Genomic DNA, 55,176 nt, shown 5'->3' on the forward strand with positions numbered 1-55,176 from the left:
GGGACCCACCCCACCAGCCCGGTATGCCAAGGACTGCTCGGCTGCGCCATCGCTTGGGCTCGCCTCCGGCCTCGCCGCTTGGCTTCGCCTTCGCGAGACATCCGCCTGGGGCCGGGGCCGGGGGGCGGAGGCGGTTACTGGGTGGCGCTTGCCCGTGCGTAGGCGTCGGCGCCGCTGAACACGTTTTGGCCGTACTCCACGGAGTTGTTGTAGGCCATCACCGCTGCCCACCAGCCCTGGCCCGTGCCCAGGTCCCGTGCGCCGCCTGCGCAGAGGTAGCGCGCGGCGGTGAGGGCCGCGTCGTCGATGTTCTGCGGGTCTGCGGGGAGGCCGTCGTTGGCCGCGCGCTTGGCCCAGCGGTTCCAGGTGCCTGGGATGAACTGCATCGGGCCCACGGCTCGGTCCCAGGTCGGGTCGCCGTCCAGGCGGCCGCCGTCGGTGTCGCGGATGGCTCGGACTCCTGGGGCGCCGTTCAGGGGGACGCCGATGATCGGGCGGGTTGGGAGGCCGTTTTCCTGGAGGCGGGAGCCGTTGATGCTGCCGTGGCGGGATTCGACTCGGCCGATGCCCGCCAGGGTGGCCCAGGAGATGCGGCAGGCTGGGGCCTCGCGTTGCATGGCCAGGTCGGCTGCGGCGTAGGCGTGCAGGGCGCGGACTGGGATGTCGGTTTTCGACGCCACGCGGGTTGCCCACTCGGACAACGGGTTGGTGTCCGTGGTGGTGGTGTTGCCCGGGGCTGAGGCGTTGCCGGGGGCGGCGGCGCCTGGTTCCACCTCCTGGATCGGGACCAGGAACGGGGGTGGGCCCAGCGGGGCCGCGTCGCGGCGGTTCAGGGCGCCCAGGCCCCAGGCTGCGGCGGCCACTACGACGATCAGCAGCAGCACCAGGACCAGGCGGCCGAAGATGTTGCCGTAGTTGGGGCGGCGGGCTGGGTCTTTTGGCGGCTGCGGCGGGACCACGGAACCCAGGCTACGTGGTTCGCGAGAGCGGCGAACGGGTGAACAGTGATGAAACCGGCACCGATGGCGGCTGGACATTCAGGTGAGGCTTACCTTAAATGAGGCCGACCTAATTCACGGAGGCGTCGGGATGTTGTTCAGCAATGGCTTGATCGGGCTGCGGGAAGGCCTGGAGGCCGCGCTCGTGGTGAGCATCCTGATCGCATTCCTCGTGAAAACGGACAGAAGGTACGCGCTCAAGTGGGTTTGGGTCGGTGTTGCGACCGCTGTGGCACTCTCCGTAGCGGCTGGGGCGATCATCACCTTCAGTGCTGCCGGGATGTCGTTCGAGCAGCAGGAAGCGTTCGGCGGGATCATGTCGATCATTGCCGTCGCGTTCGTCACCGGAATGATCTTCTGGATGCGCAAGGCGGCCAAGACGATCGCGGCCGACCTGCGCGGGAAAATGGACGAAGCGCTCAAAATCGGGCCGCTTGCGATCATCGTTGTGTCCCTTTTGTCCGTTGGTCGGGAAGGGCTCGAGACCGCCGTCTTCTTCTATTCCAGCGTGCAGGCCGCGGGCGGGGGGACCACGGAGCCGCTGCTCGGGTTCCTGGCAGGGATCGCGGTGGCCGTGGTGATCGCGGCGCTGCTGTACCAGGGGGCGATCCGGTTCGATCTCGGGAAGTTCTTCACGGTCACGGGTGTGCTGCTCGTGTTCGTGGCGGCCGGGGTGCTGAGCTACGGCATTCACGACCTGCAGGAGGCCGCGATCCTGCCGGGGCTCGACACGCTCGCGTTCGACATCAGCGACACCGTGCCCGAGGACTCCTGGTACGGCGCGCTGCTCAAGGGGTTCTTCAACTACTCGCAGCGCACGTCCGTGCTGCAGGCCATCGCGTGGGTCGCCTACGTGGGGGTTGTCCTGTCCGTGTTCCTCGTCCGGCCGCGCCGCCGCGCCGCCGTGCCCAACTGATCAATGGAGTAGTGACCGTGCGCAAGGCAGTAGTGATTCTCGGCTCGCTCGCGGTGCTGGCGGCGTGTAGCAGCAACACCACGAACAGCGCGAGTGGTGCCATCGCCGTCGAGGCGAGCGACGACGCGTGCAAGGTCGCCAAGACCGAGGCGAGCACCGGCAACGTCACGTTCGAGGTGACCAACAAGGGCACCAAGGTGACGGAGTTCTACCTCTACGCGGAGGGCGACCGGATCCTCGGCGAGGTCGAGAACATCGGGCCCGGCCTCACGCGCAAGCTGATCGTCGAGGTGACGGAGGCGGGCAAGTTCCAGACCGCCTGCAAGCCCGGCATGAAGGGCGACGGCATCCGCGGCGACTTCACGGTCAAGGGTGACAGCAAGAAGTCGACCGAGGGCGACGCGCTGCTGGCGGAGGCGACCAAGAGCTACCAGCGCTACGTCAACTCGCAGGCCGACCAGCTGCTGGTGAAGACCGAGGAGTTCGTCAACGCCGTCAAGGCCAAGAAGGTCGACGACGCCAAGGCGCTCTTCCCCGTGTCGCGGATCTACTGGGAGCGCATCGAGCCCGTCGCGGAGAGCTTCGGCGACCTCGACCCCAAGATCGACGGCCGCGAGGACGTCATCGAGGAGGGCATGGCGTTCACCGGCTACCACCGCCTCGAGAAGGACCTGTGGGAGTCCGGGCTGCAGGCCGACTCCGAGAAGATCGCGGATCAGCTCCTCGTCGACGTCAAGGAGATCGTCGCCAAGGCGAAGTCGGTCGAGCTGACCCCGGTGCAGCTGGCCAACGGTGCCAAGGAACTGCTCGACGAGGTCGCCACCGGCAAGATCACCGGTGAGGAGGACCGCTACTCGCACACCGACCTGTGGGACTTCCGGGCCAATGTGGACGGTTCGCAGGCGGCCATCGCGGCGCTGCGGCCGGTCGTGGAGCAGAAGGACAAGGCGCTCGTGTCCACTCTGGACGCCAAGTTCAAGGCTCTCGACGAGGCGCTCGAGAAGCACCGCAAGGGTGACGGCTTCAAGCTCTACACCGAGCTGTCCAAGGACGAGGTCAAGGCGCTGGCCGAGGCCGTCGACGCGCTCGGCGAGCCGGTCAGCAAGGTCGCGGAAGTGGTGTCTGCCAAGTGAGCGGGATGTCGCGGCGCAGGCTGCTGGGGTACGCGGGCGCCGGTGTGGCGCTCGCGGGTGCCGGCGCCACCGCGGGGGTGCTCGCGACCAAGGAGTCTCCCGAGGTCGAGAACGTCGCCGCCGCCAAGGTTCCGTTCCGCGGTGACGTCCAGGCGGGCATCACCACGCCCGCGCAGGACCACATGCACTTCGTCGCGCTGGACGTGAAGACGACCAGCCGCGACGAGCTGATCGACCTGCTCAAGCAGTGGACGGTGGCCGCGGAACGGATGACCGCCGGCCAGGAGGCCGCGGAGAACGGTGCCGTCGGTGGCAACGCCGAGGCGCCGCCCAAGGACACCGGTGAGGCGCTCGACCTGCCCGCGTCCGCGCTGACGATCACGATCGGCTTCGGGCCGTCGTTGTTCGACGACAGGTTCGGGCTGAAGGACAAGCGGCCGGAGCGGTTGATCGACCTGCCGCGCTTCCCGCAGGACGACCTGGACCCCGCGCGCAGCAACGGGGACATCTGCCTCCAGGCCTGTGCGAACGACCCGCAGGTCGCGGTGCACGCGATCCGCAACCTGGTCCGCATCGGCTTCGGCCGGGTCGCGGTCCGCTGGTCGCAGCTCGGGTTCGGCCGAACGTCGTCGACGACGCGCTCGCAGGCGACGCCGCGCAACCTGTTCGGGTTCAAGGACGGCACGCGCAACATCAAGGCCGAGGACACCGAACTGCTCAAGGAGCACGTCTGGGTCTCGAAGGAGGACGGGCCGGACTGGCTCGTCGGCGGCACGTACCTGGTGACGCGCCGGATCCGCATGCACATCGAGATCTGGGACCGCACGTCGCTCGCCGAGCAGGAGCAGATCATCGGCCGCACCAAGGGCGAGGGCGCGCCGCTCGGGCAGCAGAAGGAGTTCGACGAGCCCGACCTGCACGTCAGGGGCGCGGGCGGAGTGCCGTTGATCGGCGAGGTCTCGCACATCCGCCTCGCGTCGCCGGAGTCGTTGAACGGGGCGCGAATCCTGCGCCGCGGCTACAACTTCACCGACGGCTCGGACGGCCTCGGCCACCTCGACGCCGGCCTGTTCTTCGTGGCGTTCAACCGCGACACGCGCAAGCAGTTCGTGCCGATGCAGCAGGCTCTGTCCACTAAGGACGAGATGATGGAGTACGTCGAACACACGGGCTCGGGGCACTTCGCGGTGCCGCCGGGCGTGAAGGAGGGAGGGTTCTGGGGCGACACCCTCTTCCGGTGATCAGCTTCCCAGAGCCATCCGGGCTTTGACCTCGCCGAGCGCTTCCTGGTACTCGGGTGACGGGTTCATCGCGACCGCCATCCGCAACTGGGCGAGCGCCTCGGCGAGGCGCCCGAGCCGCTGCAGCGTCTTGCCGAGCGCGAACCGCGCGTAGTGGTCGCTCGGATCGAGGTCGAGCACCTTCCTGAACGCCTGTTCAGCCCTGTTGAGCTGCGCGGATCCGAGATAGGCCCGACCGGCGAGCAGCTGAACGGACGGCGCCTCCCCGGCCTCGTCCAGCACCTGCTGTAGTTCGCGCAGCGCGTCGAGAGGCCGGCGCTGTGCGAGCAACGCCTCCGCCTTCCGGAACGCCTCGAAGGTGCTGTCCGTCATTCGATCAACGTTACCCACCGATCCGCGGTTCTTCGACTGCCGTCCGGGCGACAGAACTCTTTGGAGTGGCCGCCCCGAGCCAGCAGGCCCCGAACCCGAGCACCAGTCCGGCCCCGACGCCCGCCGTCGGCACCTGTCCCAGCAACGGCCACGCGATCAACGCCGTCACCGACGGCACCACAGAGGACAGCGTGGTCATCGCCGCCGCGCCCCCGTTGCGCACGCCGACCAGGAACAGCGACGCACCGCCCATCGAGTTCACCAGCACCAGGAACGTGACGGTCAGCCAGAACTGCCGCCAGTCCGTCACGCCGGCGTTCTCGGTGAGCGCCAGCAACCCGACCACGGGCACCGACACGGCGTGCTGCACGGCGTTGCCGCTGCGGAAGTCCGTGTCCCGGCAGAACTTCTGCTGGTAGACGCCGCCCGCGACGAATCCCAGCATGCCCAGCACGGTGAACACCGCGCCGAACCCGAACGACCCCAGCCGGTCCGACAACGCGGCCAGCACGGCGGCGACTCCGAGCACCAGGCCCGCGAGCCGCGTCAGTCCAATTCGGACACGGAACACCCTGGCAGCCACAACGGCGGTGAGCACCGGCGTGCACGAGATCACCAACGCCGTCACCGACGCGGGCACACCCAGCCGCAGCCCGAGATAGACGCCCGAGAACTGGCACGCCTGCACCAGCAACCCCGCCACGCACGTGTGCACGAGCGCCCACCCACGAGGCCAGCGTGCGCTCGTCACCATCGCCACGAGAGCCATGAGCGTTGCCGCGAGGGCGAAGCGGATCGTGGTCATCAGGAACGGGGGAGCCACGGCCACGGCGAGCGCGCCCACCGGATAACCGGAGGCCCAGACCAGCACGGTGCCCGCCGCGAAGCCGGGTTTGATCCTCACGGTCTCCAGGCGTACCAGTCAGCGGTGCTCAGGACGAGCTTTCGTGCCAGGCCACGGCCATCCTGCGGACCGCCTCGGTGATGATCTCCGGCGAGGTCGCGAGGTTCATCCGCGCGAACCCCGCACCGCCGGTGCCGAACGGGATTCCCGAGCTCAGCGCGACCTTGCCGCGCTTCAGGAACGTCTTGGCCGGGTTGTCGCCGAGCCCGAGGTCGCGGCAGTCGAGCCAGGCGAGGTAGGTGGCCTGACCCGGTTGGTAGCGGACCGCCGGGAGCTGTTCGGCCAGGAGGCCGGCGAGCAACCTCCGGTTCTCGTCGAGCCCTTCCAGCAGGGCGTCCAGCCATTCGACGCCATCCCGCAGCGCCGCGGTGTGCGCGAGAACTCCGACATGGCTCGCGCTGTAGCGCGCTTCTTCCGGAAGGCGCGCGAGATCGTCGGCGGCGGCCGGGCCCGCGATCGCGAGGGCGGCCTTGAGACCGGCGAGGTTCCACGCTTTGGAGGCCGAGGTCAGCGACAGGCCGTCGTCGTCCGCGACGCTGAGGTACGGCACGAAGCCGGCGGTCGTGAGAGGCGCGTGGATCTCGTCCGCCACGACCCGGATTCCGTGCCTGCGCGCCAGTTCGGCGACCTGTTCGAGCTCAGCCGCGCTGTGGACGGTGCCGGTCGGGTTGTGCGGGTTGCACAGCAGGTACACCGCACCGCGGCCCGCCCGCGTGAACGCCTCCTCCAGCGCGGCGAAGTCGAGCCGCGAGGAGGCGCTGAGCGGCGCCTCGACCACGGTCCGCCCCAGCGTCTCGACGACCTCGTAGAACGGCGGGTAGACGGGACAGTTGACCACGACGGGCGCATCCCGGCGGGACACCAGCCGGAACATCTCGGCGACGCCCGTCATCACGTCGGGCACGATCGCCATCCGGTCCACGGCCGGCTCCCAGTTCCACCGCTTCTTCGCGAACTCGGCGAGAGCTTCGGCGTACGCGGTGCCGCTGGGGTAGCCGGTGTCGCCGCGCGCGACCGCGTCGGTGATGGCCCGCGCGACCGGTTCGGCCAGGAGGACGTCCATCTCGGCGATCCACAGCGGCAGCACGTCCTCGGGGTAGTACCGCCACTTCATGCTCGTGCGTTGCCTCAGCTGCTCCAGAGTGAGCTGACGTAACGGGTTCATGGGGCAAACCTAAGCTTCTTGGCCGAGGAAGTGTTTGCGATTCTTTGCGGCATGGACGCTCTGGACCGCAAAATTCTTGCCGAGGTGCAGGCGGACGGCCGGCTGACCGTCACGGAGCTGGCCGGCCGCGTGCAGCTGAGCATCTCCCGCTGCCAGCGCCGGTTGCGCGACCTGGAGAAGGCGGGCGTGATCCGCGGCTACCGCGCCGTCGTGGACGCCGCCGCGCTCGGGTTCGGGTTCGAGGCGCTGGTCTTCGCGAAGCTGCGGCTGGACACGATGGCGGACTTCGACCGCGCGCTGGCCGAGGTGCCGAACGTGGTGGAGGCGCAGCGGTTGTTCGGCAGCCCCGACTACCTGCTGCGGGTGGTCACCGCCGATCTCGCGTCCTACCAGCGGTTGTACGAGGAGACGCTGGCGAAGCTGCCAGGGGTGCGCGGGCTGACGTCGACGATCGTGATGAAGCAGGTGATCGAGCCGCGGCCGTTGCCGACGCAACCGTGATGTGCCTACCAGCCGAGTACCTCGCCGTAGGCATTTCGGACCACGTCCAGGCATCGTTGCGGCTCGGGAAGTTCGCGGGTCTGGTGGGCCAGCTGCGACTGCCACTCGAGTCCGGTGGGAAGCGACGTGAATTCGTACTTCTGCACCGAAGCACCCGTTGCTTCGCGGACCAGGTCGGCCGCTTCCTGTGTCAGCGCACCGAGTTCGGCCAGGTGTGCGAGGTCGTACAGGTCTCGTGCCGCGTGACGGTCTGCCCAGGCAAGAGTCTTCATCGCCGCGAAAGCGGGCAACGTCGGAACTCTGAGCACGACCTCTCGCGTGACATCGCTGTATCGGGTTTCGATCCGGACGGCCTCGCTCGGCCACCGCGCCCAGTCCTCGTGGTCGAGAAGTTGAACGCGGACGCGGAGATCCGTGGTGGTGACGAGCAGGCCGGGTTCGACCGACTTCGTGGATCGCAGGGGAGGATCCCAGGTCGTTCCGGGAAACTCTCTGCGCAGTCGTCGTGGCAGCCGCTCGTCGAGCGCGGTGGCCACGGCATCGCGTTCAGGCGCCCACAGGTCGACGTCCTCGGACAACCTGCCGCCTGCCGCCGGGTCTGAGAGATGTGTCCTGGCCAGCGCGGTGCCGCCGACGAACAAGACCTCGGGCGCGATCTCGGGCAAGGCTGCCAGCACGTGGCTGATCAGATGGTCTCGCCGGACCTGGTCTTCGGCGACTCCGAACTCCTCGGCCACCGCGACGAGCTCGTCGTGCTCAAGCACCTGCTGCCTCTTTCCTCACTCGAGCCAACGCTCCTGGCCTGTGCTGCTCGCGTGCGAGTTCCTCGGTAACCGCCCAGTCGATCCTGCGGGCCAGCGCTCGCAGGATCGGCCCGGCGTCGGCTTCCTCGATGCCGCCGAGCCGCGGCCGGGCGGCGATGTCGAGGGCCGTCTGCTCCGGCGTGGTCATCCAGCCCGTCGTGAGTTCGGTTTCCACGCGTTCGAGGTCAAGGCGTCCCACGTCGCGCTTGACGAAGACGATCTCACCCAGGTCGGTGTGCAGCTGGGGCCGCTGCTTGGGCACGGCCACGACCGCGGTGCCGATGGCCCGCGGCAGAGCGCCGTGGCGCCGTGCGGCTGTGACGCTCATGAGCGCTACCGCGTCTCTGCCGTAGTCGGCCTGGGCGATGCCGAGTGCCGCTGCCGCGAGGTCCGGGCGCCAGCGAGGGTCACCCAGCCGCTCCATCGGCGCCAGCGCGTAGTAGCCGGTGCTGATGCGGCGGAGCACGGCCTGTTCGAGCAGCCGTTCGAACTCGCTGCGGGGATGGGCGTAGACGTCGGCGGCATCCCTGGGGCGCACCACCTTGTTCGCCCTCTTGGCGAGAGCGGTCGGAATGGTGACATGACCCTTCACTACGACCTCCGTAGGCTACGAGCCTACGTTCATAATACTCGTTCCTTGGGAAGCGGGGAATGCTCGCGGGCGTTGTGCTGTTGCATGAGCCTGCGCTTCTCACTGATGGGTCCGGTACGAGCCTGGCGAGACGACGAGGAGATCGATCTGGGGCCGCGCCAGCAACGCGCGGTGCTGGCGGCGTTGCTGCTGAACAACGGCATCCGGCTGAGCAAAGAGCAGCTGATCGGCATGGTCTGGGACGATCCGACGCCCAGTGCGGTCATGGCGCTCAGGACCTACATGTACAAGATCCGCAAGGCCCTCCCCGAGCTGGACCTCAGGTCCAAGGACGGCGGGTACACGGTCAGGGCCGAGATTGTCGACGACTGCCGCGGCGAGCCCTTGGAGGGGCTCCAAGGTTCCTACTTCGACGCGCAGCGCGTCCGGCTCGGCGAGCACCGGCTCAAGGCTCGGGAGGACTGGCTCGAACGGGAGCTGGACGTCCTGGAGTTGCAGAAACACGTTGCCGCGCATCCACTTCGCGAACGGCCTCGCGCGTTGTTGATGTACGCCCTCTTCCGGGAGGGCAGGCAGGCGGAGGCCTTGGACCACTTCCATCAGGCGCGCGCTCTGCTGAACGAGGAGCTCGGCATCGAACCGGGGCCCGAGCTGCGCAAGGTGCACGCGCAGATCCTCAAGGGCGACCTCCACCTGCCTCGCCGGCCGGAGCAGCTGCCGCCGGACCTCCCCGACTTCACCGGTCGCGACGCCGAGATCGCGCGGATTCTCGACGCGCTTCCCGGCACGGTCGGCATCACCGGGATGCGCGGCAGCGGCAAGACCGCGCTGGCCACCAGGGTCGGTCATCTGGCCAAGAAGCGGTTTCCGGACGGCCAGATCTTCGTCCGGTCGCACGACGTCGCCAACGAACTGCTGCGCGCGGTCGGGGTGGAGAACCCCAGCGGGGACAAGGCCGCGCTCTGGCGGGAGAAGGCGCGCGGCAAGCGGTTCCTGATCGTCATCGACGACGTGCGGGACGCGGCGTCGGTCAAGGATCTCGGCACGCCCGGTTCGGCGCTCGTCCTCACCAGCGTCCGGCAGTTGAACGAGCTGCCGGGGGTGACCTGGGTGAAGATCGCCGGGCTGACCGAGCAGGCCGCGCGGGAGTTCTTCGGCAAGGTCTTCGACCGCGGCCGGATCGACGCGGAACCGGAGAACGCCGAGGTGCTGCTGGAACGCGTGTCGCGGCTGCCGACCCCCATCCGCGTGATCGGCGGCAAGCTTCGCGCACGGCAGCACTGGACGATCGGGATGCTGCTGGAGCAGATGGAGCGGGACACCAAGCTCGGCAACGCGGTTCCGGTCGACTGCGCCGCGACGCTCGCCCCGTTGATCTCCGCCGAGAAGGACCTGTCCGACGAGGAACGCCACGTGCTCATGTGCTTCGCCCGGCGGGACACCGACGTGATCGACATCCACGAGGCCGCGGAGATGTCCGGGGCTGATCCCGGCGCGATCGAGATGGTGCTGGAGTCGCTCGCGGACGTGCACCTGATCGAACCGCTCGTGCTCGGCCGCTATCGGCTGCCGCACTTCGTGCGCATCTACTTCGGCATCCGGTCACCAGCGCTGACCAGCTGATTCACTCCGGATTTACGGCCTGACGACGGACCGCCGGAACCGTCGGGGCCATGGAACTCCAGGGACAACGAGCGCTCGTCACCGGCGCGACGTCCGGCATCGGCCGTGCGGTGGCGCGGAAACTGACCGAGGCGGGCGCGACCGTCATCACCACGGGGCGGCGCGCGCTCGGCGGCACGCAGCACGTCGTCGCCGACCTCGGTGACCTCGACGACGTGCGCAGGCTCGCCGACGAGGTCGGCGAGGTCGACGTGCTGGTCAACAACGCGGGCATCTTCCCGTTCGGGCCGACGCTCGAGCAGGACGTCGAGACCTACGAGCAGGTCTTCAACGTCAACGTGCGCGGGCCGTACTTCCTCACCGCCGCCCTGCTGCCGAAGATGATCGCGAAGGGCGGCGGCAGCATCGTCAACATCTCGTCGGTCACCGCGCGGACCGGCACGCCGATCATGTCGGTCTACGGCGCGTCGAAGGCCGCGCTCGACTCGTTGACGCTGAGCTGGGCCGTCGAGTTCGGTGGTCACGGCATCCGGGTCAACTCCGTCGCGCCCGGCCTCACCCGCACCGAGAAGGTCGAGGAGAATCTCGGCGACGCCATCGAGCACATCGTCGCGCCGACCCCGCTCGGCCGCGCGGGTGAGCCGGAGGAGATCGCGGAGGCCGTCCTGTTCCTCGCCTCGCCGAGGTCGAGCTTCCTCACCGGGTCGATCGTGACGGCGGACGGCGGTGCCATCGCGACCTGACCTGGGTGTATATCCGAAATTTATGCCGAAATGATCCGGCGCGGCCAAGTTCGTAGACATGCGAACTTTGGAGAACCAGAAGGCACTCGTCACCGGAGCCACGTCGGGAATCGGCCGCGCGATCGCGGTGAAGCTCGCCGAGGAGGGCGCGACGGTCTACTTCACCGGCCGCCGCGCCGAGCTCGGCAAGGAGACCGTCGAGCTCATCGAGAAGGCCGGCGGCACGGGCCACTTCATCGTCTCGGACATCGCGAGCATCGACGACGTCCGCAAGCTCGCCGCTGAGGTCGGCGAGGTCGACGTGCTCGTGAACAACGCGGGCATCTTCCCGTTCTCGCCGACCCCGGAGCAGTCGCTCGAGGACTACCAGCGGGTGTTCGACGTCAACGTGCGCGGCACCTACTTCCTCACCGCGGCTCTCGCCCCGGCGATGGTGGCCAAGGGCAAGGGCTCGATCGTCAACGTCTCGTCGATCGCCGCCGTGGTCGGCACCCCGATCGGCTCCGTCTACAACGCCTCCAAGGCCGCAATGGACGCGCTGACCAGGTCGTGGGCCGTCGAGTTCGGCCAGGCCGGCGTCCGGGTCAACTCGATCGCGCCCGGCCCGATCCGCACCGACGCCGCGGTCGAGGGTGCCGGCGAGATGTTCACCGCGATCACGGAGCTCACCGCGCTGAAGCGCGTCGGCGAGCCGGAGGAGATCGCGGAGGCGGTGCTGTTCCTCGCGTCGGACAGGTCCAGCTACATCACCGGCACCGTCATCACCGCCGACGGCGGCTACGTGGCTTCCTGAACCAGCAGCGGGGAGAGGGACGAGGGCGACTCGACGTGCACGTTGTGGCCCGTGCCAGGGAACACCACCGGCTCGGGCACCAGCTCCTTCAGGTGCTCCTGAGGGCTCATCGGGTCGTTCTCGCCCGCTGCCAGCACGACCTGGGCCTTCGACGCCATGATCAGTCCGGGCATGTCCGGCCTGCCGACGCCGAAGGCCCTCATGTCCAGCGACGGCGTCCATCCGCCGTCCACTTCGGACACAGCGTGCTCCAGCGGCACGCCCGCCATCTTCGACGCCCGCTCGACGGCTTCTTCCCTCGTGGCGAAGACCTTGCCCGGTTTCGCGGCGAGCGCCGCGGCCTTCTGCAGCTCCTCGTCGCTCCACTGCACCTTGATGCCCACACCGATGCACCTGGTCACGTCGACGCCGAACCACCCGCTCGCCAGCGCCAGCCCGACCACGCCGCCCAGCGAGTGCCCGACGATCGTGACCGGCTCGCGCGGGATGACGGTTGCCACGGCGGCCGCGAGCGAGCCGAACGAGTAGCGCTCGATCGGTGCCGACCGCCCGTGACCAGGCAGATCAGGCACGAGCCAGCTGCCGTGCCAGCCTGCGACGACGTCCTTCCACACCTCGCCGGTCGCGCCCAGGCCGTGCAGCAGCACCAGCAGCGGTCCGTTTCCACCACGTTCGACATGGAGCACGTCAGAATCCCGTTCTATGCGGCCAGAAGGACATGTTGCCGATGCCGAGCTGATCGTCGACCCGGACACGTATACCTCGGGTGTCCCGCACGACGCACTCACCCGGCTGCGCGAAAAGAACGTCGTGCGCATCGACGACTTCTGGGCGGTCTTCCGCTACGACGACGTCCGGACGGTGTTGAAGACGCCCGCTGTCTTCTCCTCGCACCGCGGCGCGACGCAGATCCGCGATCCGCAGCCAGACGACCTGAAGTACGTCCAACGCATGATGCTCAACCAGGACCCGCCGGAGCACACCCGGTTGCGACGCATGCTGACCAGGGCGTTCACCCCTCGGGCCGTGGCGCGGCTGGAAGAGGGGATCCGCGCGAACGCCCGCGAGATCGTCGCCAACCTGTCCGGCGACTTCGCTGTTGACGTCGCCGACCTGCCGTTGCTGACCCTGGCCGACGTCTTCGGCGTGCCACGGCAGGACCGCGCGTTGCTCTACGACTGGAGCAACCGCGTGATCGGCTTCCAGGACTCCGAGTACGCGCTGTCGTCCAGCTCCACGGCAGGCATGACCGACATGGCCTTGGAGGCGCTCCAACGCCGTCCTGACGACGGCCGCGACCCGCGCGCCCGGGATGGCATGCCGGACCTCTACGCGTATGCGCACGCGTTGGGGGAGTACAAGCGCGCGCACCCTGGCGATGACGTCCTCAGCAACCTCATGCGGGAGGACATCTCGATCGAGGAGTTCGAGAACCTCTTCTGGTTGTTCTCGGTGGCGGGCAACGAGACCCTGCGCAACGGCATCCCCGGCGGCATGATCGCGCTGCTCGAACACCCGGACCAGTACGAGCGGCTGCGGAACGATCGCTCGCTGCTGCCGACCGCCGTCGAGGAGATGCTGCGGTGGTGGACGCCCGTCATGCACTTCCGGCGCACAGCGGTCCAGGACACGGAGCTGAGCGGGCAGAAGATCAAGGCCGGGGACAAGGTCGTCGTCTGGTTCTCGTCCGCCAACCGGGATGAGCGCGTTTTCACAGAACCGATGAAGTTCGACGTCGGGCGGCGCGAAGCCGATCACCTGAGCTTCGGGCACGGACCGCACTTCTGTCTCGGTGCGCAGCTGGCCAGGACCCAGATGCGCGCGATTTTCGAAGCGGTCCTGGACCTTTCTGGCACGATTCAGTTGGATGGTCCCGTCGACAGGCTGCGATCCAACTTCCAGAACGGTGTCAAGCACCTGCCTGTCAGAGGGCCCAAGTAGGCTCGTCGCGAGACGAGACGCAGGACGAACAGGGAGCGCAAGTGGCGGTCATCGAGCAGGTCGGAGCACGCGAGATCCTGGACTCGCGCGGCAACCCCACCGTCGAGGTCGAGGTGGCTCTGGACGACGGCACGCTGGAGCGTGCGGCCGTTCCGTCGGGCGCGTCGACCGGTGAGCACGAGGCGGTGGAGCTGCGGGACGGCGACGCCAAGCGATACCTGGGCAAGGGTGTCGAGCGCGCGGTCACCGCGGTGCTCGACGAGATCGGCCCGGAGCTGGTCGGCATCGAGGCCGTCGAGCAGCGCGTCGTCGACCAGAAGCTCGTCGACCTGGACGGCACGCCGGACAAGTCGCGCCTGGGCGCCAACGCGATCCTCGGTGTCAGCCTCGCGGTGGCCAAGGCGGCCGCGACGAGCAGCGGTCTCGAGCTGTTCCGGTACGTGGGCGGCCCGAACGCGCACGTGCTGCCGGTGCCGATGCTGAACATCCTCAACGGTGGCGCGCACGCCGACACCGACGTGGACATCCAGGAGTTCATGATCGCGCCGATCGGCGCGGAGACGTTCCGCGAGGGTCTGCGCTGGGGCGCCGAGGTCTACCACGCGCTCAAGTCCGTGCTGAAGAGCAAGGGCCTCGCGACCGGCCTGGGCGACGAGGGTGGCTTCGCGCCGTCCCTGTCCAGCAACCGCGACGCGCTCGACCTGATCCTCGAGGCCATCGAGAAGGCGGGCTACCGGGCGGGCCGTGATGTGGCGCTGGCGCTCGACGTGGCCGCCACCGAGTTCTTCAACGACGGTGCCTACACCTTCGAGAAGTCCAAGCGCTCCGCCGAGCAGATGATCGGCTACTACTCCGAGCTGGTCCGCGACTACCCGCTGGTGTCGATCGAGGACCCGCTGTCCGAGGACGACTGGGACGGCTGGGTGCAGATGACCGCCGAGCTGGGCGAGAAGGTCCAGATCGTCGGCGACGACCTGTTCGTCACCAACCCGGAGCGCCTGGAGGAGGGCATCTCCCGCCGCGCCGCCAACGCGCTGCTGGTGAAGGTCAACCAGATCGGCACGCTGTCCGAGACGCTGGACGCTGTCTCGCTGGCCACCTCCTACGGCTACAAGTCGATGATGTCGCACCGTTCCGGCGAGACCGAGGACACGACCATCGCCGACCTCGCCGTCGCGACCGGTGCCGGCCAGATCAAGACCGGTGCCCCTGCCCGTGGTGAGCGCACCGCGAAGTACAACCAGCTGCTGCGCATCGAGGAGTCGCTCGGTGACGCGGCGCGCTACGCCGGTGAGCTCGCGTTCCCGCGTTACACGCCGGAGAGCTGAGAAGCTTCGAGCATGGCCGAGCGCGCGCGTCGTCCCCGCCGCCCCCGCGAAGAGCGGGAGGCGCGGCCCGCGCGCGCTCGGAAGCCACCGCGTCCCAAGGCTCCGTCGCGGCGCAGTGACGGCACGGGTGGCGCGTTCGGCATGACGGGTACGCGGCGGGCCGCGATGTTCGCGATGGTGCTGTGCGCACTGGCGTTGAGCATCGCGGTCCCGCTGCGGACCTACCTCTCGCAGCGCGACGAACTGCGCGACGTGGGCGCCGCTCAGCAGAAGCTGCGGGAGCAGGTCGCGGCGCTGGAGCAGCGCAAGGCGCAGTTGAACGACCCGGCGTACGTGGAGATCGAGGCGCGCAAGCGGTTGCACTGGGTGCGGCCGGGCGAGACGCCCTACATCGTGCAGCTGCCGGGCGACGAGAACCGGAACACGGAATCGGAGAGGCCGTCGGGCAAGCCCGCGGCACAAAGGTCTTGGTACGAGGAACTGTGGGAATCGGTGACGCACAAGTAAGTGCTGCTGACCTGGAAACGGTCGCCAAGCAGCTCGGCCGCACGCCGCGCGGGACACGTGCGATCGCCTCGCGGTGCCCGAGCGGGCACCCGAACGTCGTCCAGACGGCCCCGCGGCTGCCCGACGGGACGCCGTTCCCGACGCTCTACTACCTGACCTGCCCGAAGCTGAACTCCCTGGTCAGCACGCTGGAGAGCGGCGGGCTGATGAAGGAGCAGACCGAGCGGCTGGAGACCGACGAGGAGCTCAGGGCGGCCTACCTGCGCGCGCACCAGTCGTACCTCGCGGAGCGTGACGCCATCGAGTCGCTGGGCACTCAAGTCACCGCGGGCGGCATGCCGGGCAGGGTCAAGTGCCTTCACGTGCACGTCGCCCATGCCCTTGCGAAGGGCCCAGGGGTCAATCCCATGGGGGACGAGGCTTTGGCAATCTTGAAGGAGCAGGAGCTCTGGCCAACTGGTGACTGCGTCGGTTAACAGTCAAAGGAACCGAACGTAGGCTTCACTCCGTCTTGGGTACACCTGGGCTCGGAGTTGGGGCAGGGTGGAACGGGTCAGCGAGGGGGCGCTCGCCGTAACTACCGGACGGCGCGCCGCGATGACGCACGAGAGGTGAGTATTCGTGGCAATGGCCAAACTGCGCGGACCCGTGGCGATGACCCCCAGGCAAAGGGGCTTCGCCGTCGCCGCGCTGGCTGCGATGCTCGCTCCCGCCCTGGTCGTCGGCACCAAGCTCGTCGACTGGGTCAACCTGTCGAAGCACAATGACATCGCTGTCTCACTCGGCCCGGCCGACGTCTTCGGGGCCCTGCGCTACGACCCGGCCGACCTCGGCGCGTCCGGTCGCCTGCCGCTGTCCGACGAGCTGAGCGCGGCCCTGCTCGCCGACCTCGAGGACGGCAAGCTCGACGACGACGACCTGCTCGACAACGACCCCGGCGTGATCGACGACTTCCCCGGCGACTACGGCATCCCCGGCGTCGTGCTGGAGGCCTACCTCCGCGCCGAGGACAAGATGGCCGAGCTCGTCCCCGGCTGCAAGCTCGACTGGGCGCTGCTCGCGGGCATCGGCAAGGTCGAGTCCAACCACGCCGGCAACGGCCGCGTGAACGCTGTCGGCGACGCCACCCCGAAGATCCTCGGCCCGGTCCTGAACGGCGCCCCCGGCATGGCGGCCATCCGCGACACCGACGGCGGCCGCCTCGACGGCGACACCGCCTGGGACCGCGCGGTGGGCCCGATGCAGTTCATCCCCGCCACCTGGGCGAGCTTCGGCGCCGACGGCAACGAAGACGGCAACGTCAACCCGAACAACGTCTACGACGCCGCCCTGGGCGCTGGCCGCTACCTCTGCGCGGGCGGCGGCGACATGACCAGGCAGCGCGACCGCGCCGCGGCCGTCTTCCGCTACAACAACTCCACGTCGTACGTGGAGACGGTCCTCAAGTGGGCCAAGCAGTACAGCGAGAACGTCACCGCCCTGCCCACGCTGCCGGACAACGGCAACAACGTGCAAAACCCGAAGCCGAACAACCCCGGCACCGACCCGGCCACCAGGCCCCCGGACAACTCCGGCACGTCGAACCCGCCGGCGTCCTCCACGCCGCCGTCCTCGACCCCGCCGTCCTCGACGCCGAACTGCCCGACGCCGACCTCGACGCCGCCCGCGTCGTCCACCCCGCCGTCGTCGACCCCGTCGACGTCGTGCCCGCCGTCGTCGACGCCGCCTTCGTCGACCCCGCCCTCGTCGACCCCTCCGTCGAACCCGCCGCAGACCGACCCGTCCACGCCGCCGCAGCAGACGTCGTCCGGCACCTCGCAGTCGTCGTCCACGTCGTCGACCGAGAAGTCGTTGACCACGACCAGCTCGGTGCAGCCGACGACGAACAGCGCCACGCCGAGCAGCAGCCTGGTAACGAGCACGCCGAGCTAGTCCGGCGTGTCGCGTTAGAACGTTTCCAAGTCGTACTTCGTTCGGGGCGATTCGGGCAGAAACGTTGGAGCGACAGGGTTTTCGTCTCCTAGCTTCCTTTCCATGCCGAAGCGCAACTCAAGCGTGGTGGGCCGGGAGTTCGGCAACGGCGTCCGCGCCGCCATCGAGCAAAGCGGTCTGACCCAGCGGGCACTGGCCGGGCTGTTGGACTGGCAGGAAGCCAAGATCTCCGATCTGGTGCAGGGCAAGGGCGGCGTCACCGAGCTCGACCTCGTGCGGCTGCTGTCGTACTGCCGCACGCCCGCCGCCGAAGTCGAGCGGTTGGTCGCCTTGTTCCGCGAGTCGCGGGAGAAGGGCTGGCTGCTCTTCCCCGAGGACGGCGTGCCAGAGCGGCTGCGCAGCCTGATCGAGCAGGAACGCCTCGCCAGCAAGATCTCCGTGTGGACGATGAACCTCGTTCCGGGTCTGCTGCAGATCGCCGCCTACATGCGTGCTGTGGCCGAGAAGTCGACTCGGCTCAACCCCGCGGACATCGACGCTTTCATCCAGACGAAGCTGGACCGGCAGATGATCCTGAGGCCTGGTCACGAGTTCATCTTCTACGTGCACGAGCAAGCCCTGCGCCTGCCTGTCGGTGGACCAGATGTGATGCGGGCGCAGCTAACTCACATTCGCACCATGTTGGTACGCCAGTACATCACCTTCCGGGTTGTGCCGACGGCCATCGGCGCACACGCCGGGTTGGCCAGCTCTTTCACCCAGCTGATGTACGAGAAGTTCGAGCCGGTCATCTACATCGAGAACCACAACACCGGCCTCTTCTTGGAGGACAAGGGTTCGCTTGAGACCTACGCCAACGCGCTTAATGGGCTGGATCGGGATGCCTTGGACACGGAACAATCGAGGGAGCTGATCACCAGCATCCTGTTCTGAGGAGGCGTTCCGCATGCCGAACTGGCGCAAGAGCAGCTACAGCGCAGATGGAAGCGAGTGCGTTGAGGTCGGCCACGGCATCGGCATCCGTGACAGCAAGGCTCCCGCCACTCACCTCCCCGTGTCGGAGGAGGCCTGGACGGCCTTCCTACACCTCGTGAAGACCCCGTGACCTCAAGGTTCACGCGCGAAACCGAGAAAACGCTCAGAGGCGCCGGTTGGTACCCAGGCAGGACGGTCGACACCGCGGTGTGGCGCGTCCCGCTGGAGGAGTCGGGCTTCGTCTTCCCCGAAGCAGCAGAACGGTTCCTCGCGGAGTTCGGCGGCCTGTCCGTCGACCACGGCGGCCCAGGACTCACGCGGGCGAAGGAGCCGTTCGAGTTCGACCCGCTGCTCGCACTCGGCGAGGACGACAGGTTCGGCGAATGGGGAGCCTCGGTCGGCAGGGTCATCGCGCCGCTCGGCGAGCTCGACCGGGGCAGGTTCTTCCTCGGCATCGATGAGAACAGCGTGATTTACCTCGTCGCCGACTGGCTGGCGTCGTTCGGCGCCGGTGACGAAGGGCTGGAGCACCTGGTCCTGGGGGTGATGCCGGAGCGAGTGCGTGCGTCCTGACTACCCGCTGAAGACCGAGCGCCTGCTCCTGCGCCCCTTCGAAGAGCGCGACCTGGACGACTTCTTCGCCTACCGCGCCCGTCCGGACGTCCAGCGCTACCTCTTCACCGAGGTCCCCGACCGGGCGGCGTGCGCGGAGCTGCTCGCCAGGCGGATGACCGAGGACGAGCTGACCGAGGAGGGGCAGCGGCTCGCGCTCGCCGTCTACTGGCCGGAGGCACGCAGGGTCGTCGGGGACGTCGTCCTCAAGTGGCTGAGCGAGACCGACCGCCAGGGCGAGATCGGCTACGGCTTCAACCCCGAGTTCCAGGGCAAGGGCCTCGCCACCGAGGCGGCCGGCGCGATGCTGAAGCTCGGCTTCGAAGGGCTCGGCCTGCACCGGATCATCGCCCAGTGTGATCCGCGCAACGAACCGTCCTGGCGCCTCATGGAACGCCTGGGCATGCGCAGGGAAGCCCACTTCAGGGACTTCGGGATCTTGAAGGGCGAGTGGGGCGACCTCTACGTGTACGCCATGCTTGCGGAGGAGTACCGGACGCTGAAGTAGGGGTGATCATGTCGCGGGTTGCGGCGATCGACTGCGGGACCAACTCGATCCGACTGCTCGTCGCGGACGTGACGAAGCGCGACGACGGCACCGCGTGGCTGCGGGACGTGCACCGCGAGATGAAGATCGTTCGCCTCGGGCAGGGTGTGGACGCGACCGGGCGGTTGCACCCCGACGCGATCGAGCGGACGAAACAAGCGCTCCTCGACTACGCGCGCACGATGCAGCGCAAGGGCGTCGAAGTGGCCCGCATGGTCGCCACCAGCGCCACGCGCGACGCGAGCAACCGCGACGAGTTCTTCGGCATGACCGAGGAGATCCTCGGCGCGCCCGCGGAGGTGATCACCGGGGACGAGGAGGCGAGGCTCTCCTACCTCGGCGCGGTGGCCGATCTTGACCCGGACGAGGGACCCTTCCTCGTCACCGATTTGGGTGGAGGTTCGACCGAGTTCGTCCTCGGCGGCGGCTTGGAGGTCGAGGCCGCGCGGTCGATGGACATCGGGTGCGTGCGGCTGACCGAGCGGTTCATCCACTCCGATCCGCCCGGTAAGAGCGAAATCGCGGAAGCGGAAGCGTTTGCGCGCGCCGCGATCAAAGAAGCCTTCGAGATCGTGCCGGTCGAGAAGGCGAAGACGTGGATTGGCGTCGCCGGGACCGTCACAACGTTGTCAGCCCTGGTCCAAGGGCTGGAGGTGTACAACAGCGACGTTATTCACCTCAGCAGGATCACACTTGACAATGTTCGGGAAATCACCGACCGTATCCTCTCCATGACGCATGATGAGCGTGCCTCGCTCGGGCCCATGCACCCCGGTCGGGTGGACGTGATCTGCGGTGGAGCGCTCGTTCTACGCGCGATTGCCGAGGAGCTGGAGAATCGCGCGGGTATTCGCACGCTCGTGTGCAGTGAGCACGACATCCTCGACGGCATCGCGTTTGCCCTGGTCTAGCGCCGAATTAAGGTCGACTTGAGGTGATCGTGACGAGTTTGTGACCGCTTTCGGTGCGCGTACTCCTGGACACCCCGGTTAACGTCCTCTCACGTTTTGGGAGGTGGACGAGACCTCCCGGGGAGGCGTGCGCACGCAATAACTGCGGCGACGCCGGGGAAAGGCGGGAGAGACTGATGTCGCGATCACGGGTTGCGTGGGTGGCTCTGCCAGTCGCGCTGGCCATGACGCTCAGCGCGTGCGGTGGCGGTGGTGGTAGTTCCACCGCTGGTGGCAAGGAAGACCCGGACGGCACCGTGTCGATTTACGGCACCGAGCCCAAGAGCACGCTGTTCCCGGCCAACACGACCGAGGCGGGCGGCGGCAAGATCACCGACGCTCTGTTCACGCGTCTGGTCGGGTACAAGCCTGAGGACGGCGCCACGTTCAACCTGGCCGCGGAGTCGATCGAGTCGAGCGACGCCAAGGTCTACAAGATCAAGCTGAAGCCGGGCCAGAAGTTCCACGACGGCACCGACGTCAAGGCCAAGAACTTCGTCGACGCCTGGAACTACGCCGCGTACGCGCCGAACGCGCAGCAGGCGGGCTCGTTCATGGCTCCGATCGAGGGCTACAAGGACGTCCACCCGGCCGACGAGGCCGCGAAGCCGGCCAAGGACAAGATGTCCGGCCTGAAGGTCGTCAGCGACACCGAGTTCGAGGTCACGCTGAGCGCGCCCAACTCGGTCTTCCCGATCATGATCGGCTACCAGCCGTTCGCGCCGCTGCCCGACGCGTTCTTCGCGGACCCGAAGGCGTTCGAGGCGAAGCCGATCGGCAACGGCCCGATGAAGTTCGTCTCCCGCACGCCGAACGCGCTGATCAAGCTCGAGCGCTTCGACGACTACAAGCTCGAGGACAAGGTCCACTTCAAGACCCTCGACGTGAAGATCTACTCCAGCCAGGAGACCGCGTACCAGGACCTGGTCGCGGGCAAGCTGGACTTCATGGAGGCGCTGCCGCCGTCGGCCAAGGTCGGCGAGAAGTACAAGGCGGACCTCGGTGACCAGGTCCTGAACGCCAACCTGCTGAGCCAGAGCGCGATCGCTCTGCCGTACTACATCCCGGCGTTCAAGGACAACGTGAAGCTCCGCCAGGCCATCTCGATGGCCATCAACCGCGAGCAGATCACCAAGACCGTGCTGGCCGGCTCCTACGTGCCGTCCGACGGCTGGGTCTCGCCCGGCATCAAGGGCTACCGCAAGGGCATCTGCGGCGAGTACTGCACGTACAACCCGGAGAAGGCCAAGCAGCTGTTCCAGGAGTCCGGCTTCACCGGCAAGCTGACCATCCAGTCCAACCAGGACGGTGGCCGCAAGGAGCCGCTCGAGGCGGCGTGCAACAGCATCAAGCAGGCGCTGGGCGTCGAGTGCGAGTTCGTCGGTGCCACCAACTTCGGTGCGTTCCGTCAGATCGTCGACGGCAAGCAGCTGACCGGCATGAGCCGTTCGGACTGGTCGGCCGACTACCCGTCGATCGAGAACTTCCTCAACCCGCTGTACCGCACCGGTGGTTCGTCGAACGACTCGAACTACTCGAACCCCGCGGTGGACGCGCTGCTGGAGAAGGCCGACGGCACGGCGAACCCGGACGAGGCGATCAAGCTCTACCAGCAGGCGGAGGACCTGATCGCGAAGGACATGCCGTCGATCCCGACGTGGAACGAGAAGGGCATCGGCGCGCGGTCGAAGAACCTCCTCGCCGCCAAGCTGACCTTCACCCGTGACGCCGAGCTCGCTGCGTTCCGCGTGAAGGCGAAGAGCTGACAGCCGACGAAGCACACGTCTGAACCTGAGCAAGTGATCTCTGAGCAGTAACCCTTTCCGGCCTCGCGTCCGCCAAGCGTTACGGACGCGGGGCCGGAAGGGTGTTCAGGCTCAGGCCAGGCGCCCCCCACCACGCAAGGAGCCGACCTCATGGGTCGCTATGTGCTGCGCCGTCTGCTGCAGCTGATACCGGTCTTCCTGGGGACCACTTTTCTGATCTACGCCCTGGTGTGGGCGATTCCGCAGGACCCGTTCTCGGGCAAGTGCGGCCAGCGGCCGTGCGACCCGTCGTACATCGCCGAGATGAGCGCGAAGCTCAACCTCAACGACCCGTTGCTGATCCAGTACTTCAAGTACCTCGGCAACCTGCTGACCGGCGACTTCGGCACGACGTTCAACGGTGTCTCCGTCGGTGAGCAGATCTCCACCTCCTGGCCCATCACCTTCAAGCTCGGCATCATCGCGGTGATCATCGAGGCGCTCATCGGCATCATCGCCGGTGTCCTCACCGGTCTGCGCAAGCAGGGCTTCCTGGACAACCTGGTGCTGGTGTCGACGCTGTTCCTGATCTCGCTGCCGGTGTTCGTCACCGGCTTCGTGCTGAGGCTCTACCTCGGCCCGCAGGGCTTCGACATCATGGACACATCGGTCAGCACCGATCCGACGATCGGGGAGCTGATCCTTCCCGGCTTCGTGCTCGGCAGTCTCTCGATGGCCTACGTCGCCCGGCTGACGCGGACGAGCATCGTGGAGAACCGCCGCTCCGACTACGTGCGCACGGCGATCGCGAAGGGCCAGCCGCAGACGCGCGTCGTCGGCATCCACCTGCTGCGCAACTCGCTGATCCCGGTGATCACGTTCCTCGGCACCGACCTCGGTAGCCTCATGGGCGGCGCGATCGTCACCGAGGGCGTGTTCAACATCAACGGCATCGGTGGCCTGATCTTCCGCGGCATCCAGGAGAAGGAAGGCGTCATGGTCACGGGCATCGTGACCCTGCTGGTGCTCGTCTACCTGCTGGCCAGCCTTCTCGTCGACCTCCTGTACGCCGTTCTCGACCCGAGGATTCGCTATGAGTGACCCAGGATCCGTGTCCGGCGGAACCGGACTCGAGGCGGCCGCGGCCGCCGGCGTCGACCAGGCGAGCCACCTCGACGACTCGTCGCAGAAGCAGCGCAGGCCGCGCTCCCTGTGGAGCGACGCGTGGCAGGAGTTGCGGCGCAAGCCCACGTTCATCATCTCGCTGGTGATCATCGTGATCGTCGTGGTGATGGCGATCTGGCCGTCGCTCTTCACGTCGGTCGACCCGCGCCACGCCAACCTCGACAAGTCGCTGGCCACACCGTCCAGCGAGGCGTGGTTCGGCTACGACCTGCAGGGCTACGACGTGTACGCCCGTGCCATGTACGGCGCGCGGGCGTCGTTGCTGGTGGGCATCTTCTCGACGATCCTGACCGTGCTGATCGGCTCGTTCGTCGGCATCATCGCGGGCTACGCGAAGACGTGGATCGACAGCGTGCTGTCCCGGTTCGCCGACATCTTCGCGGGCATCCCGTTCGTGCTCGGCGCGATCGTCATCCTCACGACGCTGAACGCACCGTCGGAGAACCCCGGTGTGGTCCGGATCGTCACGCAGGTGGTGCTCTCGATCGCGGTGCTGTCGTGGCCGGTCGCGATGCGCATCATGCGGTCCGCGACGCTGGTGGCGAAGCAGCAGGACTACGTCAAGGCCGCGCGCGGTCTCGGCGCCTCCCCGCTGCGGATCGTGTTCCGGCACCTGCTGCCCAACACGGTCGCGCCGGTGATGGTCTACGCGACGATCGCCCTGGGTGCCTTCATCGGTGCAGAGGCGACGCTCGCGTTCCTCGGCATCGGCCTGCGTCCGCCGGTCGTGTCGTGGGGCGTGATGATCTCGGAGTCCCGCGACTACTTCCAGTCGGCACCGCACATGCTGCTGTTCCCCGCGGGCTTCGTGACCGTCACCGTGCTGGCCTTCGTCATGCTCGGCGACGCCGTGCGCGACGCTCTCGACCCCAAGTCCCGATAGGGAGATCTCGTGACTCAGCCATTGCTGGAGGTCGAGGATCTCCACGTGGAATTCCGCACCCGCGACGGTGTCGCGAAGGTGCTCAACGGCGTTTCGTACCACGTCTCGGCGGGCGAAACCCTTGCGGTGCTGGGTGAATCCGGCTCCGGCAAGTCCGTGACCGCGCAGACGATCATGGGCATCCTGGACATGCCGCCCGCGTTCATCACCAAGGGCTCGATCAAGTTCCGCGGTGAGGACCTGCTGACCAAGTCGGCGGAGGAGCGGCGTCAGGTTCGTGGCGAGGGCATCGCCATGATCTTCCAGGACGCGTTGTCCGCCCTGAACCCCGTGTTCACGGTCGGGTTCCAGATCGAGGAGCAGCTCAAGGTCCGCCGCGGAATGTCCAAAGCGGACGCCCGCAAGCGCGCTGTGGAGCTGCTCGACCAGGTCAAGATCCCGAACGCCAAGGGCCGCGTCTCGGACTACCCGCACCAGTTCTCCGGCGGTATGCGGCAGCGCGCGATGATCGCGATGTCGCTGGCGCTCGACCCGGAGCTGCTGATCGCGGACGAGCCCACCACCGCTCTGGACGTCACCGTGCAGGCCCAGATCATGGACCTGCTGGCGGAGATCCAGAAGGAACGCGACATGGGCATGATCCTGATCACCCACGACCTCGGCGTCGTCGCCGACGTCGCGGACCGGATCTCGGTCATGTACGCGGGCCGCATCGTCGAGCACGCCGACGTGTACGAGCTGTTCCGCGCGCCGGGCCACCCGTACACCGAGTCGCTGCTGGAATCGTTGCCGCGCCTGGACCTCAAGGGCCAGGAGCTCAAGACGATCAAGGGTCTGCCCCCGTCGCTGACCAACATCCCGCCCGGCTGCCCGTTCAACCCGCGCTGCCCGCGCGCGTTCGACCGGTGCGTCACGGAGGTTCCTGCCGTGCACAACCTCGGCATGGGCCGCACCAGCCGGTGCCACATCGCGGAGGAGGTCGTCGCTCGTGGCTGAGGCGATCCTCGAGGTCGAGAACCTCGTCAAGCACTTCCCGGTCCGCGTCGGCGTGCTGTTCAAGCGCACCGTGGGCCACGTCAAGGCCGTCGACGGCGTCTCGTTCTCGTTGAACAAGGGCGAGACCCTGGGCGTCGTGGGCGAGTCCGGCTGCGGCAAGTCCACCCTGGCCCAGGTGCTGATGCGCCTGGAGCCGCCGACGTCCGGCGTGGCCCGCTTCGAGGGCCGCGACATCTTCAGCATGAAGGGCGCGGAGCTGCGCAAGCTGCGCCGCGACATCCAGATCGTGCTGCAGGACCCGTACACGTCGCTGAACCCGCGCATGACGGTCGGCGATATCGTCGGTGAGCCCTTCGAGATCCACACCGAGGTGGCGCCGAAGGGTTCGCGCCAGCAGAAGGTCCAGGAACTCCTGGAGATCGTGGGTCTCAACCCGGAGCACATCAACCGGTACCCGCACCAGTTCTCCGGCGGTCAGCGCCAGCGCATCGGCATCGCGCGTGCGCTGGCGCTGAAGCCCAAGGTGATCGTGTGCGACGAGCCGGTGTCCGCTCTGGACGTGTCGATCCAGGCCCAGGTGATGAACCTGCTGGGCGACCTGCAGAGCGAGATGGGCCTGTCGTACGTCTTCATCGCCCACGACCTGTCGGTGGTGCGCCACCTGTCCGACCGCGTCGCGGTGATGTACCTCGGCAAGATCGTGGAGATCGGCACCGAGGACGAGATCTACGAGCGGCCGATGCACCCGTACACGCAGGCGCTGCTGTCCGCCGTGCCGGTGCCGGACCCGACCCAGCGCGGCCGGCGTGACGTCATCCGCCTGACGGGTGACGTGCCGTCACCGATCGACCCGCCGTCGGGCTGCCGGTTCCGCACGCGGTGCTGGAAGGCGCAGGACGTCTGCGCGACCGAGGTGCCGGAGCTGGTGCCGCGGAACGGGGGCCACCCGGCCGCGTGCCACTTCGCCGAGGAGCGCTCGGTCGTCTGAACCGTTTTTTGATGAACGGCGCATTTGTTCACCTGAGGTGGACGAATGCGCCGTTCATCGTGTTCAGCGGATGCCTGCGCGCACTCGCGCGGGCTGCTTCTGCTCGTGTCGACCTCGAAGCCGTCGAGCCCGTGCCGGTGGACCTCGTCGAGCTGCGCGGCGGCCTGGCCGGGCACGCGGTCACCCCGCGCCCGTTCGCGCCGCTCCAGTTCGTCATCAACGGTGTGCCCGCGCGAGGTCCGTGAGCGACACACCCGGCGCCACCTCGCGCTCCCCGATCTCCACGAACCCGCGCTTGCGGTACAGCCGCAGCGCCGGCTCGTTCTTCGTGCCCGTGCTCACGGTCTGCGGGCCACCGGGAAGCGCGTCGAGCAGTCGCGTCGCGATGCCACGCCGGTGCGCCCGCGGGTGCACGACCAGCCTGCAGATGTCCACAGTGGACCCGTCGAGCCGGTACGACACCGCGCCCACGAGACCTTCCTCATCGTAGATCCCGAGGAAGGTCTCACCGGAAGCCCGGAGGTCGTCGAGCGACTCGTGCAACGGCGGGATGCCGTCGAAGCCGATGATCTCGGCCTCGACGGCGTAGGCCAGCCGCTGCACCGTCCACAGCTCGTGCAGGACGGCGTCGTCGGACAGGTCGAGGATCACGTGTTGGACGAGTTCCGCACGAAGGCCGCGAGGTCCTCGGACTGCTGGATCCGCGAGGGCTCGTGCACGTACATCATGTGGCCGGCCGGGTAGTAGGCCGACTCGATGTTCGCCGTGAGCTCCTTCGGGATCTGCAGGTGCGCGAGGAGGTGCTCGGCCGCGAAGTACGGCGTGGCGCCGTCGTACCAGCCGAACGCGACGTGGACCTTCAGGTGCGGGTTCGCGCGCATCGCGGCCGAGAGCTTGCCCGCGGTGGTGACGTGGCGGCCCTCGAACTCCTTGTACGACCACTGTTCGATGGCGCGCGAGAGGATCTCGTACGGCAGGTCGTTGGAGTAGCCGAGCTCGGCGTGCAGGTAGTGGTTCATGGTCGCCGAGTACGGGCCGAGGATCGCGTCGATGGACGGGTCCGCGGAGATCTCCTCGCGGCCGTAGTCCTTGTCCCAGCCCGTGAAGCGGCCGTCGAGACGGCCGACGGTCCTGCGGTCGCGGCGCAGCAGCTCGGTGAAGAACCGGATGTGCTCGATGCGCAGGTCGACCGCGTCCACGTACTCCTCGGACAGGCCCGTGAGCCGCGCCAGCTTCTCGATCGTCGCGGCGCGCTCCACGTCGCTCAGCCTGTTGCCGCGGGCCAGGGCGTACGGGTAGTCGCGGACCGCGAACTCCTCCGCCTCGGCGAGCACCTCCTTCAACGGCCGGTCGCCGTGCAGGCCGTGGTAGTGCGCGATGGCCGCGTACGTGGGCAGGAAGAGCGTGTAGCCGAGGTCGTGGCCCTCGTTGAACTCCAGCGTCGCGAAGTCCAGCACCGAGGAGATCAGCATGAGGCCGTTGAGGTACATGCCGTACTTCTTCTGCAGGTGCTCGGCGAGACCGGCCGCTCGCAGCGTGCCGTACGACTCGCCGCAGATGAACTTGGGCGACATCCACCGGCCGTTGCGCGACGTCCACAGCCGGATGATCTCGGCGACGGAGTCGATGTCGGGCTGGTAGCCGTGGTAGCTGCCGGGCTTCTCGCCCTTCGCGGCCCGGGAGAAGCCGGTCGACACCGGGTCGATGAACACGAGGTCGCTCTCGGCGAGCAGCGACTCCTCGTTGTCCGCGATGCCGTACGGCGGCGGGGTCAGGTTGCCGACGTCACCGCTCAGCACCCGGCGGGGCCCGAGGAGCCCCATGTGCAGCCAGAGGCTCGCGGATCCCGGTCCGCCGTTGAACGCGAACGTCACCGGCCTCTTCAGCGGGTCGGCGCCGTCGAGCGTGTACGCGGTCAGGAACACCTCTGCCTTGGGCTTGTGGCCTTCGAACACGCCGTCCTTGAGCACTTCTTCCCTGAGCACGACACGCCCGGCGGTGGCGGTGTAGTTCAGCTCGCGGCCCTTGACGGTGATGCTGTGCTGGGTGGTGACCAGGTCATCAGCAGGAGACTCGGGCTTCTCTTCGGTCTTCTCCTCGGACATAGGAGCAACACTACGGAACTCGACGATCGAATTACGGCCTGCCGAGCGTGCCCGCGCCTGGTCGCGTGGCGCGAGTCCGTCGCCGCCGTGAAACGCGCCGCCTTCCGCGACCAGACCTACTGGGGCAAGCCGGTCCCGAGCTTCGGCCCGATCGACGCCTCGCTGCTCATCGTGGGCCTCGCACCCGCCGCGCACGGCGCGAACAGGACGGGGCGGATGTTCACCGGCGACAGGTCCGGCGACTTCCTCTACCGGGCGTTGTACGAGGTCGGGCTGGCCTCACAGCCCGAGGCGTGGGCGATCGACGACGGCCTGGAGCTGTACGGCGTCCGGATCGCCTCGCCGGTGCGGTGCGCGCCGCCGCAGAACAAGCCGACGCCGAAGGAACGGGACCGCTGCTCACCGTTCCTGCGCGAGGAGCTCGGGCTGATGAAGTCGCTGCGGTCCGTCGTCGTGCTCGGGGCGTTCGGGTGGCAGGCGTTCCTGCCGTTGCTGGGACCCGCGCGGCCCAAGTTCGGACACGGGGTGGAGGTGGAGATCGGCGGGCTGCGGATCTTCGGCTGCTACCACGTCTCTCAGCAGAACACGTTCACCGGGAAGCTCACCCAGGAGATGCTGCAGGACGTGCTCAGGCGCGCCTGGGACGCGAGCAAGGAGGTCGACCGCAAGCCGAATCAGCCAACCGTGTGACGCCGGATCCCGACTTGGAGCTGTTCCATGAACTAACATGTTCCATGTGTCGCGGAACAGAGCTATAAGTGGAACGGCCGAGCTTGCGGGTGCCTTTGGGCAGGTGCTGCGCTCGCTGTTGCCGTCCAGTTGGTCTGTTCAGCTTGACCTCCTTCCACGCGCTGACGGCGGTCGAAGCACTGAGCCCGATGCTCAGGTCGTGATCGAGGCGCCAGACGGCAGCCGCGCAGTGGTCCTGGTCGAATGCAAGGGGGCCGTCGTTCCGAGGGACGTCACACGAGCAGCTCATCAGATCGAGAGATATGCCTCCGTCATGGCAGGCCGTGGCACGCCCGTTGGCGGGACGGTGCTTGCCGTGCCGTTCGTGTCTCCGACGACCCGTGCGCAGTTGGAACAGCACGGCATGGGTTGGTTCGATCTGACCGGCAATCTGCGCCTGAGACTTGACAGGCCCGCGGTTTTCCTCGACCGCAAAGGTGCCGAGCGCAGTGGGTTTCGCGATCCCTCAGACCGGTTGCTCAAGACTCTCCGAGGGCCTGCCGCCGCGAAGGTCGTGCTCGAACTGGCCGAGACCGAGTTGCCGGTGGGGGTCCGGGAACTCGCTGAACGTGCGCATGTGGGAGCAGCGACGAGCGCGAGAGTTCTTGAACTGCTGGACCGGGAAGCGGTGGTCGTGAGAAGTGAGGACGGCGCGGCCACCTCCGTCCGCAAGCGGTTGCTCGTTGAGCGCTGGGTGCAGGACTACAGGGTCATGGAGTCGAACGAAGTCATCTCCACGCTGGATCCGCGAGGGTTGAGTCACGCGCTCAAAGCCTTGTCGTCGCTCGGCACAGGGGTCGTCGTCACGGGTTCGGCGGCTGCGCGGGCGTATCTGCCTGACCACGTGACCCCTGTGTCGCCGATGGTCTCGGTGAGCTTGTACGCCGAGGACCCAATCGGACTGATGAAACAGATCGGTCTGAAAAAGGCTGATCGTGGAGCCAACGTTCTGGTCATGAGGCCTTTCGACGACGTGGTTCACGCGAAGGCCCGGCTCGTCGACGGCATCAACTACGCGTCTCCTGCTCAGGTTGTCGCGGATTTGCTGACCGGACCAGGACGGTCGACCGAGGAAGCCGAGCAGCTGATGGCAGCGCTCGAGACAAGTGATTCCGGTTGGGAAAAATGATCTCGCAGGAGTACGTCAAGGCTCGATCGGTGCTCCTCGACGCACTGGACGGACTCGGGCCGCACCGAGACGCTCTCGTCCTTGTCGGCGCACAGGCGGTTTACCTGCACGCGAACCAGGCGGACTTCGCCACCGCGCCTACGACGACGGATGCGGATCTCGCGCTGGTGCCTGGCCGGCTCGCGGATGAACCGTCGATCATCGATGCGATGAGCGCGGCCGGGTTCGCGCCAGGCAGGCAACCTGGAAGCTGGATCGGCCCAGGCGACATCACTGTCGATCTCATGGCTCCAGAAGCACTGTGCGGTCAAAAAGGCCGCAGATCTGCTCGCCTCCAACCTCCGCACGAGGGCAAAGCCACGGCTCGGCGCACGTTCGGGCTGGAGCCGGCGGCCCTGGTCGTCTCGAAGGTGGTCAAGATCGCTGAACGGCGGGATCAGCAGTCACATCGGCTCAAGCCCAAGGACGGCCTCGATGTGCTTCGTTTGCTCCGTGCCGTTGACACAGCCTCCCTGGCGGGAAGGTTGGTGAGCATCGCCTCTCACCAACTGTCGAGTACGGCGGCGGCAAGTGCGACCAACGGTCTCCGCGAACTCGCCGGTCAGCGACCCGGACGAGATCAAGATGTCGATGGTGTTGCTGGTCAATGATCTTCTGGATGAGTTCGATCGTCTCAACGCGGGGTGATCAGCCGGCAGCAAGGTCCCACACGGTCACGTCGCTCTTCATCCTGCCCGGCCCGCCGATCTGGGCGACCTCCAGCCGGCCGATCCGTCTGCCCGCGGTGGCGAGACAGGCCTTGGTGCCGGCCTTCACCGGCAGCCGCCGGACGCCGGGTCATGAGAGCTGAACGCTCGACGTCAACGGCCGGTGGACGTGGTTCCACACGCGTTCGGCCGGCTTCAGCCTGAGTGCCACACCCGCAAGTTGGCCAAAGGATCATCCGAACGGTGCCGAACCGTGTAAGGCTGATCCGCATGAGGTGGTTGCGAGCCGGGGTGGCGGTGGCGGCGTTGCTGATCGTCGTCGTCGCGGCCAGCGGTTCGTCGCCGGTCACGCTCGTCAACCGCCTGGAGGACCGGCCGCCGCCGCAGCACGGCCAGCAGACGCTGGAAGTGCCGATTCCGCAGGAGCTGCCGGCGGTGATCGCCGCGCCGTTCACGGTGTACCTGCTGCTGCTCGCCGGGCTGGTCCTGTTCGGACTGGTCGGGCTCGTCCTCGCGCTTCAGCTGCCCCGCTGGCGCCGCCGCGGCGTGCGCGGGGTGGAGATCGAGGACTTCGAGATCGGCGCGTCCGCATCAGCGGTCCAGCGCGTCGAGAAGGCGTTGCAGGAGTTCACGAACCACCCGCAACGGCCGCCGCGGGACGCCGTGATCGCCGCCTGGCTCGCGCTCGAGGAGGCAGAGCCGCGCCAGCCGCACCAGACGCCCACCGAGTTCACCGAGAAGCTCGGCGTCGACGCGACGGTGCTCAGGAACCTCTACCAGCGAGCGCGCTTCGGGCACGAGGACGTGACGGCCGAGCAAGCCGAAGCAGCGCAACAGGAACTGGGCCGCATCATCCGGGAGCTCGCATGAAAACCGCGCTGGCCCTGGGAGTCGGGGTGATCATCGGCGTCGTCATCTGGTTCCTCGGCGCCGAACCGTTCTGGGCGGCCGCGCTCGCCGTGCCGCCGACCGCGTTCGGCGTGCTGATCACCAGGCTGCCGCGCGCCACCGACATCGTGTGGAGCCCGGAACCGCCGCCGCCCGGCACCATCAGCACCGCCCACGCCAGCACGCTCGCGAGCAGGCTCGCCGAGGCGGCCGAGAACCCGCGGCGCTACCAGGAACGGTTCCGCGCCAGGCTGCAACGACTGGGGATCGAGGCGTCCGAGATGCCCGGCCAGGAGGAACTCGCCGACAAGCTCAGGAGGGTCGAGTGACCGTCGCACTGGAGGCCAAGGCCGTTCTCGACGAGATCGGCAAGGTGGTCGTCGGGCGCACGCGAACTGTGCGGCTCGCGCTCGCGGCCGTGCTGGCGGGCGGGCACGTGCTGCTGGAGGACGTGCCGGGACTCGGCAAGACGCTGATCGCGCGGTCGCTCGCGCAGGCGCTCAGCCTGGAGTTCCGCCGCCTGCAGTGCACGCCGGACCTGCTGCCGGCGGACGTCACCGGGTCGTTCCTCTACGACCCCGGCAGCCGCGAGTTCGAGTTCCACCAGGGACCCGTGTTCACCGGGCTGCTGCTGGCCGACGAGATCAACCGAACGCCGCCCAAGACGCAGTCCGCGTTGCTGGAGGCCATGCAGGAACGGCAGGTCACGGTCGAGGGCCGCACGTTCGGGCTGCCCAGGCCGTTCCACGTGCTCGCGACGTCGAACCCGGTCGAGTACGAGGGCACCTACCCGTTGCCGGAGGCGCAGCTCGACCGGTTCCTCGTGCGGCTGGACATCGGTTATCCGCCCGCGGCGGAAGAGGTCGAGGTCCTGCGGCGGCGAATCGCGCGGCAGCGGGAGGAGACCGAGGTGCCGCCGGTCCTCGCGCAGGGACGGCTGGCCGAGCTGCAGGCCGAGCTCGAACAGACCACAGTGGACGACGATCTCCTCCGGTACTGCGTCGATCTGGCCGTCGCGACGCGGAAGCACCCGTCGGTCGAGGTCGGTGCGTCACCACGAGGTGCGCAGGCGTTGGTCCTCGTGGCCCGTGCACTGGCCACTTTGGACGGACGGTCGTACGTGACGCCGGAGGACGTCAAGGAGTGCGCGGTCGCCGTGCTCGCGCACCGGCTGGTGATGAAGCCGGAGACGTGGACGTCCGGCGTGAGCGGCGTGCAGGTCGTCACCGAGCTGCTCGGCAAGGTTCCGGGCCCGCCCAGCTCATGAGCAGGGCCGACAGGATCAGGGAGGCGTTCGCCGAGTCCCACGGCGCGCACTGGCACCCCACGGACGCGTACTCGCGCGCCGTCTGGCTCGGTGCCGGGCTCGTCGTCGCCGGGATGTTCCTGCACCAGGTCGAGCTGGTGCTGTTCGGCGTCCCGCTGATCCTTTCCGTGTTGCTCACGCACAAACCGAAGGGCACGCCGGAGGTGAAGGTCCGTCCGGTGCCGCGAGGAGCGGGCGCGGGGATCGTGCACACCGTCGCGCACGTCGACGGCGCGGACGCGGAGATCGCGGTGATCAAGCTGCCGGGTGGCCCGCGGGCCGTCCCCGCGCACTCGCCCGACCTGCCGGTGGAGATCCGGCGCGACGCGTGGGGGCCAGGCATCGACCTCCGCCTGGACCACCTCTTCGCCGGACCGGACGGCATGCACGTCTACGGCCCGATCGTCGGCACCGAGCACGTCCGCACGATCCTGCCGCCGGTCGAGCACCACCCGTCCGGACCGCTGCCGCCACGCCCCGCCGGTCTGGTCGGCATCCACCGCTCACCACGCGCGGGCGACTCGACGGAACTGCGCGACATCAGGGCGTTCCAGCCGGGCGACAAGCTCAAGCGCATCGACTGGCGCGTCACCACCCGCACCGGCACCCTCCACGTCCGCGAGCGGCACGCCGAGGCCGACGCGGAGATCGTGCTGGCGATCGACACCAGGACGGACGTCGGTGCGGACGTGGCGGAGTGGTCGTCTCCCCATTACGGGTCCACGACGCGCCCGGACGGCAGCCTGGACCGCGCGGTGCGGCGGGCGGCGTCGATGGCGGCGGGCTACCTCAGGCAGGGCGACCGGGTGGCGTTGATGGACCTGAGCCGGCCGCAGCTCAACGTTCGCTCCGGCGTCGGCAGGCGGCACCTGATGCGCATCCGCACGCAGCTCGTCGTGTGCGTGCAGGCGGCAGGGTGGGCGTCCCGCGTGGCGTTGCGGAAGCTGCCGCACGGGAGCGTGGTCGTGCTGCTGTCGCCGTTCCTAGACGACGAGATCGCCGAGCTGGCCGTGCAGACCCGCAAGCACGGTCACGTGGTGCTGGCGATCAACACGCTGCCGTTGCCCCTGAAACCCGATCAGGAGACGCCGTGGGGTGAGGTCGCCGCCGAGATGATCGCGGCGGAGCACCGGCTGCGGCTGCGCCGCATGGCAGAGCACGGGGTGGCGGTGACGCGGGAATGCTGATGCGACTGGCGATCGTGCTCGCGGCGTTGCCCGTGGCGCTGATCCTGCACCTGGAGTCGGAGACGATCACGCCGTTGGTCATCGTCGTGGCGTTGACGGTGGTGTCGGTGCTGATGCCGGGCAGCGCGGGGCCGGCGTTGCTGATCGGCTACGCGGCGGTCGCGATGGCGTTCGGTGAGGGGCATCCGCTGCGGCTCGGGGTCCTGCTCATGATCCCGGCGCTGCACCTCATTCACGTGACGTCCGCACTCGCGGCGGTCGTTCCGGTGAAAACGAAAATCGAGCTCGTCGCTCTGAAAGCTCCGGCACGCCGGTTCGCCATTGTCCAGGCGATCTCATTCCTTGTCGCGGCGTTCGCCGCGATCGTCCCGTCCGGGCCTCCCACCGGGGTTGTCGAGCTCCTCGGACTGGGGGCTCTGACGGTCGTGATCGCGGTCGTGGCGCTGAGGATCTGAATCGCTCCTCTCAGCGAGTTTGGCTCGCGTTCACCCTGAAGCCCAGGTCACCCGGCTGGGTGTTGCGCATCACCTGGCGACGGTAGTCACAACGGGCCACTTGGACGCGCGAAAAAAGGGGTCTCGGTGCAACCATATGTGTATGGCTGCTGTGAAGTCGCAACCCACGCGGATCGTGATTGTCGGCGGTGGGTACGTCGGGATGTACACGGCTCTCGGACTGCAGAAGAAACTGCGCTCCGGTGAGGCATCTGTCACCGTCATCGACCCGCAGCCGCACATGACCTACCAGCCCTTCCTGCCTGAGGCGGCGGCCGGCTCCATCGAGCCGCGCCACGTCGTCGCCCCCCTGCGCAAGGTGCTCAAGCGCTGCCACGTCGTCACCGGCCGCGTCACCAAGATCGAGCACGCGCGCAAGACCGTGACCGCCGAGCTGTCGGACGGCCACGTCGAGGAGATCGAGTACGACGTGCTCGTCTCCGCGCTGGGTGCGATCTCCCGCACGCTCCCGATCCCCGGCCTGGCCGAGGTCGGCATCGGCATGAAGACGATCGGTGAGGCGATCTACGTCCGCAACCACGTGCTCTCGCGCCTCGACCAGGCCGCCAGCACGAACGATGCGGACCTGCGCAAGCGCCTGCTCAGCTTCGTCGTCATCGGCGGTGGCTTCGCTGGCATCGAGACGCTCGCCGAGCTCGAGGACATGACGCGGTATGCGCTTCGGTACTACGAGGGCATCAAGCCCGAAGAGATGAACTGGGTCCTGGTCGAGGCCGCCGGCCGGATCATGCCCGAGGTGTCCGCGAAGCTCGGCGCGTGGACCGTCGAGGCGCTCGAGAAGCGCGGCATCAAGATCTACCTCGACACCCGCGTGAAGTCGCTGGAGAACGGTCACGTCGTTCTCGACGACGGCACCGAGTTCGACTCCGACACCATCATCTGGACCGCCGGCATGAAGGCGAACCCGGTGCTGCGCAACACGGACCTCCCGCTCGACGAGCGCGGCCGCGTCCGGTGCACCGCCGCCATGCAGGTCCAGGGCCTCGACGGCGTGTGGGCCGCCGGTGACTGCTCCGCGGTGCCGGACCTCTCGCGCATCGAGGAGGACCCGACGGCGACGTGCGTGCCCAACGCGCAGCACGCCATCCGTCAGTCGAAGCTGCTCGCCAAGAACATCGTCGCGTCGCTGCGCGGCCAGAAGCCGAAGGACTACTTCCACAAGTACCTCGGCTCGGTTGCGGGCCTCGGCCTCTACAAGGGCGTCGCGGACGTGTTCGGCCTGCGCTTCAAGGGCCTGCCGGCGTGGTTCATGCACCGCAGCTACCACGTGGCGTTCATGCCGACCGTGAACCGCAAGCTGCGCGTGCTGATGGACTGGACGCAGGCGCTGTTCTACGGTCGCGAGGTCGTCGCGCTCGGTCAGATCAACGACCCGAAGTCGGAGTTCGACCGCGCTGTCCAGAGCTGACGTTGTCGACACACGAGCGCTTTTCTCGTGTGTCGACAACGTCCGACCGCTTCTAGAAGTGTCACTGCTGATTGTTTACTCTGTGTGAGTGGTGAGGTGCCCCGAGCGTTATCACGTTCGGGGCACTTCGTTGGTCCGGAGGCGGAACTTAAGCGCCCAATCGGAGTAAAGCTCACAGGGCTGCCTTGACATTGCGTTACGTGAACCAGAGACTACCGCTGGTGCATCACCTGAATGCGTGATTCGCCTGTGTGGGGAGAGAGGTGATCCCGATGTCTCTCGAGGAGCTGGCCGCACAGCTTCGTCGTGGCGAGATCGAGGACCCCGCGTTGGCGCAGTACGCCGCAGAGTACGCGCAGGCGGGGAAGAGTTTCCGCAGCAAGAAGGACGATTGAGCAGGTCGGCTGACGGGCGGGTGCCGGGTGCCCCGTCCGAGGCTGCCAGGCCGTTGCTGCTGCAGGGCCAGGACTACCTCTTCCGCTCGCCGCCCAAGTGCCTGGACTTCCAGGAACAGGTGCACCGCCTCGGCATGGTCGACGAGGGCGACGGCAACCCGCAGCCGTGCGTCCTCGTGCTGGCGCGCGCCGCCGACATGGAGATGAACGAGCTTTCCATCGCACTGGCCGAACGCGGCATCCGCATGGCCCGCATCGACGCCGACCGCTGCGTCGACCTCCCGCTGTCGGTCTACACCGACCAGCCCCTGATCGAACTCGACCGCTGGCTGCTGCGCCCCCTGCTGGTCTGGCGCCGCCACTTCGAGCTCTCCGCGGTCCCCGTGGAGCCGGGAACCCTCGCCGGCGCCTACGCGGTCGACCAGTGGGCCTCAGCGGCCAACTGGCTGTCCTCCCGCTCCGACTGGGCCCACGTGAACCCGTCGCGCTTTTCGACGCACCTGGACCGTTTGACGCAGCTTTCCGACGCATCTGCTTTCGGCTTGCGTGTGCCACGCACGGCCGTGACGACCCGTCCAGGCCGTACGCGCCCAGGCGGCGCCCATTGCATCGTGAAGACCGCAGGCCGCCATCTGCTCGAGCCACGCCCCGGCGTGCAACACGGCCTGTTCCCGCGCCCTCTGGAGACGTCCCGCGCCTCCGACGCCCCCGAGCCCGCACCCGTGATCGTGCAGGAGTACGTGCCGTCCGACACCGAACTGCGCGTGTTCGTCGTGGGCGAGCGGTGCCTGGCCTACCAGGTCGACAAGCTCGACCCCGCCCAGCTGTGGGTCGACCCCGACGCCGTCCGCGTGACGCCGACGTCGATCTCCTCCTCCCTGTCGGACCGCCTGCTCGCGCTGGCCAGGCACTGGCGCGTCCAGGTGGCGGCCTTCGACCTGCTCGTCACGGGCACCGACCACGTGTTCCTGGAGATCAACGTCAACTGCGACTGGCGCTGGTTCGAGCACCGCGCGGGCGACAACTCGGTCTCCGCGGCCGTGCACGACTGGGTGGCGCTGCGCTTCAAGGAGCTGCTCGGCGCGGGGAGGGCACGCTGATGTTCGGGTCCGTTCGACGCTTACCGAATTGCTCGCTCTAGTCCAATTCGCTGGGCCGTGCGGGCGAGAAAAGACCATCCGCTCACACAAGCCGACGATCAAGGCCTAGGCTCCCCGTCGCCCCCGTAGCCCAATCGGTAGAGGCAGGTCCCTTAAAAGGATCACAGTACGGGTTCGAATCCCGTCGGGGGCACCATCGTGGATGTGGTGCCTGAACAGGCATTTTGCGCTTCCTCGGCACGGCTTTGCCGCCCCGTTCGGCGGTACCCGCTACCTCCGAAAGGAGCTTGGAGGGGAGCCGGAGAGTAACCAGAAGTTGATCATGGTCATCGTCAGGTGGACGCTGACCTGAGTGATCTTGGTCGGATATCGTCGCAGCAGGTCAAGGGGCATGGGAGCGCACCCAGCCGTGCCGGGCGTTCCGCAGTGGCTTGTTTGGCCCCGGCGTGTCGAGCGGTGTGGTTTTCGTCACGGCGTTGGAAGGCTTGAGAAGTGCTCTGGCGTGCGCTGGTTCCGACTCGACGACCTGCCGGGCCGGACTGATCGAGCACGCCGGCGTCCGGGCTCGCCAATGTCGCTGGGTACGCGTTCGGGACGCACGGTTGGGGTGTGAGGTAGTGGCAGGCCGGGGCTCCGGCCTGCCACTACCTCGTTCGTCATCGGCTCAGCAGCACGGGAACCGCTTCCGGCCCGTGGGTCAGCGCCAGCGTGATGATCCCCAAGGTGATCAGGAGCAGCAGGAGCCGGCGGAACGGCTCACGCCGATCGAGCAGGTCCCAGAAGGTCGTCCGCCGCTGCGGCGGGCGGTGCGGGTTAGGGTTGGGCACGCGGATTTCCTTCTCTGACGAGCGGTCGGGGTGGTTTCGCGATCGCGGCGGTCGCGTTGTGCAAGAACGCGGCCGCCGCACCTCAGTCGGTCATCGGTCGGGTCTCCTTGATCTGGCCGACGAGGTCGTCGGCGAGCTGGGTCATGAGCGCCTGGCGAGCCTCCGGCGGCAGCGCCTGTGCCGCGTTGAAGGCCTGTTCGGCGGGCGTGTGGTCGCGACGGCCCTTCACGAGCCACGCGAGAACCAGAACCTTGTCGTCGTGCGGCAGGGCGGCGACCTGCTTTCGCACCGCGTCGGGGTCGGATGGCTGTACCGACCTGCGGTGCACACGCTCTTGTGTCGCGCTGAACGGCGGTGCGGCGCGGACTAGTTGTGCGGTGCGGCGTTCCTGGGCGTTCCAGACTGGAGTTCCGATCGTCGTGAGTCGGAGTTCCTCGGTCGACAGCGTCGGGTCTTCCCTGCTCGTTTCGAGAACCCAGCCGTAATCACGCAGGTCTCGCATCCGTCGAGCGATCTGCGCGACCCCTGGGAACGCGTCCCGTAGATCCTTTTGCGTGAACGTGTTGCCCTGGCCTACCTCCGTGGCCAACCACAGGGCGACCCGCACCATCGAGCCCAGGTTGAGCCTCGGGTCGTTCCAACGTGGCAGGCTCACGGCAACTCCACTGGCGGGTTTCGGCAGAGTATGGCAAATAGTGGCAGACTTTGGCAGGGGGTGGCAAGCTTGTTTGCCGGGTCACCAGGTCGGACGGGCCGTCACGCCGCCGTCGACGACCAGGTCGTGGCCCGTGATCCACGACGCCAGGTCGCTCGCCAGGAACACGCACGCGTTGCCGACGTCCTCCGGCGTGCCCAGCCGCCGCAACGGCGCCGCCGCCTCCCACCGCGCAACACCTTCCGGCCACTCCGAGGAGATGCCCGGCCGGGAGATCAGCCCTGGCGAGACGGTGTTCACGCGGATGCCGCGCGGGCCGTACTCCAGGGCCGCCGCACGGGCGTGCATGATCAGCGCGGCCTTCGAGGCGGCGTAGTGGGCGTGGCCCGGTGCCGGGTGCGAGCCCTCGATGGACGCGATGTGCGTGATCGAGCTGACCTGAAAACGCACTGCCGCCTGGGTGACGGCGAACGGGCCGGTCAGGTTGGTGTCCACAACGGACTGCCACTGCGCAACAGTCATGTCCGGCAACGGTTCCACGGGTTGCACGCCCGCGTTGTTGACGACCGCGTCCAGCCTCCCGTGCACAGCAGCCGCGTCGGCGACCACGCGAACAGCCGAGGTGCGCAGGTCGCCGTCCGCGCGGCCGCGGTGGCGGACGACCACGGCGCCGGCGGCTTCGAACCGCGCGACGATGCCCGCGCCCAGACCGCCGCCCGCGCCGGTGACCAGGACGACCTTGCCGCTGAGATCGATCACGAGACGATGCCCTCCAGCCGTTCGACCAACCACGGCACGATCTCACCTCGGCCCGCCACGAAGCCGTCGCGGCCGACGTCGACGAACTCGCCGCCGGACGCGCGGACGAGGACCGCGCCCGCCGCCACGTCCCACGGGTGGATGCCCAGGTTCGCCGCCGCGTCCGCCCTGCCCGCCGCGACCCAGGCGAGCGACAGGGCGGTCACGTACACGCGGCGCACGTCCGCGATGGTCATCAGCTCGCCGAGAAATTCCATCTCGCCGCTGTAAGCGCTGCCGGGCAACGGGATGTCGGTCAGCACGAGCGGCCGCGGGCTCACGCCCGGAGTGATCGTCAGGCCGGACGAGCGGACCGAGAAGGGCACGTCCAGCGCGGCGGTGAAGAGCTCGTCGCGGAACGGGTCCAGCACGCAGCCCGCGACCAGCGAGCCGTCGACGGCGGCCGCCACCGAGATGCAGGACAACGGTATGCCGCGCACGAAGTTCCGCGTGCCGTCGATCGGGTCGACGTACCAGGTGATCCGCGCGGACGACGACCCGAGCTCCTCGCCGACCACCGCCGAGCCGGGGGCACCGGCCGTCAACGAGGCGCGCAGGAACGTCTCCACCTCCAGATCGGCCGAGCTGACCTGATCGAACGTGCCCTTCAGGGCGACGTCGACGCGAGCCTCGTGCAGCAGCTTGGCGGCGTCCACGCACGACTGCGTGGCCAGAGCGAGCAGATCCCCAGGAGTCACGGGGCCCATTGTCATCTGTCACAAACACGACGGGGTGAGTCTGGGCAACGTCCAACGCGCGGCAGTGACCTGAGCCACCACGATGAGCTGACCTGACGATGATGTTGGAGGTTCGGGATGCGAATCGTGGCCGGGTTGGCGTTCGTCGCGGCATTGGTCGCTGGAACAACCGCCGCACACGCGGACACACTCGAGTACGTGGCGATGGGTGACTCGGCGGCGGCCGGTCCGCTGATCCCGAACCAGGACCCGGCGCTGTGGTGCCTGCGCAGCGACCAGAACTACCCGCGGGTGGCCGCGAAGAAGCTCGGGGCCCAGCTCACCGACGTGACCTGTTCCGGGGCCAAGACCGAGGACTTCAGCGGGCGGCAGTTCGGGTTCGTGGCGCCGCAGTACGACGCGTTGAAGCCGAGCACCGACCTCGTGTCGATCACCATCGGCGGCAACGACGTCGGGCTCGTGCAGACCGCGTTGAGTTGCATCAACCTGTTCCCGGAGCCTGTCGGCCTTTCGTGCAAGGACCGGCTGACGGCGAACGGCGACCAGGTGGCCGCGGCCGTCGAGAAGTGGGCGCCCGAGTTCGGTGCGGCGCTGGACGAGATCAAGCGGCGCGCGCCGCACGCGCAGATCGTGGTCACGGGCTACGGCACGTACATCCGGCCCGGCGGGTGCCATCCGGTCCAGCCGATCTGGGCTCGTGACGGTGACTACCTGCAGGCTTCGGTGAACCTGCTGAGCGCCACCGCCAAGGCCGAGGCGGTCAAGCGCGGCGCGACGTTCGTCGATCTCGCGGCGGTCAGCGTCGGGCACGACACCTGTGCCGCGCCCGCGGACCGGTACCTGGAGGGCCTGGTTCCGACCTCCATCGCCGCGCCGCTGCACCCGAACGCCGCCGGCATGGCCGCGTTCGGCGCTACGGTCGCGCTCGCCGTGCAGCAAGCGCGGCAGCCAGCAGCGTGACGTGCTCGATCCGCGTCGGGTCGAGTCCGGTCAGCTCTGCGACCCGGCGCAACCGGTAGTCCACGGTGTTGGGGTGCACGTGCAGCTCGGTCGCGGCAGGCCGTCGTGACCCGCGCCGGAGGTAGACCTCCAGCGTCTGCACCAGTTCGCCGGACAACGGCGCCACGACGGCGGCGAGCGGTTCCAGCGCCGCGCTCGGCCTGGACAGCTGGTACTCCAGCAGGACGTCGGTGAGCCGGTACACGCCCGGCTCACCGGCCCGCACCGCGACGTCGAGCACTTCCCGCGCGAGCCCGGCGGCGGCCGCGATCCCGGAGGGCGGGGCCGCGACCGCCGCCACCGTCAACGGAACTCCCGCGGCACGGGCCACGTCCGCCACGATCCGGTCCACCCGCTCGTCCTCGCCGGGCAGCAACGCGATGCCGCCGTCCGGGGTGAGCGACGACAGCACCGGCTCGCGGCTGTGCCGTTCCAGCTCCGTGCGCAGCCTCCTCAGCTTGCGGCGGGCCGCGATCACCGCGTCGACACCGTCGAGCAGCTCGTCGGGGTGCGGCGGAACGTGCAGCGCCAGCACGACGTGCGGCCCGGACGCCTCACGCGTGCCCGCGAGCAGCTCCGCCAGCAACGTGTGCCGTGCGGACCGCTCGTCGTCGAACATCGTCTGCCGCTCGTCGAGATACCCCGCGCTCACCACCGGCGTCACGAGCTGGAGGTATCGCAGCGCCAACGCGTTGAGCCGCAACACGTCGCCGACCTCCTCCGGCCGCGCCTGCGGCACCAGCGCCTCCCACACGACCTGGATGCCCACGTGGTACGCGGTGAGCACCACGTCGATCGGCACACCCTCCTCGGCTCGACGTGCCGCCGACTCGCGCAGGAACCGCAGCTCCTCCTCGGACGGCAGCTGCCCGGAACCGAGCACCGCGGCGAACGCCCGCAGCGCGTGCTCGGTGACGCGCGCGATGTCGCCGGACAGCTCCTCGGCTGGCAGCTGCCGGTACGCGGGCACGCGTTCGACGATCTCCGCGAGCACCTGCCGCACGAACGAGGGCATCTCCACGGCGAGCCGGTCGGCCACCGGCCGTCCACCGATCACATAGGACATCAGCCGATTCTGACGGCTAACGCGACCCGCGCCAGGGCTCGCCGGCGCAACGGATCTTGCCGGGGCACCCGCGCAGCAGCTTCACCACGGGCGGCCGGGTGATCTTCTCCGGTGCGTGCGTCGCGCCGCCCGGCCATTGCACCTTGATGGCCATGGACGACGCGTTGTTGTCGTAGTTCTTCTCCAGCAGCACGCGGTCGGGGTTCGCGACCGTGACGACGTCGTAGATCCCGGAGGCGACACGGGTGATGTCGAGCCACTGGAACTCCACCCGGTACTTGTAGTCGTCGCCCTTGCCGACGGAGATCCCGAAGAACACGTCCAGCGCTTCCGGGTTGTGGTGCTGGCACTTGTGGCCGTCGAGCTCGTGTGCGAGCGCGCCGGTGTAGCTGTCGCGGTCGCCTGGCCGGTGGGCCAGCGATCCCGCGTCGGCGTTGGTGTAGCGGTCGCCCAGGCAGAAGCCGTTCTTGCGGTCGGTCACGACCGTCTCGCCGGACGGGGTCCGCAGCTGGAAGTACTCGAAGCCCATCAGGTGCCAGTGCTCGTGGGCGGCGGCCGGCTCGTAGTACGACCAGGTGGAGGTGTGGTGCTGCGCCTCGGCGAACGTCATCGGGATCGGTCCGTCCACATCGGACTGAATCGCCTGGCGCACGGCCATGCGCGGCTGGGCGGTGCTGTCGCGGTGGGCGTGCACGAGGAACGGTCCGTCGCCGATGTTGTCCACCGAAGTGGTGAACCTGAGGCGCACCGCCCTGATGTCGCCCTCGTCGACGCAGGGGCCACCCGGCGAGGACGGGTCGGTCACCAGGCAGACGTCCCAGGCCTCGCATTTGCTCGCGTCGCCGTCGTATCCGCCAGGGCAGCCGACGGGAGCCTGCCTCAGGTCGGGCAGCATCGGCGTGGCGGCGTGGGACGACGCGGTGAGTGCGGAAGCGGTGATCGCGGCGATGACCACCGCGACGGGTCTCTTGAACACCGTCACACATTAGTTGCGCTGCAACGGTTTCTCTCACCATCGACACAACGCCTCACCCGATCGACTGACAGGACAACGGAAACAGGCGTGCCGAGAACTAGTGTGCGGCCGGTGAGAAGAGGCTCCATCACCCTGGTGTGCGGCACGAGGCCCGAACTGATCAAGCTCGCTCCGCTCATCCGCCGGTTCGGCGAGGACGCCACCGTCGTCTACACAGGACAGCACTACGACCAGTCGATGTACTCGCGCATCCGCCAGGACATCGCGGAACCGGGCAGCTTCGTCGAGCTGGGCCTCGGCGGCGGGCGCCGGGGCGCGCAGCTGGGCAACGCCGTGGCGGCACTGGACGCGCACTTCGCCGAAGAACCACCCGATGTGGTGATCGTGCAGGGCGACACGACCTCCGCGCTCGCGGGTGCGTTGGCCGCCAACGCGAACGACGTGCCGCTGGTGCACGTCGAGGCGGGCCTGCGCAGCTACGACCGGGCGATGCCGGAGGAGCACAACAGGGTCGCCATCGACCACCTCGCCGACCTCTGCTGCGCCCCGACGCCGATCAACTTCACCAACCTGGTGGCGGAGGGCGTTGCCGCGGACCGGATCACCGTCACCGGCAACACGGTCGTGGAAGCGCTGGAGGAAGCCCTTCCCGGCGCCGACGAGTCGCGGGCGCTGATCGCCGGGCTGGGGCTCGAAGCGGATTCGTACGTGCTCGCCACGATCCACCGGCCGGAGAACGTCGACTGCCGGGAGAACCTCGGCACGATCCTCGGCGAGCTCGCCGGGCTGCCGTTGCCGGTCGTGCTGCCGCTGCACCCGCGCACCGCGAAGCAGGTCGCGGCGTTCGGCCTCGGCCGGTTGCTCGCCGGGCTGCACGTCCTCGAACCCCAGTCGTACAAGGACTTCCTGTCGCTCGCGCGCTGGGCTGCCGTGCTCGTCTCCGACTCCGGTGGCGTGCAGGAGGAGGTCAGCGTCCTCAAACGGCCGGTCGTCGTCGTCCGCCGCAGCACCGAACGGCCCGAGATCGAGGGCACGTTCGGCACGCTCGTGCCGCCGGGCCCCCGAGTGCGGGCCGAGGTGCTCAAGTGGCTCGACGACGTGAGCGGGCACCGCACCCGGCTGGCCGGCATCGCGTCGCCCTACGGCACCGGTTCGCCGTCCGGGCTCATCGAGGCCGCGGTGCGCAGGATGGTCTCCGACACCCGGTTCGCCAGCCCGGCACTGGAGTTCCAGCTCGTCACCGAGGGGTAGACGTGCGCGGTGGTGGCGAGCAGCAGCCGCGTGCCCGCCACCTCCACCGCAGGCTGCTGGGCGAGGTATCCCACCGGGTAGACGGGTTCCACGAACGGCGCGCGGAAGACGTGCACCTCCTCGACATCCGCGCCGGGGTGCAGCAACCGCAGCTGCTCGGTCCACCTGGCGGCGATCGCGTGCTCGTCCTCGGAGAACAGCGCGGAGTCCCGGTCGGTGTAGCGCATGACGTACGCGAGGTGCCGCCCGTCGACCGGCCCGGTGAGCGGTGACATCTCGACGACGCCGTCGAACTCGGTGCCCGACCGCAGCACCGGCGTCCAGTAGTGGCCGGACAACGGCTGACGCAGCACGAACAGCGCGTTCACGACGCCCTGGTACCGCAGGCTCACCTGCGGCAGCAGCGGTGCCAGCTCGGCGTCGGCCACCTGCCGCAACGCGGGCAGCGGCAGCGTGGACACGATCCGGTCGGCCTCGATCGTCTCGCCGTCGAGCTCGATGATTCCGTTGCGCACCACCCGGACCGGAGCGGACGTGCGCACGATCCCGCCGTGCGCCTCGATCGAGGCCCGCAGCGCGTCGATGATCGACTTGTAGCCGCCGCGCGGATAGCCGCGCACGGCGACGTTGCTCTCCCTGCCCAGCCGCTGCCACAGGTACAACGCGGGCACGTCGCCGAACGCCGCACCGAACTTCGACCCGAACAGGGGACCGAAGAGATCACGCCAGACCCGGTCGCCGTACAGGCCGCGCAACCAGTCCTCGGTGCGCAGGTTGTCGAGGTCCTTGCCCTTGCCGAGCCTGCGCAGCAGCACCGACACCGCGCCGAACCTGATGCGGTCGACGACACCCAATGCGGTGAATCGCATCAGGTCCAGGGCCGAGTTGAACGGGTAGTGGCGGCCCTCGACGATCATGCCCATGCTGGTGCGCTCCCAGCGGACGTCGTCGCGCAGCCCGACCTCTCCCAGCAGGGCCAGCAGATCGTCGTCCGTCGGCATCACGCAGTGGTAGAAGCGCTCCAGCCACCTGTCGTGCCACGGGAAGAACGTGCCGAGGCCACCGAGCTGGCCGGTGGCCTCCAGCAACGTCACCGGCGTGCCGGCGCGGGCGAGGCGGTGCGCCACGGCGAGGCCGCAGATGCCGCCGCCGATCACGACCGTGGTCATCACAGCTCCCGGTACGGGGCCGGGGTGAGCCGGTCGCGCGCCAGCAGCCGGACGTACTGCACGATCGTGCGGCGCAGCTTCAGCTTGCTGGGGCCCTGCTTGCGGTCGTAGCGCAGCTCCAGCGGCACCTCGGTGATCACCGGGTGGCAGTGCCGGAGCTTGAGCAGCAGCTCGACCATGCAGGCGAATCCGCGCTCCTCGACGAGCCGCTCGCCCCAGTGCGTGCTGGCGCGGGTCAGCAGGCTCACCCGGTAGGCGCGGAAGCCGCTCGTGAAGTCGTGCACGTCGACCAGCCCGAGCACGCGGCGGAACAGCACGGCGGCACCGCGCGAGAGCATCCGGCGGAACAGCGGGGCGGTCTTGTCGTCACCGCCGTCGACGAACCGGGAGCAGATCACCACGTCGGCCCCGGCGAGGATCTCGTTGCCCAGCTTGGTGATCAGCGCGGGGTCGTGTGTGTCGTCGGCGTCCATGACGACGATGAAGTCGTCCTCCTCGGCGTCGCTCAACGCCGCCTTCAGTCCGGTTTGGACTGCCTGGCCCAGGCCGAGGTTCACCGGGTGGCGCACCAGCCGGACGTCCAGGCCCGCCACGTCGATCGCGTCGACCACGTCAGCGGTCCCGTCCGACGACCCGTCGTCGACGACCCAGGCCGTGACCCGCTCGGTGCGGCTCACCTCGGCGATGCGGCGCAGCAACGACGGCAGCGACGCGGCCTCGTTGTAGGCGGGCAGCACGACGTGCGCCCGGCCGCGCACCGGCGCGGTGACCGTTGTGGCGGGTCTTGGACCGGGTGTCGGCGAGGTGTGGACCTCGCGTCCGGCGACTGACATGGAGCCCCCATTTCATCGGGTCTCAGTGCGGCGGCGAGAATTATTCGCACGCCCGGCCGTAAATTGCGGGCGACCCCTGGCTGACTTTCGCTCGGCGGCGGGGAGCGGAAGGCTGGACTGATTTCGGATGTAATTCGAAAGGGGTACGAGTGTTCCTCGAACGGGTGACGACGGGGCTCGCTGCCGTCATTCTCGGGACATTTTCCTGCAAGATGATCTCGATCGGGTGAATTCGGATGAGACAAAGCGCTGAGGCGGAGTCGAGCGTGGGTCTTCCCCTGGAAGAGTGGTTCGCGGGAGAGCTGACCGCGCCGATGGAGCCGGTTCGTGACGGCACCCGGCCGCGCGGTCTGCTCGGCCGGGTGAACGGGGTGGCGGTGCTGCTCGTCGTGGTCGACGTGGTCGCGTTGGTCGCGACGGCGTCGTCCACCGCGGTGAGCGCGGCCGTGGCGGTGCTGCTTGCGGGCGTGCTGCTCGGCGTCCGCGCGTCCGGGCGGATCTACCGCAGGCGGCTGCAGCTGTCGTGGCTGCACGACCTGCCGCGCTCGCTCGCCACGACGGCGATCGCGTTCGCCGCGGTGAGCGTGCTGCTGCTGGCCGCGGGGTGGCCGCCGGAGGTGTTGCTGCAGCTCAAGGTGGCTGTCGTCAGTTTCACCCTGGTGGGTGAACCGGCCAGACTGGCGGTGTTCGCGTTCGGGCGGTGGTGCCGTCGCCGGTTCGACCGCTGCGACCGGACCATCGTGATCGGCGCGGGCAAGGTCGGCGTGGACCTCGCCGAAGTCATGCTGCGTCACCCCGAGTACGGCCTGCGCCCCGTCGGGTTCATCGACCCCGACCCGCCCGGCGACCGCAAGTTTCCGGTCGCCCTGCTGCGCGACGACCTGGCCACGGCGATCGACCGCCTCGGGGTGGGCACCGTGGTCATCGCGTTCTCGCACGCCGTCGACTCACCGCTGGTCGACGCGGCCGTGACGGCGCACCGGCTCGGCTGCTCGACGCTCGTGGTGCCGAGGATGTTCGAGCTGCACCAGGACGGGCCCGACGTCGAACGGCTGCGCAGCTACCCGTTGCTGAGGCTGAGCACCGCGCCGACCACCAGGCCGACGTGGTGGATCAAGCGCCTGGTCGAGCGGGGGCTCGCACTGGTCGCGCTGGTGCTGCTGGCGCCGGTGATCGGGCTGTGCGCGCTGGCGGTGCTGCTGGAGAGCGGCCGGCCGATCATCTTCAAGCAGGTCCGCGTCGGCATGGACGACCAGAAGTTCGTGATCTACAAGCTGCGCAGCGTCCGGCAGACCGGCGTGGACGACTCGGACGTCCGGTGGTCGGTGGTCGGCGACTCGCGGGTCGGGCCCGTCGGCGCGTTCCTGCGCCGCACCTCGCTCGACGAGCTGCCGCAGCTGTGGAACATCCTGCGCGGTGACATGTGCATTGTCGGGCCGCGGCCGGAAAGGCCGGGTTTCGTTCGCCAGTTCTCCGCGATCCACGAACTATACTGGGCCCGCCATCGAGTACCCACCGGATTGACCGGGCTCGCCCAGGTTCACGGATTGAGAGGGGACACCTCGATCGTGGACAGATCTCGGTACGACAACTACTACATCGCAAATTGGTCGCTGTGGCTGGACGTCAAAATCGTGCTGTTGACGGTGGGTGAGCTGTGTTGCCGAAGGAATCGCTGACAGGTCGTGCACTCGCGCGGTCCCTGGTGGCACTGCTGGTGTTCTCCACGACCGCCTGCACGTTCCTGTCGGTCGACGAGAGAGCCGCGCAGGAGAGCCTCGCTCCGCCGGAACCGTCGATCGTCAGCGGTCCTCCGCCGAAACCGCTCGCGCCGTGCGCGTGGTGGTACGGCATCGGGGCGAAGCCCACGTCGCTCCAGCTCAAGTTCGCCGCGCAGCACTTCAGCCTCGTGGTGCTGAACTCGTGGGAGACGGCGGCCCTCAGGCGGCTGCGTCAGCTGAACCCCAAGGTGAAAGTGCTGGTGTACAAGGACTTCTCCAGCACCCGCAACTACCCCGGCACCGTCGACAACGGCGTCGACGCGAAGTACCTGCCGACCGGGCTCGGGTACGTCGCCACGGAGAAGGCCCATCCCGAGTGGTTCGCCGTCGACACCGCGGACCAGCGGATCGAGTGGAAGGGCTACGAGAAGCACTGGCAGATGACGGTGTGGACCGAGGCCTACCAACGCGCGTGGACGACGGCCGTGGTCGAGGAGGTCGTCCGCGAGGGCTGGGACGGAGTGCTGGCGGACAACGACTTCAGCTCGCTCAGGTTCTACTCGCCTGCAGTGCTCAAGGGCACCGCCGACGTCGAGGCCACCGACCGGCTGCTGCGCGACGGCTTCGACTCGTTCCTCGGCATCGCGGGTGACGAGCTGCAGAAGGCCGGGAAGATGCTGATCCCCAACGTGTCCGAGTCGCACCTGCGGCCGGGCCGGTGGACCGCGCACTCCCGGTACGACGGCGCGATGGAGGAGAACTTCGGGCTGCGCGACGACGGCGGCACCGGCGAGCTGCTCACGTTCCGCGGCAACGAGTGGAAGGAACTGCGCGCCCAGGCCGCGCTCGGCGAGTCGTGGCTGCTGCTGGTCACGCACACCACGAGCTCGCGCGAGGAACGCGTCGGCTACGCCACGGCGGCGCTGCTCGCCGGGCCGTACACGTGCTGGAACGGTGCGGCTCCCGACTACAAGAACCCGGCGTGGTCGCAGTACCAGGAGGCCGGTCTCGGCGAGGCGGTCGAGACGGCGAACCGGTTGTCCAACGGGGTGTGGACCCGCGGCTTCAGCAACGGCTGGGTGGCGGTGAACCCGACCGGCAAACCGGCTCAGGTGACGCCGCCGGCCGGGTTGGTGGACATCAACGGGGTGCCGGTGCCGGGGCCGTTCGAGCTGCCCGGCGCGGACGCCAAGGTGCTCGTCAAGCCGAAGGCTCCCGGCGTCACCACGACTCCGCCGGTCAAGCCGCCGACGGTGCCGACGACCACGACGACGACCACCCCGCCGGTTCCTCCGAAACCGGCGGAGACGCCGGTCAGCTGAGTTCGCGGTAGAGCTCCAGGTGCCGCTGGGCGCAGACCTCGGGACTGAAGCGTTCCTTCGCCCGCTCGGCCAGCAGCCGGCCCGTCCAGGCCGGGTCGGGGTCGGCGAAGAGCGCGCGCAGCTGCTTCGTCAGCGAGGTCGCGTCACCCGGTGAGGCGAGGCGGAGTGCGGTGCCCGGAACGTCGAGCATGTCCGCCACACCGCCGGTGTCCGTTGCCACCACCGGCTTTCCGGCCGTCATCGCCTCGGCGACGACGAGTGGCTGCTGCTCCATTGTGGACGGCAGCACCAGTGCGTCGTGCTTGCGCAGCAGCTCCGGTACGTCCGCGCGGAAGCCGAGGAACTCGACGGGGAGACCTTCCGCGAGCTGTTCGCACCTCGCGCGCAGCGGGCCGTCGCCGACGACGGTGAGCGTCGCGTCCGGGGGCATCGCGCCGGGCAGTGCCTCGAGCAGCGTGGGCAAGCCCTTGCGTTCCACCAGAAGACCGACGAACAGCAGACGGCGCACCGGCGTGGTGGGCGGCTCGGCGGCGCCGAGCGGGACGCAGTTGTCGATGTGGGCGATGCGGTGGGCGGGCACGCGCAACCGTTCGCGGAGGAACTTGCCCATCGCGGGGGAGGGCACCACCGTGCGGTCGACGCGGCGCGCGACGAGGGCGTCCGCGGCGAGCACGGTCATCGTGTAGGTCGACGGCCTCGGTGCCCGTGCGGCGCCGCGGAACCACGGCTCGCTCACGTCGTCCGGCACGCCGTGATACGTGTGCACGACCGGGATGTCGCCGAGCCCGGCGCAGACGAGGCCGCTGCGGCGGTCCTGCGCGTGCACGACATCCGGTTGCCACGCCCGCAAAGCCGCACGGGCCTGCCGGCTGGCGCGCAGATCACCCTTGCGCGGCACGGAGACCTCCTCGTGCTCGACGAGGTGCGCGTCGCGTGCCGGAACGGGACCGAACACCTTGACCTCGGCCTCACCGCTCGCCTGCAGCGCCGCGGCGAGCCGGACGGCGACGTCGACCGGGCCACCCCGGTCCTGGGTCAGCAGGTACGCGACCCTCATCGGGCATCTCCTTCGAGCTTCTCCACCAGCGTGATGATCTGGTCGGTCATCCGGGCGCGGTCGAACAACGTCTCGGCACGCCGGCGTCCGGCACGGCCTTCCCGGTCCGCGAGCGACGGATCGGCGAGCCGCGCCACGAGTGCCTGACCCAGCGCGGCCACGTCTTCCTTCGGCACGACGGCGCCTGCCGACCCCAGGCTCTGCCGCACGCCGTCCACGTCGAACGCGACCACGGAACGCCCGCAGGCCATGGCTTCCAGCGGCACCAAAGCCATGCCCTCCGCGCGTGACGGCAGGACGACGACATCAGCGGCCGCGTAGAAGTCCGCGATGGCGTCGGTGTGACCCCACCACAGGACGGATTCCTGACCCTGCTGCCACTCTGTCCTCATCGGACCGTCGCCGACCAGGACGAGCTGGGCGTCCGGGACGTTCGCGAGCACCTTCGGCCAGGCGGCGAGCAGGAGGTCCTGGCCCTTCTGCGGTGCCAGCCTGCCGACGCACACCACCGTCGGCCGTTCCGGCAATTCGAGCCGTTGCCGTGCGGCGCTTCGGTCCGCCGGGCGCAGTCGCGTGGTGTCGATGCCGTTGCACACGACCTCGGCCGGTGCGGTCACCCCAGCCGCGCGGCCGGACGCGAGTTCGTCGTCGCTCACGCACACCAGCTGATGCGTCCACCGCGAGGCGAACGCTTCCCAGCGCACACAGGCCCGGCGCAGCAGACCGGCGGAGAGGCGGAACGACCACAGGTGCGGCTGGAAGATCGTCGGGATCCGGCCGCGCACCGCCAGCCTGCCGGTCAGGCCTGCCTTCGAGCTGTGCAGGTGCACGACGTCGGGACGCAGTTCGTCCAGCAGCTTGCGCAGCTTTCGCGTTTCTCGCAGGGTGGCGGGTCCCGGTGAGCGGGTCGCCGGCCACGGGTGGGTGTGGATCTGCGCGGGGAGCCAGCCGTGCGGCGGGCACACCACGTGCACGTCCCATCCGGCTGCCTGTTGTGCCAGCGCGAGATCGAGGACCACCTTGGCGACGCCCGCCTCGACCGGCTGCGTCACGTGCACGATCTTCACAGGCTTCCTCGCAGTTCGCGGACGGCTTCGCGGTTGAGCGGCAGCACGACCGCCGCGTAGACGCCGAGCAGCACCAGTCCGGAGAGCACTGCGCCGGCGATCCCGCCGGTCTCCGGTAGCAGTCGGGTGGCGACCGCGCAGCTCGCGCAGGCCGTGAGCAGCCCGGCGGTGGTGCGGCCCAGTTCGCGTGGCGGGAACGCGAGCCCGTGCCGCGTCAGCACCCACCAGGTGAGGGGCACGAGCAGCCAGACGATGACGGCCTGGGCGATCGCCACGGCCAGCACGCCGTGCCGCGTGGTCAGGGCCAGCGCGCTGAGCAGAGCGATCAGATGCGTCACTTCGAGGGCCAGGTACCACCGCGCGTGCCCGGCCGCGCGGATCACCTGGTACCAGGTGTGCAGCAGGCCGAGGCCGAGTCCGTACGCGCACAACGCCATCAGCACCGGCGCCGCCGGTGCCCAGCGCTCGCCGAACAGCACGACGTGGTCCGCGAGCAGCGCGAGGACCGTGAAGAGTCCACCGGTGATCATCAGGGTGGCCTTGGTGAACCGCAGGACGGCACCCGTCACGCTCTGTCCACTTCGGACCAGCTCCGCGCACACCGGGAACATCACGCCGCCCAGCACGACGGCCACGAGGATGTAGGGCGTCCAGGCGATCCGGAAGGCGAGCGAGTACACGCCGACGGCCGACGGGCCGAGCACGTGCCCGATCGTCAGGTAGTCCACGTTGATCAGCAGCGTGGCGACGACGGCACCAGGGCCGACGACCGCCGTCCACCGCAAGGCTTCCTTCGCGGCTTCGCGGTCCCAGCGCGGCCGCACCCGTGCCCCCGCGACGACCGCCAGCACGGGCTGCGCGACGGCCGTGCAGACCAGCCCGGCCGCCACGGCGAGCGGGCCGGAACCGAGAGCTGCCAGGACGATCGTGGCGGTCGCGCCCAGCACCGTCCCGCCCGCGTCCGGCAGCATCCGGCGCCGGAAGTCGAGATCGCGGTGCATCATCGCCATCTGGACGCCGCCGATCGCGGTGAACGGCAGGCTGAGCGCCGCGATCCTGATGAGGGAGGCCGGTGCCCCGAGCGCGGCGCCGAGCGGTTCCGCCGTGAGCAGGAGGACCGCGGTCAGCACCGTGCCGCCACCGATGCTCAACGTCAGCACGGTGCCCGCGAGCCGTCCCGGATCGCGGTTCGTCCGGCTGATCACGTCGTAGACGCCGGCCGACTGCACGACCTGGCCGATGTTGACCAGCGACACCACGAGCGACACCACGCCCAGGCCGTCCTCGGTGAGCAGTGCCGCGAGCACCAGCGTGACCGCGACCTGACAGCCCTTGCTGACGACGTTGACCGCGAAGAGCCACAGCGATCCGCGGACCGCCCGCTCACCGACTCCGTTGGTCACGCGCGTTTCCTGGCCGCGACGACGACCAGCAGCACCCAGGCGACGACGATCGCCACGCCGTCCACCGTCACGTCGACCCGCTGGCCGAACGTCCCGATGATCGCGCTGTTGACGAAGTACAGGTGCGCGAACGGAACCAGCAGCGCCAGCACCGCGACGCCGGCGATCCGCCAGTCGCGTTCTTTCCTGCGTCGCCAGCACACCGCGGCGACGGCGGTCATGGCGGGCACCGCGATCAACACGTCACCCGGCTGGTGCACCATCGCCACGACAGCGCCGACACACGTGATGAGTTCCGCAACCGACCGGCCGTCCTCGTCACCTCGGTCGAGCTTCCTCGCGAGGTAGGCCGTCGCCGCCAGCACGCCGACCAGGGCCGCGAGCTCGGCCGCGGGCGGCAGCCAGTCCGTGACCCGGAAGAACACCGCCGGAAGGTCGACCCGTTGCGCCGTAGGGGAATCCACGGCGCCGTAGCTGGTGCCGCTGGCGTGCGCGAGGTTCGCCGCGATCACGTCGAGGAACGGCCCGACACCTCCGCCCCGGTAGACGAGCAGCCCCACCACGGGCAGGCTCGCGAGCGCCGCGATGACCGTGCCACCGAGCGCGACCCGCCGCGATCCACGGGCGAACAGCAGAATCGCCAGCGGCAGCCCGAACTGCGGCTTGAGCCACGCCACCGCCAGCCCGAGCGCCGCCACCCGCGGATGGCTCGACCGCGCCATCAACGCCGCCGCCGCGCCCACCGCGATCAACGGGTTGACCTGCCCCACGTAGAGCTGAGCCTTGCCCACCTGGCTCGTCACCAGCAGCGTCGCGATCACCACGGTGCCGAGCACGAGCGGGAGCTTCGCCCGCCTGGCCGCCAGCAACCCGAGAACTCCCAGCAGCAGCAACGACGCCAGCGTGAACGCGATCGCGCCGATCCGGTACTCGGGCAACGCGAACGGCAGGTGCAGCACCAGGTGGTACGGCTGGTAGAGGTTGAAGTTCTGCCGCACCGGCCAGTGGTCGAACATCGCGGCCGGGTCGTACGGGTTGCCGCCCGCCAGGAACTCGCGGATGGGGAAGTACAGCGCGTCGCGGAAGTCCTGCAGGCGTTCCTCGGGGAGGTTCGCCTCGGTGGGGGTGGGGACCTCCCACGACGGGCGCAACGCGCGTACCGCGCTGAGCGCACCGACGACCGCGACGGCGATCGTGAGGAGGGTGCGGGTGTTGGGCTTGGTCGTGGTGATCACGTCAGCCTCACCGCCACCAGTCCCGCGGAAGCCGGCGGCACCGCGAGGTCGCCCGGCTCGCCTTCACCGTCGGCGATCGTGAGGAAGGTGCGGGTGTTGGGCCTGGTCGTGGTGATCACGTCAGCACCACCGCCACCAGCACCGCGGACACCGGCAACACCGCGAGAGCCGCCGCCAGGTCACCCGGCTCGCCCTCACCGTCGGCGACCGCGATCACCGCCGTGCCCTCACCGGGCTCACCCGCCTTGTCCGGCAAC

The 55,176-nt window shown here is 68.7% G+C and carries 61 protein-coding genes, 1 tRNA gene and 1 pseudogene (1 of these 63 only partly in view); 38 read left to right on the forward strand and 25 right to left on the reverse strand.

Annotated features, from left to right (window positions below; genetic code table 11):
* Positions 1-134: 134 nt before the first annotated feature.
* On the reverse strand, positions 135-959 hold the full coding sequence (locus IEZ09_RS34225) for a lytic transglycosylase domain-containing protein (protein ID WP_189257955.1): 825 nt from the start codon (positions 957-959) through the stop codon (positions 135-137).
* A gap of 130 nt (positions 960-1,089) precedes the next feature.
* On the opposite strand from IEZ09_RS34225, the gene efeU reads away from it, so the two are divergent.
* From efeU to efeB, 3 genes are read left to right on the forward strand one after another with little or no spacing between them, the layout of a single operon-like run.
* Positions 1,090-1,914 carry an iron uptake transporter permease EfeU gene (gene efeU / locus IEZ09_RS34230; RefSeq protein ID WP_189257956.1) on the forward strand — a complete coding sequence of 275 codons (825 nt, stop codon included), beginning with the start codon at positions 1,090-1,092 and terminating at the stop codon, positions 1,912-1,914.
* 11 nt (positions 1,915-1,925) lie between these two features.
* Positions 1,926-3,047, forward strand: coding sequence for an iron uptake system protein EfeO (gene efeO / locus IEZ09_RS34235; protein ID WP_189257957.1), 1,122 nt, complete (start codon positions 1,926-1,928; stop codon positions 3,045-3,047).
* Between the two features lie 5 nt (positions 3,048-3,052).
* Positions 3,053-4,288 (forward strand): iron uptake transporter deferrochelatase/peroxidase subunit, encoded by a 1,236-nt coding sequence (gene efeB / locus IEZ09_RS34240; RefSeq protein ID WP_189258024.1) that lies wholly within the window; start codon positions 3,053-3,055, stop codon positions 4,286-4,288.
* Here efeB and IEZ09_RS34245 read toward each other — a convergent pair whose 3' ends face one another.
* The 3 genes from IEZ09_RS34245 to IEZ09_RS34255 are packed head-to-tail and all read right to left on the reverse strand — an operon-like array spanning position 4,289 to position 6,729.
* Positions 4,289-4,660 carry a tetratricopeptide repeat protein gene (locus IEZ09_RS34245; RefSeq protein ID WP_189257958.1) on the reverse strand — a complete coding sequence of 124 codons (372 nt, stop codon included), beginning with the start codon at positions 4,658-4,660 and terminating at the stop codon, positions 4,289-4,291. It abuts the gene before it with no gap.
* 10 nt (positions 4,661-4,670) lie between these two features.
* Positions 4,671-5,564, reverse strand: coding sequence for a DMT family transporter (locus IEZ09_RS34250; protein WP_189257959.1), 894 nt, complete (start codon positions 5,562-5,564; stop codon positions 4,671-4,673).
* 28 nt (positions 5,565-5,592) lie between these two features.
* Positions 5,593-6,729 carry a MalY/PatB family protein gene (locus IEZ09_RS34255; protein ID WP_189257960.1) on the reverse strand — a complete coding sequence of 379 codons (1,137 nt, stop codon included), beginning with the start codon at positions 6,727-6,729 and terminating at the stop codon, positions 5,593-5,595.
* 51 nt (positions 6,730-6,780) lie between these two features.
* On the opposite strand from IEZ09_RS34255, the gene IEZ09_RS34260 reads away from it, so the two are divergent.
* Entirely contained in the window at positions 6,781-7,230 is a 450-nt protein-coding gene (locus IEZ09_RS34260) for an Lrp/AsnC family transcriptional regulator (protein WP_189257961.1), read from the forward strand.
* Positions 7,231-7,235: 5 nt separating this feature from the next.
* Here the strand turns inward: IEZ09_RS34260 and IEZ09_RS34265 are convergent, their stop codons facing one another.
* A complete protein-coding gene (locus tag IEZ09_RS34265) occupies positions 7,236-7,994 on the reverse strand; it encodes a nucleotidyl transferase AbiEii/AbiGii toxin family protein (protein ID WP_229813216.1) in 759 nt (252 codons plus the stop codon).
* Entirely contained in the window at positions 7,987-8,625 is a 639-nt protein-coding gene (locus IEZ09_RS34270; RefSeq protein WP_229813217.1) for a type IV toxin-antitoxin system AbiEi family antitoxin, read from the reverse strand. The genes IEZ09_RS34265 and IEZ09_RS34270 overlap by 8 nt, the downstream gene beginning before the upstream one ends.
* A gap of 105 nt (positions 8,626-8,730) precedes the next feature.
* On the opposite strand from IEZ09_RS34270, the gene IEZ09_RS34275 reads away from it, so the two are divergent.
* Genes IEZ09_RS34275 through IEZ09_RS34285 form a run of 3 tightly spaced genes read left to right on the forward strand, consistent with a single transcriptional unit; the run spans position 8,731 to position 11,784 of the window.
* Positions 8,731-10,248 (forward strand): AfsR/SARP family transcriptional regulator, encoded by a 1,518-nt coding sequence (locus IEZ09_RS34275; RefSeq protein WP_189257962.1) that lies wholly within the window; start codon positions 8,731-8,733, stop codon positions 10,246-10,248.
* A 50-nt stretch (positions 10,249-10,298) separates the two neighbouring features.
* A complete protein-coding gene (locus tag IEZ09_RS34280) occupies positions 10,299-10,991 on the forward strand; it encodes an SDR family NAD(P)-dependent oxidoreductase (protein WP_189257963.1) in 693 nt (230 codons plus the stop codon).
* Between the two features lie 58 nt (positions 10,992-11,049).
* On the forward strand, positions 11,050-11,784 hold the full coding sequence (locus IEZ09_RS34285) for an SDR family NAD(P)-dependent oxidoreductase (RefSeq protein WP_189257964.1): 735 nt from the start codon (positions 11,050-11,052) through the stop codon (positions 11,782-11,784).
* Here the strand turns inward: IEZ09_RS34285 and IEZ09_RS34290 are convergent.
* A complete protein-coding gene (locus IEZ09_RS34290) occupies positions 11,769-12,470 on the reverse strand; it encodes an alpha/beta fold hydrolase (protein ID WP_229813218.1) in 702 nt (233 codons plus the stop codon). The genes IEZ09_RS34285 and IEZ09_RS34290 overlap by 16 nt on opposite strands.
* 16 nt (positions 12,471-12,486) lie before the next feature.
* On the opposite strand from IEZ09_RS34290, the gene IEZ09_RS34295 reads away from it, so the two are divergent.
* The 15 genes from IEZ09_RS34295 (at position 12,487) to IEZ09_RS34365 (ending at position 26,373) form a co-directional block, all read left to right on the forward strand.
* On the forward strand, positions 12,487-13,725 hold the full coding sequence (locus IEZ09_RS34295; RefSeq protein ID WP_189257966.1) for a cytochrome P450: 1,239 nt from the start codon (positions 12,487-12,489) through the stop codon (positions 13,723-13,725).
* 41 nt (positions 13,726-13,766) lie between these two features.
* The gene (eno, locus tag IEZ09_RS34300) at positions 13,767-15,053 is read left to right on the forward strand and encodes a phosphopyruvate hydratase (protein WP_189257967.1); all 1,287 of its coding nucleotides are present in this window, start codon (positions 13,767-13,769) and stop codon (positions 15,051-15,053) included.
* A 12-nt stretch (positions 15,054-15,065) separates the two neighbouring features.
* Positions 15,066-15,560: an FtsB family cell division protein gene (locus tag IEZ09_RS34305; protein ID WP_229813219.1), complete on the forward strand. Its 495-nt coding sequence runs from the start codon at positions 15,066-15,068 to the stop codon at positions 15,558-15,560.
* A complete protein-coding gene (locus tag IEZ09_RS34310; protein ID WP_229813220.1) occupies positions 15,536-16,036 on the forward strand; it encodes a DUF501 domain-containing protein in 501 nt (166 codons plus the stop codon). The genes IEZ09_RS34305 and IEZ09_RS34310 overlap by 25 nt, the downstream gene beginning before the upstream one ends.
* 151 nt (positions 16,037-16,187) lie before the next feature.
* The gene (locus tag IEZ09_RS34315) at positions 16,188-17,492 is read left to right on the forward strand and encodes a lytic transglycosylase domain-containing protein (protein WP_229813231.1); all 1,305 of its coding nucleotides are present in this window, start codon (positions 16,188-16,190) and stop codon (positions 17,490-17,492) included.
* Between the two features lie 102 nt (positions 17,493-17,594).
* Positions 17,595-18,425, forward strand: coding sequence for a helix-turn-helix domain-containing protein (locus IEZ09_RS34320; protein WP_189257968.1), 831 nt, complete (start codon positions 17,595-17,597; stop codon positions 18,423-18,425).
* 13 nt (positions 18,426-18,438) lie between these two features.
* Positions 18,439-18,597, forward strand: a complete 159-nt coding sequence (locus IEZ09_RS34325) for a DUF397 domain-containing protein (protein WP_189257969.1) — start codon at positions 18,439-18,441, stop codon at positions 18,595-18,597.
* Positions 18,594-19,040: an SUKH-3 domain-containing protein gene (locus IEZ09_RS34330; RefSeq protein WP_229813221.1), complete on the forward strand. Its 447-nt coding sequence runs from the start codon at positions 18,594-18,596 to the stop codon at positions 19,038-19,040. The genes IEZ09_RS34325 and IEZ09_RS34330 overlap by 4 nt, the downstream gene beginning before the upstream one ends.
* On the forward strand, positions 19,030-19,587 hold the full coding sequence (locus IEZ09_RS34335) for a GNAT family N-acetyltransferase (RefSeq protein ID WP_189257970.1): 558 nt from the start codon (positions 19,030-19,032) through the stop codon (positions 19,585-19,587). Before IEZ09_RS34330 ends, IEZ09_RS34335 begins: the two co-directional genes overlap by 11 nt.
* Positions 19,588-19,595: 8 nt before the next feature.
* The gene (locus IEZ09_RS34340; protein WP_229813222.1) at positions 19,596-20,537 is read left to right on the forward strand and encodes a Ppx/GppA phosphatase family protein; all 942 of its coding nucleotides are present in this window, start codon (positions 19,596-19,598) and stop codon (positions 20,535-20,537) included.
* A 176-nt stretch (positions 20,538-20,713) separates the two neighbouring features.
* Positions 20,714-22,342: a peptide ABC transporter substrate-binding protein gene (locus tag IEZ09_RS34345; protein ID WP_189257972.1), complete on the forward strand. Its 1,629-nt coding sequence runs from the start codon at positions 20,714-20,716 to the stop codon at positions 22,340-22,342.
* A gap of 150 nt (positions 22,343-22,492) precedes the next feature.
* Positions 22,493-23,422: an ABC transporter permease gene (locus IEZ09_RS34350; protein ID WP_189257973.1), complete on the forward strand. Its 930-nt coding sequence runs from the start codon at positions 22,493-22,495 to the stop codon at positions 23,420-23,422.
* Positions 23,415-24,389, forward strand: coding sequence for an ABC transporter permease (locus tag IEZ09_RS34355; RefSeq protein ID WP_189257974.1), 975 nt, complete (start codon positions 23,415-23,417; stop codon positions 24,387-24,389). Before IEZ09_RS34350 ends, IEZ09_RS34355 begins: the two co-directional genes overlap by 8 nt.
* A 9-nt stretch (positions 24,390-24,398) precedes the next feature.
* Positions 24,399-25,385, forward strand: a complete 987-nt coding sequence (locus IEZ09_RS34360) for an ABC transporter ATP-binding protein (RefSeq protein WP_189257975.1) — start codon at positions 24,399-24,401, stop codon at positions 25,383-25,385.
* On the forward strand, positions 25,378-26,373 hold the full coding sequence (locus tag IEZ09_RS34365; RefSeq protein ID WP_189257976.1) for an ABC transporter ATP-binding protein: 996 nt from the start codon (positions 25,378-25,380) through the stop codon (positions 26,371-26,373). The genes IEZ09_RS34360 and IEZ09_RS34365 overlap by 8 nt, the downstream gene beginning before the upstream one ends.
* Before the next feature lie 122 nt (positions 26,374-26,495).
* Here IEZ09_RS34365 and IEZ09_RS47755 read toward each other — a convergent pair.
* From IEZ09_RS47755 to IEZ09_RS34380, 3 genes and pseudogenes are all read right to left on the reverse strand, one after another.
* Positions 26,496-26,627: pseudogene (locus IEZ09_RS47755) on the reverse strand (phosphotransferase-like protein); the annotation flags it as partial.
* Positions 26,590-27,024: a GNAT family N-acetyltransferase gene (locus IEZ09_RS34375; protein ID WP_189257977.1), complete on the reverse strand. Its 435-nt coding sequence runs from the start codon at positions 27,022-27,024 to the stop codon at positions 26,590-26,592. The gene IEZ09_RS34375 and the pseudogene IEZ09_RS47755, both read right to left, overlap by 38 nt.
* The gene (locus IEZ09_RS34380) at positions 27,021-28,478 is read right to left on the reverse strand and encodes a S10 family peptidase (protein WP_189257978.1); all 1,458 of its coding nucleotides are present in this window, start codon (positions 28,476-28,478) and stop codon (positions 27,021-27,023) included. Before IEZ09_RS34380 ends, IEZ09_RS34375 begins: the two co-directional genes overlap by 4 nt.
* Positions 28,479-28,508: 30 nt before the next feature.
* Between IEZ09_RS34380 and IEZ09_RS34385 the strand changes: the two genes are divergently transcribed.
* The 3 genes from IEZ09_RS34385 (at position 28,509) to IEZ09_RS34395 (ending at position 30,986) form a co-directional block, all read left to right on the forward strand.
* Complete coding sequence (locus IEZ09_RS34385; protein WP_229813232.1) at positions 28,509-29,168, forward strand: uracil-DNA glycosylase; 660 nt, start codon at positions 28,509-28,511, stop codon at positions 29,166-29,168.
* A gap of 103 nt (positions 29,169-29,271) precedes the next feature.
* The gene (locus IEZ09_RS34390; protein ID WP_189257979.1) at positions 29,272-30,336 is read left to right on the forward strand and encodes a type IV toxin-antitoxin system AbiEi family antitoxin; all 1,065 of its coding nucleotides are present in this window, start codon (positions 29,272-29,274) and stop codon (positions 30,334-30,336) included.
* Entirely contained in the window at positions 30,333-30,986 is a 654-nt protein-coding gene (locus IEZ09_RS34395; protein ID WP_189257980.1) for a hypothetical protein, read from the forward strand. The genes IEZ09_RS34390 and IEZ09_RS34395 overlap by 4 nt, the downstream gene beginning before the upstream one ends.
* Before the next feature lie 37 nt (positions 30,987-31,023).
* Here IEZ09_RS34395 and IEZ09_RS47545 read toward each other — a convergent pair whose 3' ends face one another.
* A complete protein-coding gene (locus IEZ09_RS47545; protein ID WP_268247671.1) occupies positions 31,024-31,152 on the reverse strand; it encodes a hypothetical protein in 129 nt (42 codons plus the stop codon).
* A 161-nt stretch (positions 31,153-31,313) separates the two neighbouring features.
* Here IEZ09_RS47545 and IEZ09_RS34400 point away from each other — a divergent pair, with 161 nt between their 5' ends.
* The 9 genes from IEZ09_RS34400 (at position 31,314) to IEZ09_RS34435 (ending at position 38,038) form a co-directional block, all read left to right on the forward strand.
* On the forward strand, positions 31,314-31,913 hold the full coding sequence (locus IEZ09_RS34400) for a DUF4129 domain-containing protein (protein ID WP_189257981.1): 600 nt from the start codon (positions 31,314-31,316) through the stop codon (positions 31,911-31,913).
* Positions 31,910-32,260, forward strand: a complete 351-nt coding sequence (locus IEZ09_RS34405; RefSeq protein ID WP_189257982.1) for a hypothetical protein — start codon at positions 31,910-31,912, stop codon at positions 32,258-32,260. Before IEZ09_RS34400 ends, IEZ09_RS34405 begins: the two co-directional genes overlap by 4 nt.
* Positions 32,257-33,198, forward strand: a complete 942-nt coding sequence (locus IEZ09_RS34410; protein ID WP_189257983.1) for an AAA family ATPase — start codon at positions 32,257-32,259, stop codon at positions 33,196-33,198. Before IEZ09_RS34405 ends, IEZ09_RS34410 begins: the two co-directional genes overlap by 4 nt.
* A complete protein-coding gene (locus IEZ09_RS34415) occupies positions 33,195-34,424 on the forward strand; it encodes a DUF58 domain-containing protein (RefSeq protein ID WP_189257984.1) in 1,230 nt (409 codons plus the stop codon). Before IEZ09_RS34410 ends, IEZ09_RS34415 begins: the two co-directional genes overlap by 4 nt.
* A complete protein-coding gene (locus IEZ09_RS34420; protein WP_189257985.1) occupies positions 34,418-34,879 on the forward strand; it encodes a hypothetical protein in 462 nt (153 codons plus the stop codon). The genes IEZ09_RS34415 and IEZ09_RS34420 overlap by 7 nt, the downstream gene beginning before the upstream one ends.
* A 142-nt stretch (positions 34,880-35,021) precedes the next feature.
* The gene (locus IEZ09_RS34425) at positions 35,022-36,347 is read left to right on the forward strand and encodes an NAD(P)/FAD-dependent oxidoreductase (RefSeq protein WP_189257986.1); all 1,326 of its coding nucleotides are present in this window, start codon (positions 35,022-35,024) and stop codon (positions 36,345-36,347) included.
* A gap of 272 nt (positions 36,348-36,619) precedes the next feature.
* On the forward strand, positions 36,620-36,742 hold the full coding sequence (locus IEZ09_RS47550) for a hypothetical protein (RefSeq protein WP_255353474.1): 123 nt from the start codon (positions 36,620-36,622) through the stop codon (positions 36,740-36,742).
* Positions 36,739-37,842 carry an ATP-grasp domain-containing protein gene (locus IEZ09_RS34430; RefSeq protein ID WP_229813223.1) on the forward strand — a complete coding sequence of 368 codons (1,104 nt, stop codon included), beginning with the start codon at positions 36,739-36,741 and terminating at the stop codon, positions 37,840-37,842. Before IEZ09_RS47550 ends, IEZ09_RS34430 begins: the two co-directional genes overlap by 4 nt.
* Before the next feature lie 119 nt (positions 37,843-37,961).
* A tRNA-Leu gene (locus IEZ09_RS34435) sits at positions 37,962-38,038 on the forward strand.
* 460 nt (positions 38,039-38,498) lie between these two features.
* Here IEZ09_RS34435 and IEZ09_RS34440 read toward each other — a convergent pair.
* The 4 genes from IEZ09_RS34440 to IEZ09_RS34455 form a co-directional block, all read right to left on the reverse strand.
* Entirely contained in the window at positions 38,499-38,669 is a 171-nt protein-coding gene (locus tag IEZ09_RS34440) for a hypothetical protein (protein WP_189257987.1), read from the reverse strand.
* Positions 38,670-38,751: 82 nt separating this feature from the next.
* Positions 38,752-39,324: a KpnI family restriction enzyme N-terminal domain-containing protein gene (locus tag IEZ09_RS34445; RefSeq protein WP_189257988.1), complete on the reverse strand. Its 573-nt coding sequence runs from the start codon at positions 39,322-39,324 to the stop codon at positions 38,752-38,754.
* Between the two features lie 81 nt (positions 39,325-39,405).
* The gene (locus IEZ09_RS34450; protein WP_189257989.1) at positions 39,406-40,083 is read right to left on the reverse strand and encodes an SDR family NAD(P)-dependent oxidoreductase; all 678 of its coding nucleotides are present in this window, start codon (positions 40,081-40,083) and stop codon (positions 39,406-39,408) included.
* Complete coding sequence (locus IEZ09_RS34455; RefSeq protein WP_189257990.1) at positions 40,080-40,820, reverse strand: inositol monophosphatase family protein; 741 nt, start codon at positions 40,818-40,820, stop codon at positions 40,080-40,082. The genes IEZ09_RS34450 and IEZ09_RS34455 overlap by 4 nt, the downstream gene beginning before the upstream one ends.
* A 117-nt stretch (positions 40,821-40,937) precedes the next feature.
* Between IEZ09_RS34455 and IEZ09_RS34460 the strand changes: the two genes are divergently transcribed.
* Complete coding sequence (locus IEZ09_RS34460; RefSeq protein WP_189257991.1) at positions 40,938-41,780, forward strand: SGNH/GDSL hydrolase family protein; 843 nt, start codon at positions 40,938-40,940, stop codon at positions 41,778-41,780.
* Here the strand turns inward: IEZ09_RS34460 and IEZ09_RS34465 are convergent.
* Both IEZ09_RS34465 and IEZ09_RS34470 read right to left on the reverse strand, forming a co-directional pair.
* Positions 41,734-42,885 (reverse strand): PucR family transcriptional regulator, encoded by a 1,152-nt coding sequence (locus tag IEZ09_RS34465; RefSeq protein WP_189257992.1) that lies wholly within the window; start codon positions 42,883-42,885, stop codon positions 41,734-41,736. The genes IEZ09_RS34460 and IEZ09_RS34465 overlap by 47 nt on opposite strands.
* A 16-nt stretch (positions 42,886-42,901) precedes the next feature.
* The gene (locus tag IEZ09_RS34470; protein ID WP_229813224.1) at positions 42,902-43,861 is read right to left on the reverse strand and encodes a lysyl oxidase family protein; all 960 of its coding nucleotides are present in this window, start codon (positions 43,859-43,861) and stop codon (positions 42,902-42,904) included.
* 111 nt (positions 43,862-43,972) lie between these two features.
* Between IEZ09_RS34470 and wecB the strand changes: the two genes are divergently transcribed.
* Complete coding sequence (gene wecB / locus IEZ09_RS34475; protein WP_229813225.1) at positions 43,973-45,112, forward strand: non-hydrolyzing UDP-N-acetylglucosamine 2-epimerase; 1,140 nt, start codon at positions 43,973-43,975, stop codon at positions 45,110-45,112.
* On the opposite strand, the gene IEZ09_RS34480 is transcribed toward wecB, so the two are convergent.
* Both IEZ09_RS34480 and IEZ09_RS34485 read right to left on the reverse strand, forming a co-directional pair.
* Entirely contained in the window at positions 45,001-46,281 is a 1,281-nt protein-coding gene (locus tag IEZ09_RS34480; protein ID WP_189257994.1) for an FAD-dependent oxidoreductase, read from the reverse strand. The genes wecB and IEZ09_RS34480 overlap by 112 nt on opposite strands.
* Positions 46,281-47,114: a glycosyltransferase gene (locus IEZ09_RS34485; RefSeq protein ID WP_189257995.1), complete on the reverse strand. Its 834-nt coding sequence runs from the start codon at positions 47,112-47,114 to the stop codon at positions 46,281-46,283. The genes IEZ09_RS34480 and IEZ09_RS34485 overlap by 1 nt, the downstream gene beginning before the upstream one ends.
* A gap of 266 nt (positions 47,115-47,380) precedes the next feature.
* Here IEZ09_RS34485 and IEZ09_RS34490 point away from each other — a divergent pair, with 266 nt between their 5' ends.
* Positions 47,381-48,793 carry an exopolysaccharide biosynthesis polyprenyl glycosylphosphotransferase gene (locus IEZ09_RS34490; protein WP_229813226.1) on the forward strand — a complete coding sequence of 471 codons (1,413 nt, stop codon included), beginning with the start codon at positions 47,381-47,383 and terminating at the stop codon, positions 48,791-48,793.
* Positions 48,772-50,157 carry a putative glycoside hydrolase family 15 protein gene (locus tag IEZ09_RS34495; protein WP_229813227.1) on the forward strand — a complete coding sequence of 462 codons (1,386 nt, stop codon included), beginning with the start codon at positions 48,772-48,774 and terminating at the stop codon, positions 50,155-50,157. The genes IEZ09_RS34490 and IEZ09_RS34495 overlap by 22 nt, the downstream gene beginning before the upstream one ends.
* Here IEZ09_RS34495 and IEZ09_RS34500 read toward each other — a convergent pair.
* The 6 genes in view from IEZ09_RS34500 to IEZ09_RS34520 are tightly spaced (each overlapping or abutting the next) and all read right to left on the reverse strand, a layout consistent with a single transcriptional unit that may run on beyond the window.
* A complete protein-coding gene (locus tag IEZ09_RS34500; RefSeq protein WP_189257997.1) occupies positions 50,150-51,214 on the reverse strand; it encodes a glycosyltransferase family 4 protein in 1,065 nt (354 codons plus the stop codon). The genes IEZ09_RS34495 and IEZ09_RS34500 overlap by 8 nt on opposite strands.
* On the reverse strand, positions 51,211-52,281 hold the full coding sequence (locus IEZ09_RS34505) for a glycosyltransferase (protein WP_189257998.1): 1,071 nt from the start codon (positions 52,279-52,281) through the stop codon (positions 51,211-51,213). The genes IEZ09_RS34500 and IEZ09_RS34505 overlap by 4 nt, the downstream gene beginning before the upstream one ends.
* Positions 52,278-53,684, reverse strand: a complete 1,407-nt coding sequence (locus IEZ09_RS34510; RefSeq protein ID WP_229813228.1) for an oligosaccharide flippase family protein — start codon at positions 53,682-53,684, stop codon at positions 52,278-52,280. Before IEZ09_RS34510 ends, IEZ09_RS34505 begins: the two co-directional genes overlap by 4 nt.
* Positions 53,681-54,919 carry a glycosyltransferase family 87 protein gene (locus IEZ09_RS34515; protein ID WP_189257999.1) on the reverse strand — a complete coding sequence of 413 codons (1,239 nt, stop codon included), beginning with the start codon at positions 54,917-54,919 and terminating at the stop codon, positions 53,681-53,683. The genes IEZ09_RS34510 and IEZ09_RS34515 overlap by 4 nt, the downstream gene beginning before the upstream one ends.
* Complete coding sequence (locus IEZ09_RS47555; RefSeq protein ID WP_268247672.1) at positions 54,916-55,038, reverse strand: hypothetical protein; 123 nt, start codon at positions 55,036-55,038, stop codon at positions 54,916-54,918. Before IEZ09_RS47555 ends, IEZ09_RS34515 begins: the two co-directional genes overlap by 4 nt.
* Positions 55,035-55,176, reverse strand: the 3' end of a protein-coding gene (locus IEZ09_RS34520) for a hypothetical protein (protein WP_189258000.1). 728 nt of this gene lie beyond the right edge of the window; 142 of the gene's 870 nt are visible here — the last part of the coding sequence; its start codon lies off the right edge, out of view; it ends in the stop codon at positions 55,035-55,037. Before IEZ09_RS34520 ends, IEZ09_RS47555 begins: the two co-directional genes overlap by 4 nt.

Source organism: Lentzea flava (assembly GCF_014648475.1).
Classification (GTDB): Bacteria; Actinomycetota; Actinomycetes; order Mycobacteriales; family Pseudonocardiaceae; genus Lentzea; species Lentzea flava.

Bases quoted from the DNA above. Each gene is read 5' to 3' on its own strand.
- efeU (WP_189257956.1), top strand. From the start codon at position 1,090: ATGTTGTTCAGCAATGGCTTGATCGGGCTGCGGGAAGGCCTGGAGGCC.
- efeB (WP_189258024.1), top strand. From the start codon at position 3,053: ATGTCGCGGCGCAGGCTGCTGGGGTACGCGGGCGCCGGTGTGGCGCTC.
- IEZ09_RS34245 (WP_189257958.1), bottom strand. From the start codon at position 4,660: ATGACGGACAGCACCTTCGAGGCGTTCCGGAAGGCGGAGGCGTTGCTC.
- IEZ09_RS34255 (WP_189257960.1), bottom strand. From the start codon at position 6,729: ATGAACCCGTTACGTCAGCTCACTCTGGAGCAGCTGAGGCAACGCACG.
- IEZ09_RS34260 (WP_189257961.1), top strand. From the start codon at position 6,781: ATGGACGCTCTGGACCGCAAAATTCTTGCCGAGGTGCAGGCGGACGGC.
- IEZ09_RS34275 (WP_189257962.1), top strand. From the start codon at position 8,731: ATGGGTCCGGTACGAGCCTGGCGAGACGACGAGGAGATCGATCTGGGG.
- IEZ09_RS34280 (WP_189257963.1), top strand. From the start codon at position 10,299: ATGGAACTCCAGGGACAACGAGCGCTCGTCACCGGCGCGACGTCCGGC.
- IEZ09_RS34285 (WP_189257964.1), top strand. From the start codon at position 11,050: ATGCGAACTTTGGAGAACCAGAAGGCACTCGTCACCGGAGCCACGTCG.
- IEZ09_RS34295 (WP_189257966.1), top strand. From the start codon at position 12,487: ATGCGGCCAGAAGGACATGTTGCCGATGCCGAGCTGATCGTCGACCCG.
- IEZ09_RS34305 (WP_229813219.1), top strand. From the start codon at position 15,066: ATGGCCGAGCGCGCGCGTCGTCCCCGCCGCCCCCGCGAAGAGCGGGAG.
- IEZ09_RS34315 (WP_229813231.1), top strand. From the start codon at position 16,188: ATGGCCAAACTGCGCGGACCCGTGGCGATGACCCCCAGGCAAAGGGGC.
- IEZ09_RS34320 (WP_189257968.1), top strand. From the start codon at position 17,595: ATGCCGAAGCGCAACTCAAGCGTGGTGGGCCGGGAGTTCGGCAACGGC.
- IEZ09_RS34325 (WP_189257969.1), top strand. From the start codon at position 18,439: ATGCCGAACTGGCGCAAGAGCAGCTACAGCGCAGATGGAAGCGAGTGC.
- IEZ09_RS34340 (WP_229813222.1), top strand. From the start codon at position 19,596: ATGTCGCGGGTTGCGGCGATCGACTGCGGGACCAACTCGATCCGACTG.
- IEZ09_RS34345 (WP_189257972.1), top strand. From the start codon at position 20,714: ATGTCGCGATCACGGGTTGCGTGGGTGGCTCTGCCAGTCGCGCTGGCC.
- IEZ09_RS34350 (WP_189257973.1), top strand. From the start codon at position 22,493: ATGGGTCGCTATGTGCTGCGCCGTCTGCTGCAGCTGATACCGGTCTTC.
- IEZ09_RS34355 (WP_189257974.1), top strand. From the start codon at position 23,415: ATGAGTGACCCAGGATCCGTGTCCGGCGGAACCGGACTCGAGGCGGCC.
- IEZ09_RS34380 (WP_189257978.1), bottom strand. From the start codon at position 28,478: ATGTCCGAGGAGAAGACCGAAGAGAAGCCCGAGTCTCCTGCTGATGAC.
- IEZ09_RS34395 (WP_189257980.1), top strand. From the start codon at position 30,333: ATGATCTCGCAGGAGTACGTCAAGGCTCGATCGGTGCTCCTCGACGCA.
- IEZ09_RS34400 (WP_189257981.1), top strand. From the start codon at position 31,314: ATGAGGTGGTTGCGAGCCGGGGTGGCGGTGGCGGCGTTGCTGATCGTC.
- IEZ09_RS34405 (WP_189257982.1), top strand. From the start codon at position 31,910: ATGAAAACCGCGCTGGCCCTGGGAGTCGGGGTGATCATCGGCGTCGTC.
- IEZ09_RS34415 (WP_189257984.1), top strand. From the start codon at position 33,195: ATGAGCAGGGCCGACAGGATCAGGGAGGCGTTCGCCGAGTCCCACGGC.
- IEZ09_RS34420 (WP_189257985.1), top strand. From the start codon at position 34,418: ATGCTGATGCGACTGGCGATCGTGCTCGCGGCGTTGCCCGTGGCGCTG.
- IEZ09_RS34425 (WP_189257986.1), top strand. From the start codon at position 35,022: ATGGCTGCTGTGAAGTCGCAACCCACGCGGATCGTGATTGTCGGCGGT.
- IEZ09_RS47550 (WP_255353474.1), top strand. From the start codon at position 36,620: ATGTCTCTCGAGGAGCTGGCCGCACAGCTTCGTCGTGGCGAGATCGAG.
- IEZ09_RS34460 (WP_189257991.1), top strand. From the start codon at position 40,938: ATGCGAATCGTGGCCGGGTTGGCGTTCGTCGCGGCATTGGTCGCTGGA.
- IEZ09_RS34465 (WP_189257992.1), bottom strand. From the start codon at position 42,885: ATGTCCTATGTGATCGGTGGACGGCCGGTGGCCGACCGGCTCGCCGTG.
- IEZ09_RS34480 (WP_189257994.1), bottom strand. From the start codon at position 46,281: ATGACCACGGTCGTGATCGGCGGCGGCATCTGCGGCCTCGCCGTGGCG.
- IEZ09_RS34485 (WP_189257995.1), bottom strand. From the start codon at position 47,114: ATGTCAGTCGCCGGACGCGAGGTCCACACCTCGCCGACACCCGGTCCA.
- IEZ09_RS34500 (WP_189257997.1), bottom strand. From the start codon at position 51,214: ATGAGGGTCGCGTACCTGCTGACCCAGGACCGGGGTGGCCCGGTCGAC.